This is a genomic window from Hominenteromicrobium sp. (assembly GCF_046974225.1).
Lineage (GTDB): Bacteria > Bacillota > Clostridia > Oscillospirales > Acutalibacteraceae > Hominenteromicrobium > Hominenteromicrobium mulieris.
In genome coordinates, this window is sequence record NZ_JBKWAE010000016.1 from 1 (window position 1) to 52097 (window position 52097).

At 51.3% G+C, this 52097-nt stretch carries 52 protein-coding genes, 1 tRNA gene and 2 pseudogenes; 18 read left to right on the forward strand and 37 right to left on the reverse strand.

The annotated features are described in order from the left end of the window. The 7 genes from ACLTX1_RS10750 to ACLTX1_RS10780 all read right to left on the reverse strand — a co-directional run. A partial coding sequence (locus tag ACLTX1_RS10750) for a FeoB small GTPase domain-containing protein (RefSeq protein ID WP_412330919.1) occupies positions 1-1480 on the reverse strand: 1480 nt, incomplete at its 3' end. A gap of 142 nt (positions 1481-1622) precedes the next feature. Continuing rightward, positions 1623-3287: a recombinase family protein gene (locus ACLTX1_RS10755; protein WP_308448783.1), complete on the reverse strand. Its 1665-nt coding sequence runs from the start codon at positions 3285-3287 to the stop codon at positions 1623-1625. Further along, a complete protein-coding gene (locus tag ACLTX1_RS10760; RefSeq protein ID WP_308448784.1) occupies positions 3287-3745 on the reverse strand; it encodes a hypothetical protein in 459 nt (152 codons plus the stop codon). Before ACLTX1_RS10760 ends, ACLTX1_RS10755 begins: the two co-directional genes overlap by 1 nt. Next, positions 3735-4337, reverse strand: coding sequence for a recombinase family protein (locus tag ACLTX1_RS10765; protein ID WP_308448785.1), 603 nt, complete (start codon positions 4335-4337; stop codon positions 3735-3737). Before ACLTX1_RS10765 ends, ACLTX1_RS10760 begins: the two co-directional genes overlap by 11 nt. 232 nt (positions 4338-4569) lie before the next feature. Beyond that, positions 4570-5775: a hypothetical protein gene (locus tag ACLTX1_RS10770; protein ID WP_308448786.1), complete on the reverse strand. Its 1206-nt coding sequence runs from the start codon at positions 5773-5775 to the stop codon at positions 4570-4572. A 4-nt stretch (positions 5776-5779) separates the two neighbouring features. After that, on the reverse strand, positions 5780-6628 hold the full coding sequence (locus ACLTX1_RS10775) for a hypothetical protein (protein WP_308448787.1): 849 nt from the start codon (positions 6626-6628) through the stop codon (positions 5780-5782). 17 nt (positions 6629-6645) lie between these two features. After that, entirely contained in the window at positions 6646-6849 is a 204-nt protein-coding gene (locus ACLTX1_RS10780) for a helix-turn-helix domain-containing protein (RefSeq protein WP_308448788.1), read from the reverse strand. A gap of 152 nt (positions 6850-7001) precedes the next feature. Between ACLTX1_RS10780 and ACLTX1_RS10785 the strand changes: the two genes are divergently transcribed. Together ACLTX1_RS10785 and ACLTX1_RS10790 are read left to right on the forward strand one after the other, a co-directional pair. After that, positions 7002-7313, forward strand: coding sequence for a helix-turn-helix transcriptional regulator (locus tag ACLTX1_RS10785; RefSeq protein WP_308448789.1), 312 nt, complete (start codon positions 7002-7004; stop codon positions 7311-7313). 164 nt (positions 7314-7477) lie between these two features. Continuing rightward, positions 7478-7675, forward strand: coding sequence for a hypothetical protein (locus ACLTX1_RS10790; RefSeq protein WP_308448790.1), 198 nt, complete (start codon positions 7478-7480; stop codon positions 7673-7675). A gap of 126 nt (positions 7676-7801) precedes the next feature. Here the strand turns inward: ACLTX1_RS10790 and ACLTX1_RS10795 are convergent, their stop codons facing one another. Then, complete coding sequence (locus tag ACLTX1_RS10795) at positions 7802-10072, reverse strand: hypothetical protein (protein WP_308448791.1); 2271 nt, start codon at positions 10070-10072, stop codon at positions 7802-7804. 300 nt (positions 10073-10372) lie between these two features. On the opposite strand from ACLTX1_RS10795, the gene ACLTX1_RS10800 reads away from it, so the two are divergent. Continuing rightward, positions 10373-11197 (forward strand): IS1595 family transposase, encoded by an 825-nt coding sequence (locus tag ACLTX1_RS10800; RefSeq protein ID WP_308448792.1) that lies wholly within the window; start codon positions 10373-10375, stop codon positions 11195-11197. A 127-nt stretch (positions 11198-11324) separates the two neighbouring features. On the opposite strand, the gene ACLTX1_RS10805 is transcribed toward ACLTX1_RS10800, so the two are convergent. The 6 genes from ACLTX1_RS10805 to rpsU all read right to left on the reverse strand — a co-directional run bounded on the left by ACLTX1_RS10805 (position 11325) and on the right by rpsU (position 14625). Next, positions 11325-11401: transfer RNA gene (locus ACLTX1_RS10805), tRNA-Ile, on the reverse strand. A gap of 134 nt (positions 11402-11535) precedes the next feature. Beyond that, on the reverse strand, positions 11536-11973 hold the full coding sequence (locus ACLTX1_RS10810) for a CD1247 N-terminal domain-containing protein (RefSeq protein WP_308448793.1): 438 nt from the start codon (positions 11971-11973) through the stop codon (positions 11536-11538). A gap of 90 nt (positions 11974-12063) precedes the next feature. After that, positions 12064-12621 carry an elongation factor P gene (gene efp / locus ACLTX1_RS10815; RefSeq protein ID WP_176821432.1) on the reverse strand — a complete coding sequence of 186 codons (558 nt, stop codon included), beginning with the start codon at positions 12619-12621 and terminating at the stop codon, positions 12064-12066. A gap of 98 nt (positions 12622-12719) precedes the next feature. Further along, positions 12720-13799, reverse strand: coding sequence for an aminopeptidase P family protein (locus ACLTX1_RS10820; RefSeq protein WP_343284670.1), 1080 nt, complete (start codon positions 13797-13799; stop codon positions 12720-12722). Between the two features lie 39 nt (positions 13800-13838). Beyond that, positions 13839-14363: a YqeG family HAD IIIA-type phosphatase gene (locus ACLTX1_RS10825; RefSeq protein WP_176821430.1), complete on the reverse strand. Its 525-nt coding sequence runs from the start codon at positions 14361-14363 to the stop codon at positions 13839-13841. An 85-nt stretch (positions 14364-14448) separates the two neighbouring features. Next, complete coding sequence (gene rpsU / locus ACLTX1_RS10830) at positions 14449-14625, reverse strand: 30S ribosomal protein S21 (RefSeq protein ID WP_176821429.1); 177 nt, start codon at positions 14623-14625, stop codon at positions 14449-14451. 434 nt (positions 14626-15059) lie between these two features. Between rpsU and ACLTX1_RS10835 the strand changes: the two genes are divergently transcribed. After that, positions 15060-15467: a BlaI/MecI/CopY family transcriptional regulator gene (locus ACLTX1_RS10835; protein ID WP_343284669.1), complete on the forward strand. Its 408-nt coding sequence runs from the start codon at positions 15060-15062 to the stop codon at positions 15465-15467. A gap of 107 nt (positions 15468-15574) precedes the next feature. On the opposite strand, the gene ACLTX1_RS10840 is transcribed toward ACLTX1_RS10835, so the two are convergent. The 18 genes from ACLTX1_RS10840 to pyrH form a co-directional block, all read right to left on the reverse strand. Continuing rightward, complete coding sequence (locus ACLTX1_RS10840) at positions 15575-16567, reverse strand: asparaginase (RefSeq protein WP_343284668.1); 993 nt, start codon at positions 16565-16567, stop codon at positions 15575-15577. Between the two features lie 124 nt (positions 16568-16691). Next, complete coding sequence (locus tag ACLTX1_RS10845; protein WP_176821426.1) at positions 16692-17180, reverse strand: GNAT family N-acetyltransferase; 489 nt, start codon at positions 17178-17180, stop codon at positions 16692-16694. 10 nt (positions 17181-17190) lie between these two features. After that, complete coding sequence (locus ACLTX1_RS10850; RefSeq protein ID WP_308448798.1) at positions 17191-17958, reverse strand: class I SAM-dependent methyltransferase; 768 nt, start codon at positions 17956-17958, stop codon at positions 17191-17193. Continuing rightward, complete coding sequence (gene hisE / locus ACLTX1_RS10855; protein WP_308448799.1) at positions 17955-18278, reverse strand: phosphoribosyl-ATP diphosphatase; 324 nt, start codon at positions 18276-18278, stop codon at positions 17955-17957. The genes ACLTX1_RS10850 and hisE overlap by 4 nt, the downstream gene beginning before the upstream one ends. A gap of 13 nt (positions 18279-18291) precedes the next feature. Then, positions 18292-19365 carry a 1-(5-phosphoribosyl)-5-[(5-phosphoribosylamino)methylideneamino]imidazole-4-carboxamide isomerase gene (gene hisA, locus ACLTX1_RS10860; protein WP_308448800.1) on the reverse strand — a complete coding sequence of 358 codons (1074 nt, stop codon included), beginning with the start codon at positions 19363-19365 and terminating at the stop codon, positions 18292-18294. 61 nt (positions 19366-19426) lie between these two features. Beyond that, entirely contained in the window at positions 19427-20014 is a 588-nt protein-coding gene (gene hisB, locus ACLTX1_RS10865; RefSeq protein ID WP_176821422.1) for an imidazoleglycerol-phosphate dehydratase HisB, read from the reverse strand. A gap of 33 nt (positions 20015-20047) precedes the next feature. Continuing rightward, positions 20048-21118: a pyridoxal phosphate-dependent aminotransferase gene (locus ACLTX1_RS10870; protein WP_395590409.1), complete on the reverse strand. Its 1071-nt coding sequence runs from the start codon at positions 21116-21118 to the stop codon at positions 20048-20050. Between the two features lie 15 nt (positions 21119-21133). Next, positions 21134-22423: a histidinol dehydrogenase gene (gene hisD, locus ACLTX1_RS10875; protein WP_308448803.1), complete on the reverse strand. Its 1290-nt coding sequence runs from the start codon at positions 22421-22423 to the stop codon at positions 21134-21136. Further along, a complete protein-coding gene (hisG, locus tag ACLTX1_RS10880) occupies positions 22420-23073 on the reverse strand; it encodes an ATP phosphoribosyltransferase (protein ID WP_412330920.1) in 654 nt (217 codons plus the stop codon). The genes hisD and hisG overlap by 4 nt, the downstream gene beginning before the upstream one ends. Further along, positions 23070-24257 carry an ATP phosphoribosyltransferase regulatory subunit gene (gene hisZ, locus ACLTX1_RS10885; RefSeq protein ID WP_412330921.1) on the reverse strand — a complete coding sequence of 396 codons (1188 nt, stop codon included), beginning with the start codon at positions 24255-24257 and terminating at the stop codon, positions 23070-23072. Before hisZ ends, hisG begins: the two co-directional genes overlap by 4 nt. Positions 24258-24409: 152 nt before the next feature. Beyond that, positions 24410-28747, reverse strand: a complete 4338-nt coding sequence (locus ACLTX1_RS10890; protein WP_412330922.1) for a PolC-type DNA polymerase III — start codon at positions 28745-28747, stop codon at positions 24410-24412. A gap of 93 nt (positions 28748-28840) precedes the next feature. Next, positions 28841-29884, reverse strand: a complete 1044-nt coding sequence (ispG, locus tag ACLTX1_RS10895) for a flavodoxin-dependent (E)-4-hydroxy-3-methylbut-2-enyl-diphosphate synthase (protein WP_176821416.1) — start codon at positions 29882-29884, stop codon at positions 28841-28843. 16 nt (positions 29885-29900) lie between these two features. After that, on the reverse strand, positions 29901-30992 hold the full coding sequence (locus ACLTX1_RS10900; protein WP_308448806.1) for a M50 family metallopeptidase: 1092 nt from the start codon (positions 30990-30992) through the stop codon (positions 29901-29903). Next, complete coding sequence (locus ACLTX1_RS10905; protein ID WP_412330923.1) at positions 30989-32164, reverse strand: 1-deoxy-D-xylulose-5-phosphate reductoisomerase; 1176 nt, start codon at positions 32162-32164, stop codon at positions 30989-30991. The genes ACLTX1_RS10900 and ACLTX1_RS10905 overlap by 4 nt, the downstream gene beginning before the upstream one ends. Before the next feature lie 16 nt (positions 32165-32180). Continuing rightward, a complete protein-coding gene (locus tag ACLTX1_RS10910; RefSeq protein ID WP_176821414.1) occupies positions 32181-33002 on the reverse strand; it encodes a CDP-archaeol synthase in 822 nt (273 codons plus the stop codon). Positions 33003-33083: 81 nt separating this feature from the next. Beyond that, on the reverse strand, positions 33084-33815 hold the full coding sequence (locus ACLTX1_RS10915; protein WP_176821413.1) for an isoprenyl transferase: 732 nt from the start codon (positions 33813-33815) through the stop codon (positions 33084-33086). Between the two features lie 19 nt (positions 33816-33834). Beyond that, positions 33835-34389, reverse strand: coding sequence for a ribosome recycling factor (frr, locus tag ACLTX1_RS10920; protein ID WP_176821412.1), 555 nt, complete (start codon positions 34387-34389; stop codon positions 33835-33837). Between the two features lie 83 nt (positions 34390-34472). Then, positions 34473-35183, reverse strand: a complete 711-nt coding sequence (pyrH, locus tag ACLTX1_RS10925; RefSeq protein ID WP_176821411.1) for a UMP kinase — start codon at positions 35181-35183, stop codon at positions 34473-34475. A 250-nt stretch (positions 35184-35433) separates the two neighbouring features. Here pyrH and ACLTX1_RS10930 point away from each other — a divergent pair, with 250 nt between their 5' ends. The 4 genes from ACLTX1_RS10930 (at position 35434) to gltA (ending at position 40191) form a co-directional block, all read left to right on the forward strand. Next, positions 35434-36186: a hypothetical protein gene (locus ACLTX1_RS10930; protein WP_412330924.1), complete on the forward strand. Its 753-nt coding sequence runs from the start codon at positions 35434-35436 to the stop codon at positions 36184-36186. A 263-nt stretch (positions 36187-36449) separates the two neighbouring features. Continuing rightward, on the forward strand, positions 36450-37667 hold the full coding sequence (locus tag ACLTX1_RS10935) for an iron-containing alcohol dehydrogenase (RefSeq protein ID WP_308448811.1): 1218 nt from the start codon (positions 36450-36452) through the stop codon (positions 37665-37667). Positions 37668-37930: 263 nt separating this feature from the next. Continuing rightward, the gene (locus ACLTX1_RS10940) at positions 37931-38773 is read left to right on the forward strand and encodes a sulfide/dihydroorotate dehydrogenase-like FAD/NAD-binding protein (RefSeq protein WP_308448812.1); all 843 of its coding nucleotides are present in this window, start codon (positions 37931-37933) and stop codon (positions 38771-38773) included. Between the two features lie 2 nt (positions 38774-38775). After that, a complete protein-coding gene (gene gltA, locus ACLTX1_RS10945; protein ID WP_412266933.1) occupies positions 38776-40191 on the forward strand; it encodes an NADPH-dependent glutamate synthase in 1416 nt (471 codons plus the stop codon). A gap of 79 nt (positions 40192-40270) precedes the next feature. On the opposite strand, the gene ACLTX1_RS10950 is transcribed toward gltA, so the two are convergent. Further along, positions 40271-40426: a hypothetical protein gene (locus ACLTX1_RS10950; protein ID WP_343284659.1), complete on the reverse strand. Its 156-nt coding sequence runs from the start codon at positions 40424-40426 to the stop codon at positions 40271-40273. 165 nt (positions 40427-40591) lie between these two features. On the opposite strand from ACLTX1_RS10950, the gene ACLTX1_RS10955 reads away from it, so the two are divergent. Beyond that, on the forward strand, positions 40592-41188 hold the full coding sequence (locus tag ACLTX1_RS10955; protein WP_343284658.1) for an SGNH/GDSL hydrolase family protein: 597 nt from the start codon (positions 40592-40594) through the stop codon (positions 41186-41188). Continuing rightward, entirely contained in the window at positions 41185-41667 is a 483-nt protein-coding gene (ybaK, locus tag ACLTX1_RS10960; RefSeq protein ID WP_308448816.1) for a Cys-tRNA(Pro) deacylase, read from the forward strand. Before ACLTX1_RS10955 ends, ybaK begins: the two co-directional genes overlap by 4 nt. Before the next feature lie 152 nt (positions 41668-41819). Here the strand turns inward: ybaK and tagD are convergent, their stop codons facing one another. From tagD to ACLTX1_RS10980, 4 genes are all read right to left on the reverse strand, one after another. After that, positions 41820-42251, reverse strand: coding sequence for a glycerol-3-phosphate cytidylyltransferase (gene tagD, locus ACLTX1_RS10965; RefSeq protein ID WP_176821403.1), 432 nt, complete (start codon positions 42249-42251; stop codon positions 41820-41822). 3 nt (positions 42252-42254) lie between these two features. After that, a complete protein-coding gene (locus ACLTX1_RS10970) occupies positions 42255-44912 on the reverse strand; it encodes a CDP-glycerol glycerophosphotransferase family protein (RefSeq protein ID WP_412330925.1) in 2658 nt (885 codons plus the stop codon). Further along, positions 44902-46059, reverse strand: coding sequence for a CDP-glycerol glycerophosphotransferase family protein (locus ACLTX1_RS10975; protein WP_412330926.1), 1158 nt, complete (start codon positions 46057-46059; stop codon positions 44902-44904). The genes ACLTX1_RS10970 and ACLTX1_RS10975 overlap by 11 nt, the downstream gene beginning before the upstream one ends. A 372-nt stretch (positions 46060-46431) precedes the next feature. Further along, complete coding sequence (locus ACLTX1_RS10980) at positions 46432-46911, reverse strand: manganese catalase family protein (protein WP_412330929.1); 480 nt, start codon at positions 46909-46911, stop codon at positions 46432-46434. Between the two features lie 393 nt (positions 46912-47304). Here ACLTX1_RS10980 and ACLTX1_RS10985 point away from each other — a divergent pair. From ACLTX1_RS10985 to ACLTX1_RS11020, 8 genes and pseudogenes are all read left to right on the forward strand, one after another. Continuing rightward, positions 47305-47427 (forward strand): annotated as a pseudogene (locus tag ACLTX1_RS10985) (ParA family protein); the annotation flags it as partial. Beyond that, positions 47411-48325 (forward strand): ParB/RepB/Spo0J family partition protein, encoded by a 915-nt coding sequence (locus ACLTX1_RS10990; protein WP_412330927.1) that lies wholly within the window; start codon positions 47411-47413, stop codon positions 48323-48325. The pseudogene ACLTX1_RS10985 and the gene ACLTX1_RS10990, both read left to right, overlap by 17 nt. A gap of 203 nt (positions 48326-48528) precedes the next feature. Then, positions 48529-48864 (forward strand): hypothetical protein, encoded by a 336-nt coding sequence (locus ACLTX1_RS10995; RefSeq protein WP_412330928.1) that lies wholly within the window; start codon positions 48529-48531, stop codon positions 48862-48864. Further along, complete coding sequence (locus tag ACLTX1_RS11000; RefSeq protein ID WP_308448821.1) at positions 48861-49544, forward strand: antirestriction protein ArdA; 684 nt, start codon at positions 48861-48863, stop codon at positions 49542-49544. Before ACLTX1_RS10995 ends, ACLTX1_RS11000 begins: the two co-directional genes overlap by 4 nt. Before the next feature lie 136 nt (positions 49545-49680). Continuing rightward, positions 49681-50727, forward strand: coding sequence for a Fic family protein (locus tag ACLTX1_RS11005; protein WP_308448822.1), 1047 nt, complete (start codon positions 49681-49683; stop codon positions 50725-50727). Between the two features lie 113 nt (positions 50728-50840). After that, positions 50841-51350 carry a helix-turn-helix transcriptional regulator gene (locus ACLTX1_RS11010; protein ID WP_308448823.1) on the forward strand — a complete coding sequence of 170 codons (510 nt, stop codon included), beginning with the start codon at positions 50841-50843 and terminating at the stop codon, positions 51348-51350. Next, positions 51350-51826 carry a hypothetical protein gene (locus ACLTX1_RS11015; RefSeq protein WP_308448824.1) on the forward strand — a complete coding sequence of 159 codons (477 nt, stop codon included), beginning with the start codon at positions 51350-51352 and terminating at the stop codon, positions 51824-51826. The genes ACLTX1_RS11010 and ACLTX1_RS11015 overlap by 1 nt, the downstream gene beginning before the upstream one ends. Before the next feature lie 117 nt (positions 51827-51943). After that, a pseudogene (locus ACLTX1_RS11020) lies at positions 51944-52097 on the forward strand (topoisomerase); the annotation flags it as partial.

Here is a 52097-nt window from a genome sequence, read left to right on the forward strand (position 1 = left end):
CCACATATCCACTGTCCTCCAACAGCGACAAAAAGAAAAACAGCGTCACAATGACCGGCAGAAAGCTCAAAACGCTGCCGACGCCGGTGAAAATACCATCGATGACAAGCGAGTGCAGCACAGGGTTCACGTTCGCTGCCGTCATGCCGCGGTCGACAATATCCGTCAGCGCGCCGATGCCCATGTCCAGTAAATTCGATAAAAACGCGCCGATGACGTTAAACGTCAGCCAGAATACAAGACCCATAATGCCGATAAACGCCGGTATTGCCGTGTATTTGCCGGTCAAAATGCGGTCTATCGCCACGCTTCTTGCGTGCTCGCGGCTTTCCTTCGGCTTTACGACCGCAGCGCCACACACTTTTTGAATGAAGCTGAAGCGCATGTCGGCAATGGCGGCGGCGCGGTCGAGCCCGCGTTCCTTTTCCATCTGCGTGATGATGTGCTCCAGTGTCTCCTTTTCGTTCTGGTCGAGGTTCAGCCGGTCCAAAACAAGCTGATCGCCCTCGGCGAGCTTGCTCGCCGCAAAGCGTACCGGGATGCCCGCATCGTGGGCATGGTCTTCAATGAGGCTCATAATGCCGTGTAAACAGCGGTGTACCGCGCCGTTGTGGTCGTTCACATCGCAGAAGTCCTGCCGTCCCGGCGCTTCCCGGTACTTTGCCACGTGCACAGCGTGGTCGATAAGCTCCTCAATACCCTCGTTTTTCGCGGCGGAGATCGGCACCACGGGGATGCCGAGCATCTCCTCCATCTCGTTCACGCGCACAGAGCCGCCGTTTTGGCGCACCTCGTCCATCATATTGAGCGCCAGAACCATCGGCACATCCAGCTCCATCAGCTGCATCGTCAGGTACAAATTGCGTTCTATGTTCGTCGCGTCCACAATGTTGATGATGCCGCGCGGATGCTCATCCAAAACGAAGCGCCGCGTGACGAGCTCCTCGCTCGAGTACGGCGACATGGAGTAAATGCCCGGCAGGTCGGTGACGAGCGTGTTTTCCACGCCGCGTATCGCACCGTCTTTGCGGTCCACCGTCACGCCCGGAAAGTTGCCCACGTGCTGGTTAGAGCCCGTCAGCTGATTAAACAGCGTCGTTTTGCCGCAGTTCTGATTGCCCGCAAGTGCAAAGGTCAGCGTTTCTCCGGGCGGCAGCGGCTCGCCGGTCTGCACGTGGTACTTGCCGCCCTCGCCGAGACCCGGGTGAAAAATCGGGCGCGCGTCCTGCGGCCGCATCGGCTCCGTTATCGTGTCGCGAATTTTATCGATCTCTATTTTTTCCGCATCGGCAAGGCGCAGCGTCAGCTCGTAGCCATGTATGCGCACCTCAACGGGGTCGCCCATAGGTGCGAATTTCACCATGGTGACGTCCGCCTTCGGAATGAGCCCCATATCCAGAAAATGTTGGCGCAGCGCGCCCTCGCCGCCAACGCTTGTCACCGTTGCCGTTTTGCCGATCGGCAGGTCTTTCAGTGTCATGTTCTTGCCCCTTTTCTATCCCGATTAGACGTTTTAAGTCTATTATGTTGCTCGGAATTTGTCAAGGGCATTTCTACGCAAAAGCACGCTTATATCTGCGTTTAGCCCCAGATAAAGTGTGCTTTTACACTCTGTTTCGCTGTTATTCGCCCAATTCTGCGCTGTGGATTGTTGCGGTCATTTCTTTGTGCCACAGCTTTTCGCGCCACATGCCCACAAACTGCGGGCCGCAGAAATTACTCGTCATTCTCGACCCGCACATTGAAAAAAGAGTTTTGTCAAAAGACAAAACTCTTTTTTGGTGGGCCACAACATTTGATAGACAAAAAGAAGTCCCTTCTTTTCTATTTTTTCCGCTTTCAATTTTGCTTAACAGCGCATCGGTGATTTCAACTTCATCGTCGCCGGTAGTGAACGTGATCGTGAATTTATCGTCATATAAGAATATCTTATTGACAAATAGTTTTATCAACGTCCGTCGATATGTATTGTCCTTGATATCGCCTTTTGAAAGTGCTGTTAATCTCTGCACAACTTGTTCTTTCGTTAAAACGTAATGACGTGATTTTTCGATTTCAATCTGGCGTTCAAGCTCTTTGATTTCCGCCGCCAGCTTTTCTAAATCTATGATAAACATTTTCCGCACTTCATCACTCGAACACTGGCGGAGAGCCGTCATTTGGTTTTCTTTCTCCCGTTCAGCGGTTTTTAATTCCCCTTCTAACCTTTTCTGCTCGGATACATCGTCATTTTGTGCTGAGATTTTTACGACCTCATTCGCTATCCTATTGATATTCTTCGGGGTAAGTAACTTTTTGCATTCTTCCACAACCACATCCTCTATGTAGTTTTTCATAATCATTTTCTTTTTGCATGGCTTTCTGGCACCCGAATTTTTACACTTGTAGTAGTTGTAAATCACCCCTTTTGTACTGATTTGGTTTGAGCTATGTCCGATCATCATAGACTTACAGTACCCGCAATATAACTTAGTGGTCAGAAGATATTCGGCCTTTGCTCTCGCCCGCGCCGGAGCCTGTTTATTCAGCTTCATTTTATCCTGAACTTTTTCAAATAACGCATCATCGATAATTCTCGGCATCCCGCCTGCCACTTCAATATCTTTGTATTTGTAAATGCCCAAGTATTTCCGGTTTTTCAGCAGCACGTGCAAAGAGGATTTATTGAACTGTGCTCCCTTTGCCGTTTTTATATGCCGTTCGTTCAAATTGTCGCAGATTTGTTTTGCGCTCCATCCTCCCGCATATTTCGTATAAATTTCTTTCACGATGGGAGCCTTCTGCGGATCAAGAACATATTTATGATTTTGAATTCTATATCCTAACGGTGTAGTCCCTCCGTTGGATAAGCACTTCTCCGCATTGACGTCCATTCCTCGTTTTACCTTTTGGGTCAAATCATCGGAATAAAACTGATCTATACAAATTTTTACCAGATTGGCAAAGCTGCCATACGGAGAATCGTCATATTTTTCTGTGGCGGAGCGAACAGAGACACCCAACTCGGTCAATTTGTTTATATTATTCAATACTTGGCGTACCTGTCTTCCGAAACGGTCAGACGAGTAGATAATAACCGTGTCAAACTGCTTCTTCTCCGCATCTTTCAGCATTTTTTGAAACTGGTATCGATCATCACTTCTGCCTGTTTTAGCTCTGTCCGCGTATTCATGAATTACGGAGAATCCGTTTGCCTGCGCATATTCATGGCAAACTTTCAGCTGTCCCTCTATACTTTCTTCTCTCTGCTTGCTATCACTGTACCTCGCATAAATAACCGCTAACATCAAATATTGACCTCCTTGTTTTTTAGTGCGTCCAACAATTTGTTAAAAATCAGTTGGTTCGGATAATATCTGTAATCGGCAAATACGGATATTCCGTTTTTCTCGTAATATTCTATTATTGCCGCCGCACAAGCAGCACTGCGGCTTTGACCGTATTCACATTGGCAGATTATATCGAAGCCGTCATCATGAGCCTTTTGTATAAACGCCGCAAGACTATCCGCTTCCGGGAAATACGTATCAAACGACAAACCAAAATCTTCCAATGTTTCCATATCAATATCATGAACTTCCACTTGAAAAACCCGTTCCGGCAAGCCTTTATAATCGACCGGTTCCGAAATCTCCCCGGTTCGAATATTCGGCGGGTCGTAAAAGCTGATGACCGCTGTTTTCTCCGGGAACCCTTTGCTGATCAACTTTTCAATTTCTTCTCTCGAATAAATACTAACCTTCATGATTTGCCTCCTCGATGATTTTGAGATACTTGTATACGGTTGGATAAGATAATTCGCAAAGCCGCGACAAATCTTTCTTTGTCAACTGCCCTTGTTTATATTTTGGATAATGCCTGTAAAAGGCGCTCGGTATGTCGTCCGCCTTTACACTTGGTCTGCCGACCGTTTTACCTTTCGCTTTGGCATTTTCCATTCCGCTTTTCACGCGCTGGCTGATGATATTTCGTTCTATCTCGCTGAAAACGCCCATCATTTTAAGCATTCCTTCTGTCATTGGGTCAAGCTCTTTGCTGCAGTCTACAACAAAGCTGCCGAGCACCAATTTCAGTTTTTTCTCTTTCGCAAACTCGATGATCTCACAAAGCTGTTTTGTACTGCGTGTAATTCTGCTGACTTCCGTCGCAATGATCGTATCACCAACCGTTACGGTTTTAAGCAGCTTATTCAGTTCCGCGCGATCTGTCTTTGCGCCGCTTTCATATTCCAGATAAATCGTTTCATCCGTTGCGCCTTGTTGTTTAAGCTCTCTGACCTGCCGGTTAATATCCTGAAGCTTTTCATTTGTAGAGCACCGCGCATAACCATAAATCATTGCAAGAACCTCTTTTCTTTCGGTCTGATATTATTATAAGACAGTATTTTGCCAAATTCAAATCCGTTAATAATTCGTTAATATTTAGCAATTTTATAAGCGGAAAGGCCAACCCAATTTACTTTATAAAAAACAACCGTAATCCCTAAGGACTACGGCTGTTTATCAGACTATTTGATTATAAACGAAAAGAGATGTTTGGGGTTATATCCATAGAGTACAAGTAAAACGATTATCGACAATGTGAACAATAAGGTGCCAGAGTACAACCGACACAACCATCCCTTGCGCCTAATCTTGCCCTCTTGCATCCACTACTCAAATAATAATCTTTCTTACCATCATTATTGTTGGAATTGTTGTTGGTGCTTCCACCTTTAGATGCAGCCAAAAGCACACTTGTCGCTAAAAGACCTGCACCGATTTTTAAGCCCTTTTTCACACTTTCACCGCTTTCCTTATCCATGAACGAGAATAACCCTTTTTTCTTTTTGGGTTCTTCCGAAGCGTTCTGACCCTGCGCCATATTGGAGTTTGCCGGTACCATTCCCGGAAAATCACTCTCGGTATAAACGATCTTTGTAAAATCCGGGTAGATGAAATAATCGAATATCTTCTGTACTTCATCTGTTAGGCCAAACTTTTCTTCTATGGTTTTATAAATCGCAGCCGCATTCGGTTTTTTCAAAATACAATCAAACAGAACATCCGCAACTTTTTCCTGCGGAAAATTCGGGTTATGAACACTTTCAAGAACTGCGTTTATGTCATCGATCTTACCACTGTCGGCAAGCCAAATATCCTTGCCGTTTTCTCGTAAAATCCCCACCAAAGTAATGACTGCGTTCCAATAATCCTGAAATACATTGTGGAGCAGAAGGTGTGTGCGAATTCGCTGATAAAGTTCCGCTTTTTGCGGCGCTGTAATTTCCGAACCTTCAAGCGTACTTTCCACCGCGCCTTGTACAAGCCCCCGTGCGAAGCTTCCCCGGTTACTAAACAGCGAACCGATGCCGTTTTTGAGATTCTGCGTAACTTTGGCATTGTTTTGTTCCGTTAATTTAACACTTTCATTTGTTGTACGCAAATCATTCAAGGCCGTGTGAAAGGTTTCAATATTCTTTGCGCTAAAAGTATCGATGGAGAACTGATAAATACCTTCAGACACAAGAATATCAACCGCTTTGCTGCTGACGATTTTCAAATTTTCCAGATAAATGTCTTGGAATAAAGCTCTGAATGTGTCGAGGTCATGGATTTTTTCTTTATACTCCTCGGCCGCTTTATCCGCACATGCTTTGGCAAGTTTCATGAATTTGGTGCGATATGTAATAAAGGCATCAAATCTTGCCGGGATCACCAACTCTTTACCATTTAAAGTAAAGACTTTTTCACTGCCTGTATAAGCGGTGAAAGCTTCTTCCATAATGTTTCCCATTGTTTCAAACCTCCGCTTTTTTACATTTTATTTTTACAACACACCTGTCACAGTGCGGATTATTCTTCGTGCATATTTCTCCATAGTTTTTGGCACAATATGCCCAGAGAATATAATCCACCTCCGCTGCCGGTCTGTTTAACTGCCTTGCAATAGCCGCCACAATGTCTATCGCTTCATAGGCAGGTGCATTTTCGTGCTCGGAACAATCTAAAATATTCCTGCCTAAAATACGACGGATATGCCTATCCGGCTTTGCTATATCATAACCAACATTTTTCAGATACTCCGTTATGAGCGCTTCGCCGAATTGAATGAACTTATGTGGGCTTTTCGGTGACGACAGTTCTTTCACGAGTGTCTTCTGCGTTTCATCTTTAACCAAAATTTTCATATAGAAGCTATCAATGCTGCCATATTGCCGTTCAAGCGAAAGAAGTTTGCTGACATTTTCCGTTATCAGTGCATTCATTTGTTTTTTGGTGTACGGAGAACCGAGTTTATAAGATAGAATTTTATCTGAAATTTCTTCTGGATCACAACTGAGAAGTTTTTCTGTATCATATTGGCAAAATAAATCGTCAATAGCCGATATTTCGCCGGTATTTATATCGATATACGGCTCTAATCTGCTCCACTGTGCGCCGAAGGACAACAACGAATACACCATTGCACGAATATGGTCGCCGACCGAGAATTTATCGCCCGCATCTCTTTTATCCAGTTGATGTTTGATGAATGTGTTCTCCCAAAGCTTTTTCCCTTGAACTTCTCCATTAACTACAAAAAGCTGGTTTTTCAACTGTTTATCCATGAGAAGAACAAATTCCGCTGCTCTTTCAATATTCTTCATATTCCTCTCCCCGTGCACTACTCTTTATCCACTTCAATAAATATTTCAGGACTTACATTCAGGGCGAGACAAATTGCGCGCAGGTCATCGGCGTACATGGTTTTTTCTCCATTCATCATGGCATCAAAGTCCACTTGGGGTATGCCTGCTTTTTGTGCGACCGCGAATTGCCCGCAGCCGCTTCCTTCTATGTAAGCTCGCACTTTTTTGTAAACTTCCATATTTACGCCTCCGCAAATACAGTATTACTGTACTTGTATTTATAATATCACAGTATTTCTGTGAAGTCAGCGTATAAGTACAGAATTTCTTGATTTCATCCTTGCAATTTATTTATTTTCGCGTATAATGTTCATAGAATGAGGTGAATTCCGTGAAATATGAAATTGGCGGCAGGATACGTTTATATCGCAAGCAAAGCGGCTTAACGCAAGAGCAATTAGCCAGTAAAATAAATGTAACCAAAAGTCGTGTATCCAACTGGGAACAAGGCATCAACCGCCCCGACGCGGATATTCTTGCCGACATTTGCCGCGCTTTGAATGTTTCACCAAGCGACCTGCTTGACGTTCATTTATCCACTGATGAATTGACCGACCATGAACGAAAGGTCATTCGGGCATATCGCTCAAAGCCTGAAATACAGCAGGCTGTTAATATCTTACTGGGCGTGGAAGGAGAATAACCCTTTCAGAACAAGGCGCTACACCGCCAAGATCAAATGTGCTCATGTCTCCCCTATCTTTTTACCTACGCATACTCCCTTGCCTTATCCGGTATAAAAGCCGGTTATCTCAATAGCCGCACCTTATATATTATTGAGATAACAAACGGAAGGAGGATATTCGCATGAAGATACGCAAAAGACCGATTACTGCGGCTGATGATCTGTCTGTGAACCGTTGTACGTTTACCCCGGAAGATGTTGCCGCTTTTCTTTCGCAAATCTATGAGCTTCAAGGTCTTGGAATTTCTCTCAATGAGAATGCAGATGGATGCGCCGAATTTACGATTGGCGACTCTGTTTATAACATCGCTAACCTCTAACCTGAAAGCTTACTGTACAGAAAAAGCCATTGAACCCCGATTTTGGATTCAATGGCTTTTGTTATACAATATATTCCTTAATAGAATTTATTTGGAAATAATACCGTCATTATCTCCACATCTCCATTAAAACTCCACTTCCTCATCTTGGTCTTCTTTATCTTCCTGAATATATGGAGGTAATTGAGATATTTTTTCGTTTTCTATCGTAATGAGACTTCCCTTCGCAGTCGATTTGATGGTAAAATTAATCCCGACGTTCTTTAGGTTACTATGTAATTCATTGAGCTTGCGTGACAACGCATTGGCTGCCGGCGGAACCGCCCTTGTTCCTAAGCCGGTTTCATCGGCTGCCGTACGCAAATAGTTCCATAACTCTGAAACTAAGCCCTTCCATTCTCTTTTGTTTTCCATAAAGTCGATCATCAAGGTGGCTACGCTGTCCGAACTGATCAACTCATAATTGCTCTTTTCGCGATTCGCATTGTACTCTGAAAGGAATTTCTCCCCCTGACCGCCTAAGGCTTCTCCGATTGCATACCCCCAACGGCAAAAGTCGGCCATTCGAGGCAATTTTCTCAAATGAACATCTGGGTAAATGCGCATCGCTTTCGAGAGCACGTCGAACACTCCGCCGAGAATATCCGGCAGGTCTTCTTCAAATTCCTGTTCAAGTTCCGTTAGCTCTCGCCTATCTTCTTCATCGACACGAGACAGCTCTAAAAGAATGGAACGATCTAATAAATCAGAGCTGTTTGCCACATTATTGATTCCGTTAATAGCCAGACATCTCTTGAACAAGAAGAAATGGCTTTCATCGTCCGTATACAATTTTCTGGATTGAACTGCTTCACCCGTTATGGCTCTGCAAAATAAATCGCTCGTATCTTGGTTGATTTTAGAAAGATTATCGAACGGCAAAAACCAGTGTTCCTGCAAGCCTATTAACTTTGACGGCATATCTTTATGTAAAGATAGAGTTTTTACGATCGACGGGTCGATGGCTTTCTTCAAAAAAGTACAAGCCGTCGTCTTCGCAGCGCCCTTTTCGCCAAAAACGATTATTGCGCTATGTACGATGTCTGGTACAAAGCAGCTGACAAACCAACACAAAAACAGGGTTTTCTGGTTCTTGATGTTGATGTATTTCAAGATTTTCTGAATATCTCCGTTTTTGCGCGGCAAACACTGCTCTTTTTGATGGTTATATCGATCGAATAGTATTTTATCTTCCTCTCTGATCTCCCACCCTTCTTCTGTAATTTTTACAAATTTCCAATCTTCCGTTCTCAAATCATACCAAAAGGCATTCTCTGCTTTTCCGACTCGGTTATAGAGCTTCACCTTTTTGCTATTTTCAAAAAGCGTTTTGCCTTTTAAGTATAAAGCCACTTGTTTCGTGTTCTCCGATTTTAGTCCACTTTGTGTCTTTTCACGATACACATAGGATGCATACGTGTTAAATTCTCCGCTCTCGATTTTCATAACCTTCAAATGCTTATTTTGTCTAAGCGCAATGTACGGCTCATTATTTTCGCTGTTGATAAACAGTGTTGCACCTTGCTCTTGGAGAATTTCCAGTAAAGTATTTTCTTGTGTTTTATTTTTACCCGATTTTCTTTTTTGGGGTTCCGATTTCAATTCTGTGCTTTCATCCTGTTCCAAAATATCCAAATAAGGCAAATCATCCACTTCCTCCATAGAGTGTCCCGCTTTCAGCCAGTCGTATACATCGCCTTTAGGCGGCAAGCCGGGCAGACAAACAATTTTTGCATTCGGAATATTCTCCACAATTTTCTTCGCGTATTTCATTCCGGGTTTATCATTATCCGGAAGAATGACGACCTCTTTACCCATGAAGTAATCCTGATATTCCGAAAGCCATTTTGACCCGGAACCGCAGTTAAGCGTGGTTGCAACTCTTCCTGCCTGAATAACCGCGTCCGCACACTTTTCTCCTTCGACGAAGTAGACCTTCTGAGCACGAATGACCTCCGGCAAATTGTACGGAACCGGCTTTTTATCGCCAAGTCCCTTTTCCCCGTTCGGGCGTACAAAAGAAAAACTCTTTTTCCCATCCGCTTTATCGAAACGATTTTTGGTATAAGCGATAGAACCATCCGCATTGTAATAAGTATAGACCGTTTTGCTCATAGTATTTGTTTCATTCCTTTCATCATTGTCATACATATCTTTTAGTTTTAGCCCCACGTTATTCAGAATATCTTCCGCTTTGCACCCGGCAAAGCAGTTGAGTAAAATCTGTTTTCTGTCTTTTGAAAGTCCAATAGACAAGCTGGGGCTATGATCGTCGTGCGCAGGGCAAATTGCCATGTACTGATTTTCAGATACCTGCTTTACACCCTGAAATTTTAATAGTAAATCTTGAATTTTCATTTTTTACTCTTCCTTTCATTTGATTTAGTTTTTGGAGGTGTTTTCACGGCTGCTTGTGTTTTTCACCTCCTTCGTTTCGTCTTTCTGCTTTCTTTTTGCACTTTCGATTTCTCGTGATAGTACATCAAAGCATTCGATTGCAAATTCTCTTGCGAGTTTCGTTGAAATTGTGAAGTCAGTCATCTTGACAACCCTCCAAAAATTTTTTGTTTTGTGCTGCCTATAACTGATATTCACAATTAAATTCACTTGACGGAACTAAACGGGTATAGTATTCTATTAAATAAGAAAGGGATGTTTATGGAACTAAATTTAAGCATGAATACATCTGATTACGAATGCAGAGAATATCTGGCTTCCATACGATGGAAAAACGGGTTTACGTGTCCGCGCTGCGGTTGTGCTGAAGCTTGGGAAACGAAAGAGGTCAAATATAAATGTAAGAAATGCGGATATAAAATGTCTGTTACCGCCGGGACGATTTTTCAAGATTCACACACGCCGTTAGAGAAATGGTTTGCCGCCATAGATTTGATAAACGCATCAAACGGAATAATCACGGCAAGTTTTCTCCAAAACAAATTAAAATTGGGCAGTAACCGCACCGCCCAAAGAATGACACATTTTATTAAAAGAGCTCTTGTAAGAACACAAATCAGAAAATACAGAAGAGCACCCGCAGAGATGTTAAACTTGCCCGTAGAAATCGATGTCATTCCGATCGTCATTACGCGCGAGCACTTTTTCGTAATTACCGCTGTTGAAAAGCTTGGCAATCGTACCGGCCGTATTCAGATCAAACAAACCGATAACAGTCCGCAGGAATTTGCAGATTTTATCCGAAATACGATTAAAGTAAACACTTCTCAAAATGGGCAAAAGAAAATCGGTATTATTTGCCCCAAGATTTTGCCAAGTGAAATACGTGAAGAATATAATCAACTAATAAAGAATTCACGTTATGCCTATAACGCTTCTAAAAACGTGTCTTCAAAATTCAAGAAATATATAAGTGAACGTTATCATGGAAACTTCGACGTCTGCTGCAAAAATTTCTGTATTACGCAAAACGCAAGATTTACTTCTGTTTCTTTTGAAGAAATTCTCGAAATCATGTTAAAATAAAAAAAGACGGCACTGCCATACAGACAGTACCGCCTAAGCGTTCATATTTACATTTCATTGCAAAGATTTGCAAAAGCCAAAGCCCCCAAGAAAGAAGATTTCTTGAGGGCTTTGTTTAATATTGCTCTGGTGGGCCATCAGGGACTCGAACCTTGGACCAACCGGTTATGAGCCGGTAGCTCTAACCAACTGAGCTAATGGCCCGACTATATATCGGAACTTAGCAATTATAGCACAAACAGCATATAATTGCAAGACCTAAATTCACCCGTGCGAAAAGAAAAAGGAGAGCCGCAAAACGACTCTCCCGTTCTTTACAGGTTTATATGACCCGAAAATTATTCCTTATTGCAGTCGCAGTTTTCGCCGCAATCGCAGGAATCGTCTTCTTCGAGGTCGAACTCCAGCGTTTCGCCGCAGTTCGGGCAATCGATGGAGCCCTCATCGAGCATTTCTTCGTTGAGCTCGATGGTATCGCCGCACTTCGGGCAGGTGACTTCGTAATAGCATTCGTCTTCCCATGCGTCGTCATCGTCATCGTCATCGTCCTCGTCGATGTCGTAGAACTCTTCTTCCAGCTCGCCGAGGTCTTCGTCGATCTCGTCTACCTGGCCGCTGAGCTCATCGTATGCGTCTTCCATTTCCTCAACGGAAAGGGAGAGGTCATCGAGCAGGTCAACGATCGCGTTGAAGAGCTTCGTCTCCTTCGCATTCGGGTCCAGATCCATGCCTTCCATCAAACCGCGGATGTATGCCGCTTTCTCGGAATTTGTCATGCTTGCACCTATCTTTCCGGCAGGCAAACGCGCTGCCTAATGTAGGGCTTTCGCCCCGGGTGTTTCGGCGTATGGAACAAGGAAAAACGCTTATGCGCGCTCCATGTACTCGCCGGTTCTGGTATCGACGCGGATCATTTCGCCTTCGTTGATGAAGATCGGAACCTTGATCTCTGCGCCGGTCTCCAGCGTAGCGGGCTTCGTGACGTTCGTAGCGGTATCGCCCTTCACGCCCGGCTCGGTCTCTGTGACCTGAAGCTCAACAAAGTTCGGCGGCTCAATGCCGAAAACGTTGCCCTTGTAGGAGAGCACCTTGCAAACCATGTTTTCCTTCACAAAGCGGAAGTTGTCGCCGAGGACATTCGGGCTGATCGGCAGCTGCTCATAGGTCTCGCTGTCCATGAAATAGTACAGGTCGCCGTCATTGTAGAGATACTCCATGTCCTTTCTCTCAATGAAAGCGGTCGGATACTTATCGTTCGGGTTGAACGTCTTTTCCGTCACGGCACCGGAAATCACGTTGCGGATCTTGGTGCGGACGAACGCCGCGCCCTTACCGGGCTTGACGTGCTGGAATTCAATGATCGAGTAAACGTTGCCGTCCATTTCAAAGGTGACGCCGTTTCTGAAATCGCCTGCGGTTACCATATAGATAATACCTCCAAATTTTTCTTAGGTCTATTGTATAACAGAAAGTGGCTTTTTTCAAGAAAAAACCGTTCTGTTTCTCCGTTTTTTCGGAAATTTTACAGGATGATGAGCTCCTTCGGGGAATGCGTGAGGCTGCGGCAGCCGTCATCTGTGATGAGCAGCATGTCTTCAATGCGCACGCCGCACTTGCCCGGGATGTAGATGCCCGGCTCGTCGGTGATGACCATGCCCGGCTCGCAGATGGTCTCATCGGTCTTATTGAAGCGCGGCCACTCGTGAATCTCGAAGCCTACGCCGTGGCCGAGGCCGTGACCGAACGTGTTCGGGTACGGGGTCTCGATGATGTCGCGCGCGATCTTATCCACATCGCAGCAGCGCATGCCTGGGTGTGCGCCGTCGATAACGGCGAGCTGTGCTTTTAAAACCGTGTTGTAGATGGCTCTCTGCTCATCGTTTACATAGCCGAGCGCGACGGTACGGGTCATATCGGAATGATAGCCCGCGAGCATAGCGCCGGTATCCATGGTGATAAGATCGCCTTTTTTGATCTGTGTGTTGCCCGGAATGCCGTGGCACTGCGAGCCGTTTGCGCCGGTGACAACGATGGGGTTGAACGCATTGCCGTCTGCACCCGCTTTGCGCATGAAGAACTCAATCTCCAGCGCGATTTCGCGCTCCGTTACGCCTTCCTTGATATAGGGGAGGATGTGCTCAAACGTAGCGTCTGTGATGGCCTGTGCGTCACAGATTCTCTTCACTTCCTCATCGCTCTTGACGATGCGCTGCTTGCGGATGGCATCGTCCAAGGTCGTATTCAAAATCGCCTTAGCGCCGCACTCTTCGGAGAGCTGCTCAAAACGCTTCGCATGACCGTAGGGCAGAGCGGCGTATTCCATGTACACCTCGGTGATGCCGTGCTTTTTCAGAAGCGTCTTATAGGTTTCGTTAAGCGAGGTGAACTCCACAACCTCCACATTTTGCGCCTTGGCGCGTGCGGCCTCGGTGTAACGGAAATCGAGGAGATAATAAGCCTGCTCGGAAGTGAGCAGCAGTGCGCCGTCTGTGGACGGGAACGCCGTGAGGTAATAGAGGTTCGTTTCGGAAACGATCAGCGCCGCTTTTTTGCTATCGCCGCCGATGACAGAATTGGTAAGACGTTCGATCGGATTGCTCATTGATAATTCCCCTTTCTAATGTGTACCCAAAGGTGCCCTTTATGCTTTGCTTTTTACCGTTTCTTCCCCGGCCGTGAGCCGCGTATAGTGCGGGCGCAAAAAGCCTTCCAGACTGCGCTTGAAGCGCACCGTGGCGGAAGGATCCGGCGACAGGGGGTCAAGTAAAACCGACCGCATTCCGCAAAGGTTTGCGCCGAGGATATCGGTGAAGATCTGGTCGCCCACGACAAGGCATTCCCTGCGGGGCGTGCCGGCCATTTTCTTTGCGCGCAGGTAGCCGACCGGAAACGGCTTGCACGCGAAAGAAACGAACGGCAGATTGAACTGCGCGGCAAAGGGCGCCACACGTTTTTTGTAATTGTTGGAAACAACGATCAGCTTGACGCCGCTTGCCGTTACGCTTTGTGCCCACGCCCGCACGCCGGGAAACGGCGTCTGCGAGCCGTGCGGCGACATGGTGTTATCCACATCGAGCACGATCATGTGCACATTGAGCGCTTTTAAAAGCTCGGGCGTAAGCTCCGTCACGCAGTGGAGCGTGCCGGTCGGTTTAAATACCGCCATAGCTTCGGTCTTTGCCTCCTGTGTTGCTCGGGAAAAACCCGTTTACACAAAAAAGCGGGCAAAAAGCCCGCTTCTTCACGTTTGATTATTTGTACTTGCGCTTGCGAGCTGCTTCGGACTTCTTCTTGCGCTTAACGGAAGGCTTTTCGTAAGCCTCTCTCTTGCGAACTTCCTGAATAACGCCCGCTCTTGCGCACTGCTTCTTAAAGCGTCTGAGTGCGCTCTCCAAAGATTCGTTGTCTTTGATTCTGATTTCAGCCATCTATATCCCTCCCATCCGCCATCAGGCAGGGGTTTGTATTTGTTACTTAGCACGAAATAACACAAATAATTATAGTGGCAGGGGGCAAAAAAGTCAAGGCTTTTTTCCCGAAAAATAGAAGAAATCCGTTTCTCTTTGCAAAAAAATCCGTTTAGAGCCGTTTATTTGCCTTTTAAAGCGGTGCTGCACGAGTTTTTGGGGCTTCTTTTCCCCTGCTTTGCAACTTTTATGATTAGATGGAAAACGCAGCGCGGCTTTGCGGCTTTGTCATAGGTTTTTTCTTGTTTTTGCTTTTCGGCAATCTGCAAAAATGCTGATAGGAAAATTTTTCAACTGAATTTTGCCCAAAACATTGACAAGCGCGAGCGTTATATTATATAATACCTCCATAAAACCCTGCGCAAATTCCTACTAAAGCGAGGTTACGGATTTATATGAAAAAGACGGCGCTTACAAAAAGCGAAAGCGAAGTCATGTATCTTTTGTGGCACACGGACCGTGCGCTTTCCGCGGCGGAAATGGTCGCGCTTTCCCCACAGAAGACCTGGAAGGACAGCTACATTCACCTGATGGTGAACTCTCTTTTAAAAAAAGGGATGATCACCCCGGCCGGCTTTGTGAAAACGTTTCGCAATTATGCGCGCACCTTTGCACCGTGCATGACAGAGGAGGAGTATGCCCAGTTACAGCTGCGCGACAAAACGATTCAGGATCCCGCGCTCGTGGCGCCGTTCCTCTCTGCGATGATTGACACGGCAGATGACCCGGCTTCGATGATTGACGAGCTCATTGCAATGCTGCATAAGAAGCGCGAAAAATTAGCCGCGAAAAAACAAACATGACGGACATAACGAAAGGCAGGCTGCGTAAGTCTGCCTTTTTGTCGTATTGTAAGGATATATTCGCTGTGAAACCGCCCGAGGAGCAATACCACGCGCCGCAAGACGAGTTATAATTGGTCTTTGCCCACGGGGGTGCAGAAAAGCTTTTCAAATTCCTCGCGGGTCTCGGAATAGGCCAGCGCCCACATCATTTTGGCGATGACGGCTTCCGTTGTCATGTTGGAAGCTTCGAGCACGCGGTATTTTTCCTTGATGATATGGCCCACGCGGTAGACGGAAAGGTTGCTGCCCTCGTGCGGAACCTGCGTGGTGATGACGACGCGTACGCCGTTTTCCATTAACGCAGCAATCTTTTCCTCAAACGCGTTGTCGCCGTAGTACGGGATGCCGCCGACGCCAAAGCTTTCGATGACAACGCCGCGGCAGTGCGCGGTGATGTAATCGAACACGGACGGGTCCATGCCCGGGATGACGCGGATGGAGAGGATCTCCGGTACTAATTTATCGTAGAACACCGCGCCGGGGCACTCCGGGCGCTCATCAATATAGCACAGGAGCTTTTTATCGTAGAACACGCCGATGTCCGGGAAATCAATGCTGGAAAAGGCGTCAAAGCTCTTTGTATGCGTTTTTCTGGCGCGGGTGCCTGCAATGACGTGCCCGTTAAAAACGACGTGTGTGCCGCACGCACGGGCATCTGTGGCGTATACAAACGCTTCAAACAAATTGCGCCGCGCGTCGCCGTCCGGCACCTCGATGGATTTCTGCGCACCCGTTAAAACAACGGGCTTTTCGTTTTTCTGGATAAGATACGAGAGCGTGGCCGCCGCGTAGGACAGCGTATCCGTGCCGTGGGCGATGACAAAGCCGTCGTACTTTGCATAGCTATCGCGGATAATCTCCGCCACGTGGATCCACTGCTTCCAACACATATTGGTACTGTCTAAGCTGTACGGCTGCACGGTATCCACTGCGCACAGGTTTTTCACCTGCGGTACGGCATTTAAAAGTTCCTCCGATGTAATCGCCGGCGTGAGGCCGTTTTCCGTTTTCGCCGAAGCGATGGTTCCGCCGGTCGCAATGAACAGAATTTTTTTCATTCTGCATTTTCCCCTATTCTTCGTGAAATTGCGGAAATATCATACCACATTTTCCTGCATAAATGCAAGCCGCAGAACCGACAAAAAGAGACGAGCCGCAGCCCGCCTCTTTGCTTTTGCGAAATTATTTGAGTGAGATGTTGGACGCAAGGGACAAAAGTGCATCGCCCGTCAGGCGGTACGTTGTCCACTCCTCCATGCGCACGGCGCCGAGGGAATCATAGAACTTGCGGCTTGGGGTGTTCCAATCGAGGCACGCCCACTCCAGTCTGCCGCAGCCGCGCTGCAAAGTGAGCCGCGCAAGGCGCTTTAACAGCAGCTTGCCGTAGCCCTTGCCGCGATATTCCGGCAGCACGAAAAGATCCTCAAGATAAATGCCCGCGCGGCCAAGCCACGTGGAGAAATTGTGGAAGAAAAGCGCAAAGCCCACGGGCTTTTCGTCCTCCGAAACAAGAAAAACCTCTGCTTTTTTCTTTTGGAAGACCCACTCTTTTAAAAGCTCCGGCGTTACAATGACCTGATCTTCCATATTTTCATACGCGGCGAGCGCATGAATAAACTCTAAAATGACCGGAATGTCTGCTTCGGTTGCAAAGCGAATGTTGGCTGCCATGGTTTCCCCCTTATTCTTTCGGCTTTCTGTTGCGGACAATGAGCATGAAGCGGTGCTGCACGCTTGGGATATAGCCTTGCTTTTCACACAGCGCGTCGAGCGCATCGAGCTGCGGCAAGCAGCTTTCTACTGTGAAATTGCCGAACTCCCACGGCAGAACCTTAGCGTACCACACGAGTGCGCCGACATCCAAATAGTGGTCGGTTACATAGGCTTGGTCGCAGAAATTCACCGTAAAGCCGGCGTTTTTGAAGCGCAGCAGCTCGTTTTCGAGGTTAAAGCTCGGCATGGCGGTTTTGTTATTGCCGAGCAAAGCGCGCAGGCGCAAGTTGTTGCTGCCGCCTACCTGCTGCGTGATGAAATATCCGCCGGGCTTTAGGACGCGGCGCACTTCGTTTACGTCATAAGAATCGTGACGATTTAAAACGAGGTCAAAGCTGTTATCCGCAAACGGCAGAGGTTTGTCCTCTTCGGTTTTGCGCACGGTGATGCCGAGCGGCGCTAACTTTTTTTCGCACAGCTCAAAATTCGGCTGCCAGCTTTCCGTGACGCTTGTCTGCGAAAACGGGTGGCGCAGGGACAAAAGGAACTCTCCGCCGCCCGTACCCATATCCAAAATGACGGACTGCGGCTTTAAAAAATCGAGCACCTTTTGCTTATAATCCCACGGCAGCGGGGCTTCCTCTACACGCCCGCGGATGTGCGAAAAATCCCAGCCGTGCATTTCGGCGCTTTGCTCTTCCTGCGTCCAAAGTGCGTGTTTTTCAGTTTGTGTCATGTATTGTGGTCCACCTTGTGGAAAGTTTTGAGGTTACCCGTTTTGCCGTGACGACGGTTAAGCTCCGCGCGCACATCGTCAAGCGGGATGTTCTCGTTCACCATCATGACGGTGAGGTGATAGAGAAGGTCGCTGATTTCGCCCACGGTGTCCTCTTTTTTGCCGTTTTTCGCGGCGATGATGACTTCGCTGCACTCTTCGCCGCACTTTTTGAGGATCTTATCAAGCCCCTGCTCGAAGAGATAGCAGGTGTAGGAGCCCTCCTGCTTTTCGTCCTTGCGCTCCAAAACGGTATCATAAAGCTGCTGCAAAATGTCCATAGTGTTCCCTCCGTCAGTTTCTTGCAATCTCTTTGTAGAAGCAGCTGTGGCTGCCGGTGTGGCACGCCGCGCCTGTCTGCACGACCTTTACGAGCAGTGTATCGTCGTCGCAGTCGGCATACATACTGATGACCTTCTGCGTATGGCCGCTCGTTGCGCCCTTGTTCCACAGCGTTTGGCGGCTGCGGCTGTAAAACCACGTGTAGCCCGTCTCCAGCGTTTTCGCCATGGATTCGCGGTTCATGTATGCCAGCATGAGCACTTCGTTTGTGGAGGCCTCCTGCACGATGCACGGGATGAGCTCCGATTTCTTGAAGTAGCGCTCAAGATGGTCTTCCTCTTCTTCGCTGCACTTGAACGATTTGCCGGAAAGGCGCTGACTGGCGGTGATGGCCGCCGTTAAGTCCAACGCTTTCGTATAAATGGATTTGCCCGCAATCGCACCGTACACGCCGAGGGCGTTGAGGTCTACGATGTCCTTTAAGTTGCCGACGCCGCCGCTTGCGATGATGTTGCAGCTGACGGCGCGGTTGACCTTATCGAGCATGACGAGGTTCGGGCCGTTCATGGTGCCGTCTTTATAAATATCGGTCACGATGAGGTAGCGCACGCCGATGTCTTCCATGCGCTTTGCCATTTCGAGGTAATCCACTTCGCTTTGAGCCGTCCAGCCCTCTGCCGCCACCTTGCCCTTTAACGCATCAATGCCGACGGCGATCTTTTTGCCGTATTTTTTCACGGCCTCGCGCACGAACTCCGGGCTGTGCAGCGCCGCAGAGCCCAGAATGATGCGATTGATGCCGTGCGAAAGATAATATTCCACGGTGTCCATATCGCGGATACCGCCGCCGACTTCTATATTCATCGAGACATTATCGCGAATGGAGAAAACGGTGCTGTCGTTTACGGGGCGGCGTGCCTTTGCGCCATCGAGGTCGACAAGGTGCACCCAGCGCGCGCCCTGCTCCTCAAACGATTGCGCGGTCTTGACGGGATCCTCCGCCACCTGCTCCGCCGTGGCGTAATCGCCCTGGAACAGGCGGACGCATTTGCCGTCCTTGAGGTCAATCGCCGGTAAAATGATCATGTTATATCCCTTCCTTATTCATTCCAAATTATCGTGTATGCAAAAAAGTTAAAATTTCAAATTATTCCGAAAGCGTGCCCTTGGTGGAAAGCACCGCGCCGGTGCTGTTTTCTGCTGTGGCATCGCACAGGGCGTGCGCGCAGGCTTTGAACAGCGCTTCGATCATATGGTGAGAATTTTTGCCGTAGGGGCAGCGCAGGTGCAGCGTGAAGCCGGCGTTATCGCTAAGCGCGCGGAAGAACTCCTCCGTCATACAGGTGTCAAAATCGCCGACGCGCTCCTGCGGGAACGCAGCGTCGAACACAAGGTACGGGCGGCCGCTGACATCTACGGCGCAGAAGCCGAGCGCTTCATCCATAGGGATCATGGCATGGCCGTAGCGCACGATGCCGCTGCGGTCGCCGAGCGCCTGCTTAAACGCACGGCCGAGCACGATGCCGGTATCTTCCACCGTGTGGTGGCAATCGACATTCCAGTCGCCCTCGGCTTTTAACTGAAGGCCGAAGCCGCCATGCACGGCAAGCGCCGTGAGCATGTGGTCGAAAAAGCCCACGCCGGTATCGACGACAACCTCGCCGCCGTCAAGCCCTAAGGTCAGCTCAATGTTCGTTTCTTTTGTTTGGCGCACAACTGTTGCCGCACGTTCCATATCGTTTCCCCCTAAAAGGGCCTAAAGCCCGATTTACGCTTGCTCTTTTTCTTCAAAGAACCGCTGAATGTGCTCTGTGACCACTGCGTTTTCGCCCGTGGAGCCTGCCGTGATGCGCAGGGCGGACATGTTTTTAAAGTACCGCACCGCGATGGATTCGGCCAAAAGGCGCTCGTAGAGCTCCTTTGCGTACGGTGTGCGCAGAACGACGAAGTTCGTAACGCTCTTTACCGTTTGGAGCTTTTCCGGGAAGCGCTGCGCCATGCGGTCGAATTTCTGCTGTAATTCGTCTCGCGAAAGCAGCAATCTGCGGATGGCGGCATCGGCTTCCGCGCGGTTTTTCAGCACGGCTTCCGCCATTTTCTGCGAGCAGGTGTTGACGTTATACGGCGACTTTACAGCCTTGATGGCGCGGACAAGCTTTTCGTTACCCACGGCAAAGCCCACGCGCAGCGCGGCGAGACCGAATGCTTTGGAGCACGTTTTCAAGATGAGTAAATTATCGTAGTTTTCAAATTCGCCGAGCATAGATTCGTTCCAGAAATCCATATAGGCTTCGTCGAGCACGACGAGCGCGGAGACGCCCCTGATGATTTTGCGCACGGCTTCGCGCGTGAGGCCGACAGACGTCGGATTGCACGGGTTGCTGAAAATGAGCAGCTTTACGTTCTCATTGTTGCAGGTTTCGATCACCTTGTCAATATCGATTGTGAAATTTTCGTCTTTTTTGATTTCGATGCCGCGGCATTCCGAAACGTAGCCGTAAAAATCATACATGGAAAAATCCGGCGTGAGCGTCGCGTAGGTCTCGCCCTTCATCAGAAAGCTCTGGAAAATGACGTTGATGAGCTCATCGCTGCCGTTGCCCGCCGCAACGCACGCCGGCTTTACCTTATAGCTTTTGGCAAAGGCGGCGCACAGGTCTTTTGCGGTGGGATCCGGATAGCGGTTGAGCTCCACTCTCATCATGGCGTGCAAAGCGGACGCCATAACAGATTCCGGCAGGCACAGGAACGATTCATTTGCGTCCAGACGAATTTTATACTCGCCCGCAATGGGTTCATACGGCTCTAAATCGCGGATCTTTTCATTCAGCGTATACATAAACTACCTCCGGGGTCACTTTTTCTTGCGGACGGCGATGGAATTCGCGTGCGCGGTCAGCTCTTCGGTCTCGGCAATGCGGATGATGTCGTCGGCAGCTTTCAGAAGCTCCGCTTCCGTATAGTAGATAAAGCTCGATTTTTTGATAAAATCATCGACGGAAAGCGGCGAGAAGAAACGCGCTGTGCCGCTGGTGGGTAGCACGTGGTTTGGACCCGCAAAGTAATCGCCGAGCGGCTCCGGAGAATAGTTTCCGAGGAACACGGAACCGGCGTTATCGAGCTTGCCGATGTATTCGAGCGGATTTTCGCAGCAGACTTCAAGGTGCTCCGGGGCGAGCTCGTTTGCGAAATCGACGGCTTCCGCCATGTTTTCGCAGACAATAATTGCACCGAAATTTTCGATGGATTCTTTAATGATGTCTTTTCTCGAAAGCGTCTGCATCTGGCGCTCAATCTCCGCGGCGGTCGCTTTTGCAAGGTCTTCCTCCGGGGTAATGAGAATGGCGGACGCCATGCGGTCGTGCTCCGCCTGGCTCATGAGGTCGGCGGCCAAGAACTCCGGCTTCGCGGTTTTATCCGCAATGACGAGAATTTCGCTTGGACCGGCAATCATGTCGATATCGATAGTGCCGTACAGTAATTTCTTTGCCGTGGCGACGAAAATGTTGCCGGGGCCGACGACTTTATCAACCTTCGGGACGGTCTCGGTGCCGTAGGCGAGCGCCGCGACGGCCTGCGCGCCGCCGATGAGGAACACGCGATCTACGCCGGCAATCCTTGCGGCGGCCAAAATGTTTTTATCCGGCTTGCCGGTACGTCCCGGCGGCGTGACCATGACGATCTCGCCGACTTCGGCAATTTTCGCCGGGATGACGTTCATCAAAACAGAGGACGGGTACGCTGCCGTACCGCCCGGCACATACACGCCGACCCTGTGCAGGCCGCGCACGCGCTGACCCATCAGAACACCCGTGGGCGAGGGATCGATGCGGCTTTGCTGCTTTTGTCTGGCGTGGAACGCGCGGATATTTTCTGCGGCGCGCTCCATCGAAGCGATGAACGCCGGGTCGCAGTCTGCGGTGAGCGCATCGATCTCCTCTTTTGTGATCTCCGCTTTCTCCGGCGCCCAGCCGTCGAACTTCATCGTATAGCGTCGCACGGCTTCGTCGCCGTTATCGCGCACGTCCTTCAAAATTTCGGCCACTTTATCCTCTACGCTGCGGTCGTTTTCGCTGACGCGGGCTTTAAGGCTTTGAATAAACGCTTCACAGTAGGCTCTATCGCCTTTGGCAATACGGATCATACGGATTTCTCCTCCCTGTTCTTTTCAATCTGCGCTTCCATACGGGCGGCAAGCGCTTCAATCTCCTGCTTTCTCATTTTAAGGCTGGCGGTGTTTGCGATGAGACGTGCCGAGATACCGGCGATGGTCTCCGTGACCTCCAGACCGTTTTCTTTTAAGGTGGTGCCGGTCTCGACGATATCGACGATGCCGTCTGCAAGGCCGAGCAGCGGGGCAAGCTCTACGGAGCCCTCAATTTTGATGATGCGCACGTCCATGGCGCGGCTTTCAAAGAACTGCCGTGCGACGTTCGGGTATTTGGACGCGACGGTCTTCGCTTTGTAGCCGCTGAAGAAATCCGTACCCTTGCGGCAGGCGAGCGCAAAGCGGCAGCGGCCGAAGCCAAGATCTAAGATTTCGTAAAAATGACTGCCGTTTTCCATGATGGTATCTTTGCCGACGACACCGAGGTCGCACACACCGTTTTCGACGTAAGTGATGACATCGGCAGCTTTGGCTAAAACGACTTCGATCTCGCCGTTTCCAACGGGAAGAATCAGTCTTCTGCCTTTTTCGCGCACTTGCGTGCAATCAAGGCCGATCTGCTCTAAAAGGTTCACGGTGTCTTTTTCGAGGCGCCCTTTTGTGAGGGCAATTCTTAATGGCTTCATGCGTTTTCCTCCCCTCTAAGGACGATGACTTCCGGGATGCCGCGGCGCTTTGCGTAGCGCTCGGCCTCGTCTGCCGTATCGAACACGGAGCTTTCGCAGATTTTGCCGTTTGCTGTCAGCTCGCGAATTTTCATCTGTGCTTTGATCTCCGCGCCGCTTTCCGCGTGGACGAGCACGTCCGGCGTGGGCACGCTTTCAATCCGTCCGTCGTCGAGCAAAACAGAAGCCAGCGCATCGACGTTTGCGGCAAAGCCGATAGCGGGCATGGGGGCATCGAATTGCTTTAAAAGCGTATCGTAGCGGCCGCCCATTAAAACAGCGTCACCGTAGTTTTCCACATAGGCGCTGAAGACGACGCCGGTGTAGTAATCGTTGCGCTGCACAAGGCCGAAATCGACCATCAGGCGGTCATCGAGGCCGAGCGACGACAGCGCGGTATATAGCGTGCGCATATAATCGAGCGTTTCGGAAAGCACGGGGTGGCCTTTGCAGAACTGCTCCGCTTCCGCGAAGACCTCTGCCCCGCCGAACAAGCGCGGCAGCTTTTTGATGGCTTCGGTATATACGGATTTGGGGAGTGCGTCGAGCATATCGCCGAGAGCGGCGTAGTTTTTGGACTCAATCGTCTGGCGGATGTCCTCTTTTTTATCTGCGGAGACGGGCAGCTCATCGGCGAGCGCACCGAAGAACTTTGCGCTGCCGATCTCCAAGCGGAAGTTTTCCGTGCACGCGGAAAGCGCCTCAACGGCGGCGGCGATGACCTCGATATCCGCTTTCAGCCCCGATGCACCCAAAAGCTCGATGCCCGCCTGCGTTGTTTCGTCGCTGCGGCCGGAAAGGTCCTTGCGGTTGCGATAGATCGGCTGGTTATAGTAAAGCCGAATGGGCTTTTCCATCGCCTGCAACCGCGTTGCGGTGAGGCGCGCGATGGGCAGTGTTAAATCGGGACGGAAGACGATGAGCCTACCTTTGTTATCCGTGGATTTATACATCTCATACTGAGGAATGGCGGCGTTTGGGGCATCGAACACGTCGTAGTATTCCATGCCGGGCGTGATGACCTCATTATAGCCGCGCATTTTGAATATATGCGTGAGCCGCTCGCTCACGGTACGCTGCGAAAGGCACTCTTCAAACAGAATATCCTTGGTGCCCTCCGGCGTGATTTTGTTGAACTTCTTCATAACGACCGTCCTTCCGCTTTAATGTAATGACGTGTTACAATAATATCATGTAGCTGTGCGCTTGTCAAGACTTTCCCTGCTTTGTGTATACACGTATATACGCATAGATATGCAGAAAGGCGGAAGCAACTTCTTGCGTCCGCCTAATGGCATTAAAACAGTGATGTCTGGCTGCTGTCCGGCAGACCCTGCAGTGCGCCGGCACTTTTTAAAACGTCGATAACAGCGCTGGAGACCTTGGCGCGGGACTGCACTTCGTCGATGGAGATGAACTCCTCGCTACCCGTGCACGCTTCATACAAGCTGTGCGCCGCCGCCTCGCCCACACCGGGCAGGGACGAGAACGGCAGACGGATCTTGCCGTCTTCGACAAGGAACTTTTTCGCATCGGATTTATACAGGTCGACCGGCAAAAGCTCGATGCCGCGGCACAGCATTTCGTTGATGATCTGGAATGTGGAATACGCCGCGTCTTCCTTGACAGTGGACTGGTGCTCCTTTTGCTTCTGCTCCAGCTCGCGCATACGGCGCTGTACGGCGGCACGCCCCTGCACGGCGGTGGCGCCGTCGAAATCTTCACTGCGCACGGTAAAGTACGCCGCGTAGTATTCCACGGGATAATGCACCTTGTACCAGCCGAGGCGCAGCGTCGCGATCATGTAGGCGGCAGCGTGCGCTTTCGGGAACATGTACTTAATCTTATAGCAGGACTCGATGTACCAATCCGGCACGTTATGCTCCTTCATGGCGGCGATGTGCTCCTGCGTGAAAAGCTTTTTCGCGTTGCCCTTACGGGTGATTTCCATAATCTTAAACGCCATTTTTGGCTCAAGGCCCTTTAAGAGCAGGTAGGTCATGATGCTGTCTCGCGTACCGATGACGGTGGCGATGGTGCAGGTGCCGCCTTTGATGAGGTCCTGCGCGTTGCCGATCCAAACGTCCGTGCCGTGGGACAGACCCGAGACCTGCAGAAGGTCGGAGAATGTCTTCGGCTGGGCATCGATGAGCATTTGGCGCACGAACGGCGTGCCGCACTCCGGCAAAGAGAACGTGCCCGTTAACGAGCCGATGTCCTCCGGCGTGACGCCGAGCGCTTCCGTGGACGTAAACAGCGACATGACCGCCGGGTCGCTCATGGAGACCTTCATGACGGGAATGCCGGTGTAATCTTCGAGATAGCGGTAGATGGTCGGCACATCGTGGCCGAGCTCGTCCAGCTTACAAATGGTATCGTGAATGGAATGGAAGTCGAAGTGCGTGGTGATGTTATCGGAATTCTGGTCGTTTGCGGGGTGCTGCACCGGGCAGAAATCGTAGACCTCTTTGCCCTTTGGCACGACGACCATGCCGCCGGGGTGCTGGCCCGTGGTGCGTTTGATGCCCGTGCAGGAAATGGAAAGGCGTTTTTCCTCCGCGCGGGAAAGCACGCGGGAACGTTCTTCGGCATACTTTTTCACGTAGCCGAACGCGGTTTTATCCGCGACGGTTGCGATGGTGCCGGCCTTGAAGACGTTTTCGCGGCCGAACAGCGTCTCCGTATAGCGGTGCGCACCGCTTTGGTATTCGCCGGAGAAGTTGAGGTCGATATCCGGCGTTTTGTCGCCGTCAAAGCCGAGAAACGTCTCGAATGGGATGGTGTGGCCGTCGCGGTCGAGATCTTCGCCGCAGCGCGGGCACTTTTTCGGCGGCAGATCAAAGCCGGAAAGGTAGCTGCCGTCCGTGATGAACTCGCTGTATTTGCACTTGGGGCAAATGTAGTGCGGCTCCAGCGGGTTAACCTCCGAGATGCCGGACATGGTCGCGACGAACGACGAGCCGACGGAGCCACGCGAGCCGACGAGATAGCCGTGCGCTTCGCTGTCTGCCACGAGCTTTTGCGCCGTCATGTACAAAACGGAGAAGCCGTGCTTGTTGATGGAGCCGAGCTCGCGCTTTAATCGCTTTTCGACGATCTCCGGCAGCGGGTCACCGTACTTTTCCTTGGTGCGCGCCCACGTAATGGAGTTCAGCTGCTCCTCTGCGCCGTCGATGAACGGTGGGAAAACACCCTCCGGGATGGGGCGGATTTCCTCGATCATATCGGCGATCTTGTTCGTATTGGTGACGACAACCTCATACGCTTTTTCTTTGCCGAGATAGTCGAATTCTTTCAGCATTTCGTCCGTGGTGCGCATGTAGAGCGGCGCCTGCTCATCGGCATCCGTGAAGCCCTGACCCGCCATCAAAATGGCGCGGCCTGCGGCGTCTTTCGGGTCTTTGAAGTGCACGTCTCCCGTTGCGACAACAGGCTTTTTCAGCTTTTCGCCGAGCTTTACGATGGTGCGGTTGTACTCTTTTAACTGCTCGATATCGCACGAGCCGTTGCGCACCATGAACATGTTATTGCCAAGCGGCTGGATTTCGAGGTAATCGTAGTAGGAAGCAATCTCGAGTAATTTTTCCCACGGCTCGCCACGCGTAATGGCGCGGAACAGCTCGCCCGCTTCGCATGCGGAGCCGATGATGAGACCCTCGCGGTACCGGTTCAAAACGCTTTTCGGCGTGCGGGGACGCTTATAGAAGTAATTTAGGTGGCCAAACGAGATGAGCTTATAGAGATTCTTTAAACCCACCAAGTTCTTAACGAGAATGATCTGGTGGTAGGTCGGCAGCTTTTTCGGGTCGCCGCCCGCGAGTGCGGTGTTGATCTGCTTGACATCTGTCAGCTTGAAATCATCGACGAGGCGCTGGATGAGGTTGATAAAAATCTCGCCGAGCACGGCGGCATCGTCGCACGCGCGATGGTGATTAAAGGGCTTTAGCTTTAAATACTTCGCGACCGTATCGAGCTTGCAGTTTTTGATGTCCGTCAGCATGGAGCGACACATGGCGACCGTATCGATATACACATACGGGAACGTCATATCGTGGCGGCTGCACACGGCGCGCAGGAACGAGGTATCAAAATTTGCGTTGTGCGCGACAAGAATCACGTCTTCGCCGCAGAACTCAAAGAATTTGCGCACGGCTTCTTCCTCTTTCGGTGCGCCCGCGACCATTTCATCCGTGATACCGGTGAGTTCCGTAATCTTTGCGGGAATGGGCTTTTCGGGATCGACGAATGTATTGAAAGATTCGGTGATTTCGCCGTTATGCACGCGTACCGCGCCGATCTCCGTGATGCGTTCTTTGCCCGAAGAAAGGCCGGTGGTCTCGAGGTCAAAGCAGATGTAATCCGTATTGAGCGGCTTATCGGTCTCGCCGGTGACGGCGGGCACGAGGTCGTTTACAAAGTAGCTTTCCACGCCGTAGATGACCTTGAATTCGCCGCCGCCCTTCTTGATCTTGAGCCACGCGTTCATGGCATCCGGAAACGCCTGCGCGACGCCGTGGTCGGTGATGGCGAGGGCCTTTTGCCCCCATTTATAGGCGCGGTCGATAAGCTCGCCTGCGGGGGTCATGCCGTCCATGGCGGACATGTTCGTATGCAGGTGCAGCTCTACGCGCTTTTCTTTGGCGGTATCGACGACCTCCACCATTTCCGCGCGGGCAATGGCGTTCGGGCGCATAACGTTTTCGCGGTCGTATTTATCGTACTCCACGGAGCCCGTCACGAGCAGCGCCGTACCCTTTTTGATGGCATCGATCTTTGAGCAGTCGTTCGCCTGCTGAATGAGCTTTAACGTGATGGAATTTGTGTAATCGGTAATGTCGATGGAATAAATCTTGCGGGAGCCGTCACGCGTTTCGCGGGATTCGATGTCGAACACCTCGCCCCAAACGGTGATACGTCCGGCTTCGATGGTCGCTTCGGAAATCGGTACCGGCTCCTTTTTCGGCAGATTGCCGAGAATGGGGCGCGCGGTCTCCAGAATGATCTGCGGCATGAGCGATTTGCCCTCGCGCACACTGACGCGGCACTTCGCAGCTTTCTCTTTCATGGCGGCTTCGTAGCGGTCCATTTCTTCGATGACGGCGGCGCGCGCACGCTTTTCTTCCTCGACGTGCAATCGCTCGATGACGGATTCGTCGCCGTTTTGCAGCTCTGTTTTGCCCGTGAACGTCACCGTAACGGGCACGCTGAACCACTCCTGCACCGTTTCGCTGATGGCGCGGTCGGTATGGCGCTTTTCGAGCAGATTGAGTCCGCCGTGCAGCAGCTCTATTGTAAGGGTATTTTCGTTTATGGTGCAGCCTGCGTCTTTAAATGTGCCGTTTAAGCTTGCGTCGAGCTCGCGCACACGCTCCAAAACGGAGGTAACGCAGCTTTCCTGCCACGCCTGAGCGGGGAATGCGGGGGCAAGCTCCACGCGCATATCAGGCAGAATGCGCTCGTGCAGCATACCGTTTACCTCGCGCAGGTCGCTGTACGGCACGAAGGCTTCAAACTTCGTTTTCAGGCGCACCAAACGGTTTTCCCTGTGTATCTCTATTTTTTCGATCTGACCGGCAGCGACGCCGTCTTTCGGCGTATAGCCGGCGCTTTTCAGCAGATCGCCTAATGTTTTCAAGCGCATCTCTCCTATGTAGAATGGTCTGTGTTTTTATGGTGTGAGATGATGCAAAAAGGCCGTACCGCCCGGCACAGCCTGTTTTATTGCAAATTAAAGCTTGTCGATCTCTTCCATCAGGGCGTCCAGAAGCTCAGCTTCCGGCACCTTGCGGATGATCTGACCTTTTTTGAAAATGAGGCCCTCTCCCTTGCCGCCGGTAACGCCGAGGTCGGCCTCGCGCGCTTCGCCGGGGCCGTTGACAACACAGCCCATGACGGCAACGGTGATGTCCTTATCAACGTATTCGAGTGCCTTTTCGACCTTATTGGCAAGGCCGATGAGATCGATACGTGTTCTGCCGCAGGTGGGGCAGGAAACAAGCTTTACGCCGCCGCGCAGACCGAGCGCGCTCAAAATATCGCGGCCGGTGCGAATCTCCTCTGCGGGGTCGGCCGTCAGGGAAACGCGCAGCGTATCGCCGATGCCGCGCTGCAAAAGGCTGCCGATGCCGATGGCGGACTTGACGATCCCCATGCGCAGCGTGCCGGTTTCCGTCACGCCGAGGTGCAGCGGGTAATCGCAGCGCTCCGCGATCCTTTCATACGCCTTGATATTCGTATCGACCGAGGAGGATTTCAGAGAGATGACGATGTCCGTGAAATCGAACTTTTCGAGCAAAGACGCGTGGTAAAGTGCGCTTTCGCACAGCGCTTCCGCTGTGGGCGCGCCGTACTTTGCGAGGATGCTCTTTTCGACCGAACCGGAATTGACGCCGATGCGAATCGGGATTTTCTTTTCGCGGCACACGGTCGCGACGGCTTTTACGCGGTCATCGCCGCCGATGTTGCCGGGATTGATGCGGATTTTGTCCACGCCCGCCGCTGCAGCTTCAAGCGCAAGCTTATAATCGAAATGAATATCCGCCACGAGCGGAATGGAAATTTTCTCTTTGATGGCGGGGATCAGCCGCACGGCATCCATATCGGGGATGGCAGCGCGGAGAATCTGGCAGCCGGCTTTTTCCAGTGCGACCGCCTGCCGCACGCTGCCTTCTATATCGGTGGAGGGCACGTTCAGCATGGACTGCACGGTGACGGGCGCGCCGCCGCCGATTTTCACATTGCCCGCCATGACCTGTTTTGAAATACGTTTCATTGTATCGTCCTTTCCCTTATCCGCCTGTTGCGATGCGCATGATGTCCTGGAACGTGACGGCGAGCATCAGGCAGATGAGCAGTGCAAAGCCGCCTGCGTGCACCCATCGTTCGTACTTTGCCGGAACCGGCCTGCGGAAGATCGCTTCGATGATGAGGAACACAAGCCGTCCGCCGTCGAGCGCCGGCAGCGGCAGTAAATTCACGATGCCGAGGTTCACGGAGATCACAAGCATGATGTACACGATGTTGTTGACCGCCGCGCCGAAGCTCTGCTTAAGCCCCGCGCTTGCGGCCTGCGTGACTGCCTGCGCCGTACCGACCGGACCTGCGAGCTCTTTAAAGCCGAAGCGGCCCGTCACCATGCCGATGAGGCTGTTGAAGATCATGCGCACGGTGGAGTACGTATCCGCAAACGCGTTTTTGATGAGCGTCCACGGCGTTTTTTCTTCGCCCAACACGTAGAAATCCAGCACGGCGCGGTACTGCTTGCCGTCCGCAGATGTTGTGTTGATGGTCAAATCGTTAAAGGTGACGGTCTCTTCGCCGCGCTTTACGGTGAGGTCAAGCGCCGCGGTGCCGTCTGTGGAATCAAGCGCCGCCATACTTAAAGCAAAGGAAAGATCCTGCCCTGTGCGAACGGTGTAGCCGTCGATGGAGGTGATGACGTCGCCCACCTCCACGCCGGCGGCTTCAAACGCAGAATTTTCCGCAAAGCCGGCAATCTGCATGGTGGCGTAGCGGTCTTCCTGTCCGCAGATGACCATCATCAGCAAAACGGCAAGCAGGATATTCATGATGCCGCCCGCCGCGACCACGATCATGCGCTGCCAAACGGGACGGTTGCCAAACGCGCGGGGATCGTCGCTTTTTTCGTCCTCACCCTCCATGGCGCAGTAGCCGCCGATGGGCAAAAGCCGCAGGGAATACTGCGTTTCACCGCGGGTGAACGAGAAAAGCTTTGGCCCCATGCCGATGGAGAATTCGTTGACGCACACGTGGCTCAGCTTCGCTGTGAAAAAGTGGCCGAACTCGTGGATGAAAATGATGAGCCCGAAGAGCAATACGCCGATAACGGCGAGCAGGATGCCCTGCACCACCGTGCTCATCTTGCGCTCTCCCCGCAGCGCTCCAGCACATAGGCGCGCGCTTTGCGGTCAGCTTCCAAAACGTCCTCCACGCTTGTAACGGGCGCGGTTTCAAATGTATCGGCTACATGGCACACGAGCTCGCCGATGTCCTGCCAGCCGATTTTTTCTTTTAAAAACAGCGCAACAGCGGCTTCGTTTGCACCGTTGACCGCCGCGGGCAATGTACCGCCGCGGCGAATGGCACGCTTGCACGCGCCGAAGCACGTAAAGGTTTCTTCGTCCGGCGCATAGAACGTCAACTTCTGCCAATCGGCCAAATTCAACTGCTTTACAGGCGACGGGAAGCGGCGCGGGTAGGTAAGCGCATACTGGATGGGAATGCGCATATCCGGCACGCCGAGCTGCGCGATGACGGAGTGGTCTTTATACTCAATGAGCGAGTGCACGATGCTTTCACGGTGCACAACAACATCGATGTCGTCCGGCTCCATATCGAAAAGCCACTTGGCTTCGATGAATTCGAGCCCCTTATTCATAAGCGTGGAGCTGTCTATGGTAACCTTCGCGCCCATGTCCCAGTTCGGGTGCTTTAAGGCGTCTGCGGGGCGGATATGCTGAAGCTCCCCGGCTTTTTTGCCGAAGAACGGACCGCCGGACGCCGTTAAGATGATTTTATTTAAGTCGCACTTTTTGTACATGCCCTGCAAACACTGGAAAATGGCAGAATGCTCGCTGTCTACGGGCAGAATTTCGATGCCGCTTTCTTTGGCGGTCTTCATGACGAGTGAACCGCCTGCGACGAGCGTTTCCTTATTCGCAAGCGTCATCTGCTTTTTGGCTTCGAGTGCCGTTAAGGTCGGCTTGAGACCCACCATGCCCACGACGGAGTTTAAAACGATATCAACGCTTTCCAGCTCCGTCAGGGCACAAAGGCCCTCCATGCCGCTGTACACCTTCACATTGAGGTCGCGGACGGCAGCGCGGAGCTTAGAAGCAGCTTCCAAATCAAAAACCGCAACTGCTTGCGGTTTAAATTCCCGGATCTGCTCTTCCAGAAGCCGAATATTGGAATGGGCAGCGAGCGCCTCCACTTTAACGGCGTGCTCCCCTTCCTTTTGTATACAGCGCACAACATCGAGCGCCTGTGTGCCGATGGACCCGGTAGAGCCGAGCAAAGCTAACTTTTTCATGCAGACCCATCCTTTCTTACGACACGATCGGCAGCAGCATCGTTACCATGTAGACAAACGGTGCGGTGAAAATCACGCTGTCGAAACGGTCCAAAATACCGCCGTGGCCCGGAATGACGCTGCCGAAATCTTTGATGTGGCAGCTTCTTTTAATGAGCGAAAAGCTGAGGTCGCCGAGCACGGACACAAACGCGCCGAAAAAGCCGATGATTAAGAGCGAGAGCCAGTTTGCCTGACGTTCGCCGCCGTAAATGCCGTAGGTGAAAATGAGACCCACGAGCTGCAAAATGATGACGCTGGACAACACGCCGCCGATGAGACCCTCCACAGTCTTTTTGGGGCTGATCTCCGGGCACAGCTTGTGCTTACCGAAGAGTTTGCCGGCGAAAAACGCGCCTGCGTCCGGAATCCATGCGGAGAATACGCACACGAGCGCGTAGAACATGCCGTGCTGGTCGCTCAACGTGCGCACCAGAACGATAGTCTGCAGCGCGAGTGGGATCAAAACGACCATGCTGTACACAACGGCCATTTCTTTAAAAGTGATCTCGCGGTGATGGCGCAGCAGCGCGCAGAAAATGCACGCCGTGAACGCGGAATAAATAAAGATATTTGCCTGCTGAAATTCACAGAACTGCACCAGCACGGCAGCTGTCATGCTGGGAACCGTGATATACCAGCGGTCGGAAAGTTCCAGCGCCTTGATGACTTCAAAAACAGCGAGCGCGGAGATAAACGCAATGGCAATATTGAGTGCCAGCGGAAAAGAGCGGTTGAACACGACGATTGCCATGAAAAATGCGACCAGCGTGACACCGGATAAAACTCTGTCCTTCATATACCTATGGTTTCCTTTCACCGTTCGGAATGTAATAGAAACGCGGTACAGGGCGGCATGTGCCGCCCGCACTGCAAAAAATCATACACCGCCGAAACGGCGTTGTCTGCTGTTGAACTTTTCAATGGCTTCGTCCAAGTGCTTCGGCTTGAAATCCGGCCAGAGAATATCAAAATATTCAAATTCGGTATAGGCGCTCTGCCACAAAAGGAAGTTTGAGATGCGCTCTTCGCCGCTTGGACGGATGATGAGATCCGGGTCAGGCTGGCCGGCGGTGTACATAGCGCCGGAAAGCGTTTCCTCCGTGATGTCCTCGGGCGAAAGCTCGCCGTTTTTGACGCGCTCTGCCAAAATGCGTGCCGCGCGGGTGATCTCTGCACGGCCGCCGTAGTTCATGGCGAGGTTCAGCACCATGCCGGTCTTCACGCTGCTCGCTTCCTCCACGCGATGAATGAGCGCCTGTAAGTCGGGCGCAAAAGCGGAAATATCGCCGATAAAGCGCACCCGGATATTCTCATTCATGAAGTCGCGCAGCGCTTCCTCGAGGTACTGGTGGAAAAGCTTCATCAGCGCAGAGACCTCCTCTGCGGGGCGGCTCCAGTTTTCCGTGGAAAACGCGTAGAGCGTGAGATATTTTACACCGATAGACGATGCATACCGCGTGATGGTGCGGAAATTCTGCGCGCCCGCCGTGTGGCCCGCCGTACGCGGCAGACCACGCTTTTTAGCCCAACGACCGTTGCCGTCCATGATGATGCCGATATGTGCCGGCACCTGCACGGGCGTTTTGTTTTCTTTACTTCCAAATGCCATTTCGGAGCCTTCCTTTTGCTTACAGGGTGAGAACTTCCTTCTGCTTTGCGGCAGAGCGTTCGTCTGCCTGCTTTACGTACTTATCCGTCAGCTCCTGCGTTTTCTTTTCCGCCTGCTTCAGGTCGTCCTCGGTCAGTTCGCCGTCTTTCTTCATCGCCTTCAGCTTTTCCATAGCGTCGCGGCGGATGGAACGCAGGGCGATTTTCGCTTCTTCTGCCATGTGGCTGACGTCCTTCACGATATCCTTACGCTTCTCTTCGGTGAGCGGCGGGAAAATGAGGCGGATGGTCTTGCCGTCGGACTGCGGGTTGATGCCGATGTCCGAGGTCTGGATGGCGCGCTCAATGGCGCGGCAGACGGAACCGTCCCACGGCTGAATGGTCAGCACGCGTGCCTCCGCAACGGAAACGGCTGCAAGCTGGTTGACCGGCGTGGGTGCGCCGTAGTAATCGACCATGACCTTATCGAGCACAGCCGGGTTTGCGCGGCCTGCGCGGATAGCGGCGTAGTCGCTTTCGAGTCTCGCGATGGTTTTGCCCATTTTGCTTTCTGCTTTTGCCAATACTTCCTTCATAAGTATATTCTCCTATCTGTTATTTCATTATACGTTTTGTGTGCTCTTTATCAGGGCGCACAAGGCTTCTCCCCTAAAAAGCTTTAGTCCTTCGTGATGACCGTGCCGACGTTTTCGCCGCAGACGGCGCGGACGATGTTCTCCGGGTCCTCAATGCTGAACACAAGGAACGGGATGCCACGGTCGTTACAGAAGGAAGCGGCCGTCATATCCATGACCTGCAGGTTCTGATTGAGGATTTCCATATACGTGAGATGATCGTACTTCTTTGCGTTCGGGTTCTTCTTCGGGTCGCTGTCGTAAACGCCGTCAACCATGGTCGCCTTTAAGATGACTTCGGCGTCGATTTCTGCACCGCGCAGCGCTGCGCCGGTATCGGTGGAGAAGTACGGGTTACCCGTGCCGCAGCCAAACACGACAACGCGGCCTTTTTCAAGGTGACGCACCGCACGGTTGCGGATGTACGGCTCTGCAACCTCCTGCATGGCGATAGCTGTCTGTACGCGCACGTCAAGGCCGACCTGCTCGAGGCCGTCCGCCACGCCGAGTGCATTGATGACCGTAGCCAACATGCCCATGTGGTCTGCACGGGTACGGTCCATGCTGCCGCTGCTTCTGCCGCGCCAGAAGTTGCCGCCGCCCACAACGATGGCGACCTCGCAGCCCATATCCACGATCTTCTTGATGGGCTCGCAGATCTTGACAACAGTGTCAAAATCGATGCCGTGACCGATCTTGCCGGAAAGCGATTCGCCGCTGAGCTTTAAAAGAACTCTTTTGTACTTCAAATTCATACGTTCATCCTCGATTCTTTAGTATTCCATATCCTATGACGCACACCCGCAAATTTTTTCAATTTGCAAATGCACAGATTTATACTTATACTTATTTTACATGACAGACCCCGATTTGTAAAGCGTATTTCCGAAATGTTCACGGAAATGAAAAATTTTTGCACAATGCACGAAATTCAAACGGCGTTCACAGTTTTGTGCTAAAAGTGTCTTATACTTAAAAAAACGGCTGAAAGGAGTGAAAAAGCACATGCAGCTTAGAAAAACGATTTTAGCTTCCGTGCTTTCTGCGGCGCTTGCGCTCTCTGCGGCCGCCTGCGGCACAGCGGAAAACACACAAAGTGTGAGCAGCGCGGCGGCTTCAGAGCACGTAGCGGAAACGCCGACGCCTTCCCCCGAAGCGACCGCAACGGCAGCGCCTACCGCCGAGCCGACGGTAAAATCCACCGCATCTCCCGCACCGGAAAGCAACGAGGTAAGCGAAAACGCAGAGATTACTGCGGAGATTGAAGCGATGGCGCCGCTTTTGGAAGCACACATTCTGGCGCAGATGAACGGCATGGCGTTTGACGCGAATGATCCCGTTTACTTTTGGCAGACCACGGCCTTTGCGGTGGACAACTGCGGCATGACGTTTTACAGCGCAGAGACGACCGGCAGCGCGCTGGTGCTCTCTCGCGGGGTGATGGAAGAAATTGTGAGCGGACTATTCGAAAGCGCCGCAAATGAAGACCTGCCGGATATTCCCGACTCGCTTTCGGGTGAGATTTCGTACGATGCGAACAGCGACACCTATGCGCGGCCTATAAGCGGCGGCGGCTTTTCCGTGGACATACAAAACTGTGTGAAAAGCGGAGATGTGTACACCGTGACGGCAGCGCTCATCCGCGACGAGAACGAGGCGGAACCGCAGGCAATCTTCACAGCGGAGCTCGTGCCGAATCCGCGCGAGGACAATACCGTATTTTTATATAGTATACGCACCGTGAAACAAATTTCATAAGCAAATTAAAAATGTCGCGCAGAATGTGTATTTCTTCTGCGTGACATTTTATTATCAAACTCTCTGTGAAACACAACAAAATAGTTCCCTAACACTCCGTTCATTTTTAGTACATGTATATCAATATAGAAATATCAATATGCGAATTTAGCACTTAACAAATCAAAAATTTTGATATACAATACAGTCGTAAAAAGAAGTTAGGTGGTGCAAACCACCGAGCTTTGCGATAAATTGCTTCACATAGAAAGGGCGATAGACTTATGGCAAGATTTACACTTCCCCGCGATTTGTATCATGGCAAGGGTGCTTTGGAAGAACTGAAGCATTTTGAAGGCAAGAAGGCTGTTGTTTGTGTAGGCGGCGGCTCCATGAAGCGTTTCGGCTTTTTGGACCGTGCAGTCGGCTATCTGAAGGAAGCCGGCATGGAGGTCGAGCTGATTGAAGGCATTGAGTCTGACCCGTCTGTTGAGACCGTTATGAAGGGTGCGCAGAAGATGATCGAGTTCCAGCCGGATTGGATCATCGCGATGGGCGGCGGCTCTCCGATCGATGCCGCAAAAGCTATGTGGATCAAATATGAATACCCGGACGTTACGTTTGAGGATATGTGCAAGGTCTTCGGCCTGCCGAAACTGCGCCAGAAGGCACACTTCTGCGCCATTTCCTCTACTTCCGGCACCGCAACGGAAGTGACCGCGTTCTCCATCATCACCGATTATCAGAAGGGCATCAAGTACCCGATCGCTGACTTCGAGATTACCCCGGATGTCGCCATCGTTGACCCGGACCTTGCCGAAACGATGCCGAAGAAGCTCGTTGCGCACACCGGTATGGATGCTATGACCCATGCGATTGAAGCATATGTTTCCACCGCAAACTGCGATTTCACCGACCCGCTCGCCATCCACGCAATCGAGATGATTATGAAGGACCTTATCCCGTCCTATAATGGCGATATGACCGCCCGCGACAACATGCACAACGCACAGTGTCTGGCCGGTATGGCGTTCTCCAACGCTCTGCTCGGCATCGTACACTCCATGGCACACAAGACCGGCGCTGCGTTTGCCGATTACGGCGCACACATCATCCACGGCGCTGCAAACGCTATGTACCTGCCGAAGGTCATCGCGTTCAACGCAAAGGACGAGACCGCAAAGAAGCGTTACGGTGTCATCGCCGACTACATGCACCTCGGTGGCAACAACGACGACGAGAAGGTACAGCTGCTCATCAAGTACCTGCGCAACATGAACGACGAGCTGAACATTCCGCACTGCATCAAGCACTACGGCCCGGACAGTTTCCCGACCGAGAACGGCTTTGTACCGGAGAACGTCTTCCTTGAGAGACTGCCGGAGATTGCAAAGAACGCTATCGCCGACGCCTGCACCGGTTCCAACCCGCGTCAGCCCAGCCAGGAAGAAATGGAAAAGCTGCTTAAGTGCTGCTACTACGACACGGAAGTGGACTTCTAAGTCTATAAAGACAATCTATAACGCACCCCGGGCATCTGTCCGGTAAAAGGACATCTTATCCCTGCCGCCCGGTATTTCTTCGGAAATCGCCGCACGGCAGGGATTTCCTGTCTTTTCCCGTTGTAATTTTGATATTTCTCTGTTATAATAGTATCGTTTGCAGGTTTTAAAGGCAAAAATTGCAAAACCGGCATCCGACACAGACAAAACTTAGGCAAAACCGCACAAACTGCGCACATGCCTGAAGGGAAAGGTTTTGAAGTATGTATAAGATCGTTAAAAAACAGCCGCTGAACCCCACGGTGACGCGGATGGAGATCGAGGCGCCGCTCATTGCGAAAAAAGCAAAGCCCGGCCAGTTTATCATTCTGCGCGTAGACGAAAACGGCGAGCGTATTCCGCTGACCGTTGCCGGCTATGACCGCGAAAAGGGCACCGTTACAATTATTTTCCAGATTGTCGGCGCAACGACCGAAAAGCTCAACCACTTAAACGAAGGTGAATGTCTGCACGACTTCGTAGGCCCGCTTGGCGTACCAACGCATGTAGACGGCCTTAAGAAGGTCTGCGTTATCGGCGGCGGCGTAGGCTGCGCCATCGCACTGCCCATTGCCGAAGAGCTGCACGCCATGGGCGCGGAAGTCACCTCTATCATCGGCTTCCGCAATCAGGATCTCGTGATTCTGGAAGACGAATTCAAGGCTTGCTCCGACCACTTCACGCTGATGACGGACGACGGCTCCTACGGCGAAAAGGGCAATGTCACCGCCCCGCTGAAGACGCTGCTTGAAAACGGCGAGCGTTTTGACGAGGTCATCGCCATCGGCCCGCTGATCATGATGAAGTTCGTCTGCCTCACCACAAAGGAATACGACCAGAAGACCGTTGTTTCCATGAATCCGATCATGGTAGACGGCACGGGCATGTGCGGCGGCTGCCGCCTGACCGTTGGCGGCAAAACGAAGTTTGCCTGCGTAGACGGCCCGGACTTTGACGGCCACGAGGTCGATTTTGACGAGGCGATGAGCCGCTCCCGCAGCTACACTTCTTTCGAGCGCCACGCTTATGAGGAAGCCTGCAACCTGTTCAAGAAGGAGGTTGAGTGATCATGCCTAACATGAGAATGACAAAGAACCCCATGCCCTCACAGGACCCGAACGTTCGCAACAAGAACTTTAAAGAGGTCACACTGGGCTATACCGAAGAAATGGCGCTGGACGAAGCACAGCGCTGCCTGAATTGTAAGAACATGCCGTGCGTTTCCGGCTGCCCGGTCAATATTCATATTCCGGAATTCATCAAAAAGGTCGCCGAGCACGACTTTGAGGGCGCGTATCAGGTTATTGCGCAGTCCTCTTCCCTGCCGGCTGTCTGCGGCCGTGTCTGTCCGCAGGAGACGCAGTGCGAAGGCAAGTGCGTGCGCGGCATTAAGGGCGAACCGGTCGGCATCGGCCGTCTGGAGCGTTTTGTTGCCGACTGGCACAACGCACACGCTACCGTTGCCACCATCACCGCGCCGAAGAACGGCCACAAGGTTGCCGTTATCGGTTCCGGCCCTGCGGGTCTTACCTGCGCGGGCGACCTCGCAAAGCTGGGCTACGACGTGACGATTTACGAAGCGCTGCACCTTGCAGGCGGCGTGCTCGTGTACGGCATCCCGGAGTTCCGTCTGCCGAAGTCCATCGTGCAGAAGGAAGTCGATAACCTCAAGGCGCTCGGCGTCAAGGTGGAGACCAACATGGTTATCGGTCGTATCCTGACGATTGAAGAGCTGAAGGACGAGTACGGCTACGAGGCCGTGTTTGTCGGCACGGGTGCAGGTCTTCCCCGCTTTATGAACATCCCGGGCGAGAACCTAAAGGGTGTGTACTCCGCAAACGAATTCCTCACCCGCAGCAACCTGATGAAGGCTTACCGCGATGATTCCACTACGCCGATCCAGCACGCGAAAAACGTGGCGGTCGTCGGCGGCGGTAACGTGGCCATGGACGCCGCGAGAACCGCAAAGCGTCTCGGTGCGGAGAACGTGTACATCATCTACCGCCGCGGCATGGCAGAACTGCCGGCACGTAAGGAGGAAGTGGAGCACGCAGAGGAAGAGGGCATCATCTTCCATACGCTGACGAACCCGGTAGAGATTTTGCCGACGGACGTCACCGACCCGCGTGACCCGAACTACGGCTGGGTCGCCGGTATTCGCTGCGTAAAAATGGAGCTTGGCGAGCCGGACGCTTCCGGCAGACGCAGCCCGATCGTCATTGAGGGCAGCGAATTCGATATTCCGATGGATTGCGTTATCATGTCCCTCGGTACTTCCCCGAACCCGCTGCTGAAAGCCACTACCCCGGGTCTTGAGACCCAGAAGCGCGGCCAGATCATCGCGGACGAACACGGCCTCACCTCCATCGAGGGTGTGTACGCAGGCGGCGACGCCGTAACGGGCGCCGCAACGGTTATCCTCGCCATGGGCGCAGGCAAGACCGCCGCAGCTGCGATCGACAAGTACATTCAGGAAAAGAAGTAAGTCAGCTTTTCCCCTAACCTAAAAATGAACGGCACCGGTGACAAATTTCATCGGTGCCGTTTTGCTGTGTTTGGCGGGTTTAATTTTCAAATGCTTTCCGCACCCACTGCGTCGTGTAGGCGTCTGCCGGGCGGTCTTTCCGCACGCCGGAACCGACCTGCACGCCCATCAAAATGCGCGGCTCACGCTCGGCAAATGCCATAAAACGCGCCAAAATTTCATCGTATCTGCCCATTTTTCACAGCTCCTTTTTTCGATCCTTTTAGAAAAATAAGCAGAGTATACCACGTTTTTCAGAGAAACGCAACGCCCTTTTGTATACTGCCGAAAGCATCTTGAATTTTCAAGATTTTGGCAGTATAATTCTATTGGCAAATCTACCCGAAAAGAGGTTTTCTGAATGAAAAAAGTGCTTTTGCTCGGCGATTCCATTCGCATGGGCTATGACGATTATGTAAAAGAAGAGTTAGACGGCAAGTGTGAGGTCGTTTACGATGCCGAGGACAACGGCCGCTTCGCTGCGTACACGCTGTGGCAGGCGAACCAGATGTTCAAGCATCACGGTCATTTTGACGTGGTACACTGGAACAACGGCTACTGGGATATGAACATTGAGGCTCCGATGACGGAGGCCATGCACCCCGTTGAGGAATATGTGCACTTCTTAAAGCGCATCATCAAGCTGTGCAGAGAAAACGGCGCGAAGATCATCTTCGCGACCACCACGCCGATTTTGGAGCCCGGCATGGCGGCAGACAACACCGGCACGCAGGCGGACAGCATCAACTACAATAACGAGTGGGTGGAGCTGTATAACGACGCCGCCAAAAAGCTGATGGCAGAGGAAAACATCCCGGTGAACGACCTTTACGCGCTGTGCAAGGAAGGCGAGCACTATTATAAGTGCCCGGATATGCTGCACCTGACCGAGGAAGGCTACCGCAAGTGCGCAAAGCAGGCGGCCGACATGATCCTGAAGGAGCTCGGTGAAGCATGAGCTCCGGCGTAAAAAAGACGAACGCCATGCGCATGCTGGACGGCGCGAAGATTCCCTATGAGGTGCGCACATATGAATTTGAGGAGACCGATCTCGCGGGCGTACACGCGGCAGACGCCGTGGGCATGCCGTATGAGACGGTGTTCAAAACGCTCGTTGCGCGCGGCGATAAGACCGGGTTTGTCGTGTTTTGCATCCCCGTAGCGGAGGAATTAGACCTCAAAAAAGCTGCCAGAGCCAGCAAAAATAAATCCGTGGAGCTTCTGCACGTGAAAGACTTGCTGCCGACGACCGGCTATATCCGCGGCGGCTGCTCGCCCGTGGGCATGAAGAAGGAGTTCCCGACGTATATCGACGAGACCGCCATGCTGTTTGATGCAATCGCCGTCAGCGGCGGTATGCGCGGCGTGCAGCTCATCGTAAACCCGGATCAGCTTTTGGGCTTCGTCAAAGGCGAGTATGTCGATTTGACGGCGTAACACAGAGCGAACTGTAACGGCGATAAAAACCTTTTGATCCAACTTTTCTCAAAAAAATTCACGCTCCCCTGCTTACTTCTTTAAAGTATCTGCAGCGGGAGCGTGTTTTATATCTGCTATTTTTATAAATAACTTTTTGCGAAAGCGTATAATCAGTGGTTCATGAGCGCTTCGGCATTTTCGTTTTCGTTTACAAGTCCGAGGTCGTGCTTGATCTTCGTGGTGGAGATGCCCGGCGTGCGCGGCAGGAAAACGAGCTCGCAGTAATCCTTGAGGTAGTCAAAGCGATCGCTGTTTTCCCAGTCACTGCCCATAACGACTACGTCCACATGGTAGTCCTTCACGTCGCTGATCTTCTGATCCCAGCTTTCCTCCGGAATGACGAGGTCAACGTAGCGAATGGCTTCGAGCATCATTTTGCGCGTTTCATAATCGTGAAACGCTTTTTTGCCCTTGCCGGCGTTGAACTCATCCGTGGAAAGCGCCACGATAAGATAATCGCCCAGTGCCTTTGCGCGCTTTAAAAGGTTGATGTGGCCGTAATGCAGCAGGTCAAACGTTCCGTAGGTCAATACTCGTTTCATGTTTTAGCCTTTCCTTTCGTTTTTTACAGCTTGCTCAATGCTCCGGTTTCTGTAAGAGTCATCGCCTGCCGTTACACTTTGAATATTCAGATGCGGCAAAATACGGAATACTTCCCGCGCGAAAACAGCATCGCAATTATACGTATTACGCTCTCTGCTGAAAAACAGCTTGATGTTTTCCGGCAAAGAAAGGAACATCTGCGTATCAATCACGGTGTAATCCAGCCAATCGTTATATTTATCGGTCAGCTCCTTGAGGGTGAGCTCGTTGAAATCCCTGCGCAGGAAAACCGCTACGGGCGCTTCCATGGAACAGAGCTGCTGTTCCAGCTCTTTCGCCCAACCCTTATGGTCGTTCTTTCCGACAAGATAAACATTTCGCGGCTGCTTTTTGTTTTCGGCATAATCGATCACTTCAAACTTCGGCGCTTTTCCGTAGAACAGCATGTCGTTCAGGTTCTGGATATTATCCGGCGCATCGTAATTTGTAAACATCTTATAATACGCGTCATACGCCGCACTGTTCACGTCTGCCTGCTTATCGTTTTCGTGCAGGTATGCGAGCATTTCATTCATGGTATAAATTTTGCGGAACGGGAGGTCGCGCACATCCATATACATGCCACGCTCTGCCATGTACGCATCATAGTCGTACATAAAGAGCACGATCGGCTTGCGCGTGATGGAAAAATCGAAGAAAACGCTGGAATAGTCCGTAATCAGCACGTCCACAGCATTCAAAAAGCTGTAACTGTCCACGTCATCCGGGAATTTTACAATATGCTTATAGCCTTCGATCGGCACTTTATCTTTTACAAGCGGATGCAGGTTCACGTACATGATCTGCTTATCCGTCAGCGCGCTGTCGAACTTTGTCAGCAGGTCGCGCACTTCCGCTTCGTACCCGCCTTTGTTTGCGCCGGAGCTCATCGCGCCGCGCCAAGTCGGCATGTAGGCAAAGGTTTCCTTGCCGTCCATTCCGTATTGCTTTCGCACCGCCGCTGCCGCGTCTTTATCCCAGAATATCGCGTTGCGCGGGTACCCGCTCAGGATCACCTTTCCCGTATAGAGGTGGTTCAGGTTGTAATCTTCCATCATGTGATCCATCGTATAGCGGTTCGGGTGCAGAAGATAGCTGCTGTGCAGGAAATTGCGCTGCATGTTGCTCATATCCTGAATGCCCATCGCCATTTTTTTGCCGAGGGTCTTCAGCGGCGTTCCGTGCCATGTATTCAAATAGACCTGCCCTTCACGGCGGATAAAATACGTTGGGAAGCTCACGTTATTTACAAGGTATCGGCTCGTTGCCAAAATCTTCTGGTATTTTCTCGAGCCGAGCGGGATAAGCTGCACACGGTTCAGACCATACGCATCTAATATCTTCCGGTGCTCGCCCATCAGCTCTTTTTTCGACGTGTAATAGATGGTAAACGTCGGGTCCTTTGCCAGCTCGCGCATCATTGCGAACGGCGAATCATTTAGGTTCGTACCGTGGAAGGATTCAAAAAGCACCTGCTTGTCGCAAAGCGGCTTCTTTTTACACGTGCGCACATAGTAGTATTTATTCAAATAACTGCGCTTTGAGAAAACCGTCAAAGCCTTGCGCATCGTTTTTGCCGCTTTGCCCAAAAGGCGCAGCACGGAATTCGGCATCATGCTGTAAAGATACCACGTGAACTCGTGCTTGGCCAAAGCGCCCATCAGCCGTTTTTTGGAGAAGAAAAAGTCAAAAAACACCTTGTTTCTGCGCCAGTCATCAAAATAGTGATCCAGATGCTGAAAGCCCTTACGGACGACTTTAAACTGCAGATCTTTATCTTTATATGCCGTAAAATCGCGGAAGCGCAGGATCGTGTGCTTCAAATTGATGAAGCCGAGCACCTCTTTAAACTCCTCGAATGCGCCTTCCCGAATATAGTATTCGTTCATGATTGCGAGCGAATCATACATCTGCAGGATGTTCTCGGAGAATGTCGCCGTGATTGCGCCTTCGCGCTTTAGAATATAGTAGTACAGCGGCTCGTTTACTTTGGAGATTCGGTTGGCATGCAGCATCAGCGGATAGATGGTCGCAATGTCCTCATAAATTTTCCCTTTCGGGAAGCGTATCCCCGTGCGCTCAAATAAGGCGCGGCGGTAAATTTTATTCCAGGCATACGGTGCATTTGTGTACAGAAGCTTCGGGTTTTCGTGCAGGCTCACACCGAACTCCAGCGTGCTGCCGCGCTGGAAAAAGCGCCGCGTTTCGGTATTTTCGTCTATGCCGTAATAGCCGCAAACCACAATGTCCGAATCCGTTTCAGCGGCGCGGTCGTACAGCTTTTGGTACATGGTCACGTTTAAATAGTCATCGCTGTCCACAAAGCCGATGTATTCACCGTGCGCATACGGAATACCGTAGTTGCGCGCATCGGATAGTCCGCCGTTTTCTTTGATAAGGCTTATCACCTTCTGCGGATATGCTGCGGCATAACGGTCTATGATCGCCTGCGAATTATCCTTTGTGCCGTCGTTGACAACAATGATCTCCATTTCTTCCAGCGTTTGCTTCACTAAGGAATCAAGGCAACGCTCCAAATACGCTTCAACGTTGTATACAGGAACGATAACGCTGACTTTTATCGAATCAAAATTACGTTCTGACTTCATTTTATCTATCATTTATCCCTTCTGTAAGGAAAGTCATTATAAGATCCACACAGCGCTGCGTGTTGTTCGTGTCATCCGTCTCCACGAATTCTTTTCTGAAGGCGGTGAGCTTTTCGTAATCGTAGGGCGTGTGGAGGATACAGTCGACCAGAGGCTCGGCTTTTGTGAATGCGCAGTGCGGCATCTCTGCAAGCGGGTCAAAGTTGAGGCCGCGCGTTTCCTTGTAGCGCTCTAAATCGTAAACGTAGAAATACACCGGCTTTTTGATGAGGCTCGCCTCAATGGAAATAGCGGAATAGTCCGTGATGACGGCGTCTGCTACTGCCATTAGCGTGAAGGTGCCGAACTCCGGGCACTCGCGGAACTTCGGCAGCACACAGCGGCGCTCCAAGCGCTCGCGGTCGAGTGGGTGCAGCCGCACGATGAGCAGCATACCCATTTTTTCCGCCGCCGTGATGAGCGGCTCAATCTCAGGCGTTTGCTCGCCGTCGCGGAACGTGGGAGCGTATAGGACGATCTTCTGCCCGCGCAGCTCCGGGTAGGCCGCGAAAAAACGGCGGCGGCAACGCGCGCGATTCATTTTCAAAATGGCGTCTACGCGCGGCACGCCGGTCACGCGCATTTTATCGGCAGAAACGCCGAACGCCTCCTCATAGGCTTTTGCTGTACGGTGACTCGCACAGAGCACGGCATCGTAGTGCTTATGCATCCCCATGCGCTCCGCAAGCTCTTTATCGCGCCCGCCGGGCACGGAAAGCGCCTGCCTGCCAAACTTCTTAATGGCGCCAAGCGCGTGCCAGACCTGCACCACACGCAGCTCTTTACGGTGATGCAGCACGCTGACCGGGATGCAGTAGCCGTCTATGATGCACACATGCGCGGTGGAAAGCTCCGCAGCGCAGTGCAGCAAATGGAAACAATAGCGCAGGAGCTCTAACGGCGTATCGCCCATTTCGCGGCAGAGATACACAAGGCGCACCCCTGGATCACGCACTTCAATCTCTGTGCCGAGCTGTTCAAAATCCGGCCGCTGGCTGTTCGACTGGCGGCTGATCATGACGACTTTTTTCTGCATGGGGCGCAGCTTCATGACGGCGTATACGGCGTTATACAGCGCTTTGAAAACGGAGATCAGCCCGAGCAGTATTCTTTTTTTCACAGAGGCTTCGCCCCTTTCTGTGCAGCGCCGTTCCATTTTTGCGCATAGCGTGTGGCCTTTGCCCGCACACCAAACACACGCTGCCAAATTTTGCCGTTGCGGAAAGCCGCACTTTTCCGCATTAAACAGAGTTAGTATACCACACTGTGCAGAAAATCGCCAGTGTTTTACCGTAAAGTTCGCCGTTTCATTAAATCTTTGTAACAGTACGGAAAAATTTGCGCCCGAACCCCCGTGAATTTGTCGCATTCGCAGGAAAATTCAGGGTATTTTGCCTCCTAACCCTGCGTCAAAATCGTCTAAAAAGTCACAAATTCGCCGTAAGCCATAGGAAAAACGGGCAAGCACCGAAAAAGTGCCGCCCGTTTTTGTTTAGTCGAACGAGGGGTTAAACGCGTAGAAGTTTTTGGAATCGAGTCGGTCAGTCGCGATGCGCAAGCCCTCGCCAAAGCGCTGGTAATGCACAATCTCGCGCTCGCGCAGGAACTTGATGGGGTCGCGCACATCGGGATCATCCGCAAAGCGCAGGATGTTGTCATACGTTACGCGGGCCTTCTGCTCGGCGGCGAGGTCTTCGTTGATGTCTGCCAGCGTGTCGCCCGTTACGGCGATGCACGCTGCACTGAACGGCGCGCCGGAGGCCGCTACCGGGTAAACGCCCGTCGTGTGGTCGATGAAATACGCATCAAAGCCTTGCTTTTGAATCTCCTCCTGCGTCAAATTCCGCGTCAGCTGGTACACGATTGTCCCCACCATCTCGAGATGAGCGAGTTCTTCGGTGCCTACATACGTGACAGAAATGCTCCGGTGTCCTTGTTTGGAGGACAAGCAGTTGAGTTTTGGACTTAAAATACATAGTCTTACCGAATTTAAGTCTGTAAAAAAGCGTTGCGATTCCGATAATGCAGAGCATTCAAAAAGCCCTGATTTCATCGAAAAAATGAAGCCAAAACGAATTGTAAATCTGTATGCAGTTGCTTCTGTATAAGTATTAACTGTGTAAGGACTGCTATTAAACTTGTATCTGCTTCTTGCGGACAAGCAAATCTGCACTTTTCAACTGGTTGCTTCAAGAAAAGTCGAAAATCACTCAATTTATCGCAGTTGATTTTGAGCTAAAAACCGAATATTTTGCCCGATTACATAGCCGTCTGCTGCGCCGCAGGCGGCTAAATTTATGTAAAGGAGGAAACCCATATGGCGAATTGCAAAGTAATCGCGGTGACGAACCAAAAGGGCGGCGTGGGCAAGAGCATTTTTGCCCACGACAAGAACGGCAAGGTCGCCGCCGCATACCGCTCGCTGACGAAGGAGGTGTTGGAGCTTGAGCGCAAAACCGAGAGATTTAGGGATGACGCCGCTCGATGATCTGTTCTCCACCGACGAGAGTCGTGCGGAAGCGCAGCTTGAAAAGGTCGTCACGCTGAACCCCGCCGACATCTCCGACTTTCCCAACCATCCGTTCAAGGTCAAGCAGGACGAGGCTATGGCGGAGATGGCGGACAGCGTAAAGCAGTACGGCGTGCTGGTGCCTGCCCTTGTCCGCCCCAAGGCGGACGGCGGCTATGAGATGGTTGCCGGTCACAGGCGAAAGTGTGCGGCAACACTGGCAGGAATCACCGAAATGCCCTGCATCGTCCGCAATCTCACTGATGACGAAGCGACGATCATCATGGTGGACAGCAATTTGCAGCGAGAAACGATCTTACCGTCCGAAAAGGCATTTGCCTACAAGATGAAGTTGGAAGCCATAAAACGGCAAGGTGAAAGAACAGACTTAACTTCTTCTCCACTGGATAAGAAGTTGAAAGGACTAACCTCTGCACAGCAGGTCAGTCAAAAGAGTGGCGACAGTCAGCCACAGATTTATCGCTATATCCGCCTGACCGAGCTGATTCCACCGATGCTGGACATGGTGGACAGCGGCAAGGTTGCTTTCCGCCCCGCCGTGGAGCTTTCCTACCTCTCCAAAGAACAACAGCAGAGCCTATATGACACGATGGAGTGCGAGGACTGCACACCGTCGCTGGCGCAGGCCATCAAAATGAAAGAGTTCAGCCGGGACGGAAAGCTGTCCGCAGAAGTTATCCTTTCCATTATGCAGGAGGAAAAGCCGAACCAACGTGAAAAGCCTGCTTTTCGCGACGAGCGAATAACGAGGCTCATTCCGAAATCGATTCCGCGAGGGCAGGAAACCGATTTTGTGATTCGAGCACTTGAATTTTACAATCGGCATTTGCAGCGCCGACGCGATCAGGAAAGATAAAGGGACGCCTTAGGGAGAGTCTGCCCTTTTGCGGAAGTGAAACGGCTGCGTAAATTTTCTCCCCCTCGCCACACCTCACCCCCTGTTACTCCCTGTACTACCCGAAAAAGAAAGATCACCGCTATATGTGGTCTGTATAGAAACTTTCCGAAAGGCAGCTGAAAAGCTGCTTTTTGTTTTTCAGAACGAACGGAGGAAAAAATATGGTTCATTTCTTTGATGCGGACATAGCGAAAAAATACGGAGTCAATGCGGCGGTGCTGACCTCCTTCCTTTGGGATTGTACCGAGCAGAAAAGCGCCGAATCGCCGCAGCTCCATGAGGGCAAGGTTTGGGTGCGCTGTTCGGTGCAGATGATGACCGGCTTTCTCCCGTTTCTGTCTTACGACGAGATCCGCTATGCCCTAAAGCGGCTGGTCAAGGGGCGGGTACTCACAAAAGGGCAATTCAACGAGAACCGCTTTGACCGCACGAACTGGTATGCCTTTACCGAGTTCGGACAATTTCTTATGGCAGAAAGCGAGGGACGGACGCAATGATGCACGTAGCAGATACAAGGGACTGCGCTTTTGAAGCCTTTATTACCAACCTCGGCAAATACAACGAGGGCTTTTTGGTGGGCGAATGGGTGGAGTTCCCCGTGACCAATGAAGAAATGCAGGCAGTTTTTCGGCGCATCGGCATCGGGCGGCGCTATGAGGAATGGTTCATCACCGACTATGACTGCCCGGACGAGGTTATCGGCAAGGTGCTCGGAGAATACGAGAGTCTGAGCGAGCTGAACTATCTCGCCGGGCAGATCATGGAACTGCGGGAGAGTGACGATTTCTGGCAGGCGGTTTTGGACTTGGGTGAGAACACCGGCAGCGTGCAGGAGCTGATCAACCTGACCGAGAATTTGGACTGCTTTGATTACCTGCCCGGTGTGCGGAGTGACTACGACCTCGGCTATTACTGGATTGAGGAAAGCGGATGCTACGACACAAGCAACCTTGGCGCACTGGCAAATTATATCGACTATGAAAGTTTTGGGCGCGATATTCGGTATGAAGAAGGCGGCGTGTTCGGGGATAACGGCTATGTGCGGTCAAACGGCGGCCGCTTTGTGGACATCTACGACGGCGACATCGAGAGCATCCCCGAAGAATACCGGATCAGCTCGCCTGTTGTGATGGAGCGTACCGAAGTCAAACGGCAAACGGAGCAGCCGGAACGATAGAATATGTGCCGTTTTCTGCATATACAATTCCATTATATGCACATATTTCAAGGAAAATATATGCATATAACTCATATAGTTGCTTGCTTTTCTGCATATAATATGCTATAATTATGTGCAGAAAGGCTGGTGCTGTATGAGAAAATTCGATTACTCCTTTTTGAATAACGGTTTGCTGCCTGCAAACCTTGTGAACCTCACTTTCAATATTGCGGCACTCAAAACAATGGCGGGTGTGCGCAAGGACGAATACACGCAGATCTTCACGGAGCTGGAAGCTGTTGCAAAGGTGCAGTCCATCAAAAGCTCCAACGCCATCGAGGGCATTGTGACCAGTGACGAGCGTATCGCCGCCATTGTCAATCAGAACAGCGCCCCGCTGAACCACAACGAGGCGGAGATCGCCGGGTATAGAGATGCGCTGAATGAGATCCACTTGGGCTATGAACATATTGACTTCCGGCAGAGCGACATTCTGCGGCTGCACGAAACGATGATGAGCTTTGCGGGCTATGAGTACGGCGGGCAGTACAAGACGGACGACAATGTGATTCTGGAGATCGACGCTGACGGAAACCGTCGTGTCCGCTTCCGTCCTACCCCTGCGAGCGAAGCGCCGAAATCAATGGAGCAGTTGGAGCTTGCTTATCTGGATGCACGAAACGATGCAAATATCAATCAGCTCCTTTTGATCCCCTGTGTGATTCTGGACTTCCTCTGCATCCACCCGTTCCGGGACGGCAACGGCAGAATGTCCCGCCTGCTCTCGCTGCTGCTGTTATACAAAAACGGCTTTGACGCAGGAAAATATGTGTCCTTCGAGGAACAGATCAACAATTACAAGGCATATTATTACGAAGCCCTGCGGCAGTCCTCGGCAGGATGGGAAACGAATGAGAACTCCTATTTCCCCTTTATCGAGAATTTCCTGTCCACCCTTTATATGTGCTATAAGGAACTGGACAAGCGGTTTGCGGTGGTACACGGCAAGAAAATCACGAAGAAAGCCCGTGTGGAAGCGACCGTCCTGAACAGCCTGACGCCGCTTTCCAAAGCAGAGATTTGCAAAATTCTTCCCGATGTCAGCCCCACGACCGTCGAAGCCGTCCTCGGCGCCATGGTCAAAACCGGCTCGGTAAAACGAATCGGCTCAGGACGGGCGACGAGATATATTAAGGCGTAAGGAGAATAACAATGTTTTTCTACGGAAAGACCATAGATGTTAATATGCGTTGCTTGCGGCAACGGCCCTTTTGCGATTAAAATAAGCGCATCAAGTCCTAAGGAGGCGTGGATATGTTGAATGAAAACATCAAAAGGGCAAGAAAAGCGAAAGGCCTTTCTCAAGAAGAACTTGCCGTAAAGCTAAATGTAGTAAGACAGACGGTATCAAAATGGGAAAACGGTTTGTCGGTTCCGGATTCTGATTTACTGATTTTTCTGGCAGAGGAATTAGACACATCCGTAAGTGCGTTGCTTGGTGAAACCATACAGGAGCAGGAGCCTGACGATCTCAAGACTATTTCCGAAAAGCTTGAGATAATCAACCTCCAGCTTGCCAAAAGAACCATGGCACGGACAAAGGTCATTCGGTGGGGACTCCTTTCTCTGTGCGCGCTGATCGTTATCGTATATGTCGTTCTTGCAGCAATGAAGAGTTCTTATTTGGGCTGGGATTACAGTAATCCTGAACTGGCGGTTGCGGGAACGATTCTACATGGTTTCGAGTTTATCTTTGCAAGGCTTGCCCCCATTGTGCTGCTTGTTTGCGTGGTTGGAGTCATGTTGACATGGAGGAAGCGGTAATGAAAAAAATCGTAATCACAGTCCTTGCCGTTGTCGCTGTGCTGGCCATTGCCGTGATCTTTGCGTTTCACAGGACAGACCAACCGTCAGAAATCAACGAGAACGAAATCGCCCTTCAGATACAACTTGATTTGAAGGAAGATGTGGGACTTCTTATTATTGATAGCGACATCGACGGGCAGAAAGAGAGTGGAGGCATCTCCAACGCGGATAAAACCATGCTTAAAAAAGACGATTTGATATATTGGTCGATTGATAAGCAACACTACGAAACCGTTTCTGATATGGTTGAGCTTTTATTGAATTTCACGGTTATCACAGAATACTGCGACCCAAACTATGAGAACATTTATCCTGAAGAATATACGATGCCGATGAAGCCAATTACTTTTACAGCAAAATTCGGTGATGCCTATTCGATTAGAATCACTGGCGATAAAGTAAATGGATACCAGGCAATTATGGAACAGGCATAATAAAAACGCAGGGACGGGCAGATTCACTTCGATAAATTGAATAGCACATACATAGCCGAGAGGTTTTCATTTTGAAAACCCCTCGGCTATTTTCATGTCAGAACGGAGGTGAAACATATGCCATATATCCCGCCGGAGGTGGTAGCGCGAGCCCGTGAGATGGACTTGCTGACCTATCTTCGGACTTATGAACCGCAAGAGCTGGTGCATTTCGGGGGCAGCACCTACTGCACCCGTGAGCACGACAGCCTAAAAATCTCCAACGGCAAAT

What these genes read in the sequence shown, in the direction of transcription:
- ACLTX1_RS10755 (WP_308448783.1), bottom strand. Translation starts at nt 3,287, where the DNA reads ATGTTAGCGGTTATTTATGCGAGGTACAGTGATAGCAAGCAGAGAGAA.
- ACLTX1_RS10760 (WP_308448784.1), bottom strand. Translation starts at nt 3,745, where the DNA reads ATGAAGGTTAGTATTTATTCGAGAGAAGAAATTGAAAAGTTGATCAGC.
- ACLTX1_RS10765 (WP_308448785.1), bottom strand. Translation starts at nt 4,337, where the DNA reads ATGATTTATGGTTATGCGCGGTGCTCTACAAATGAAAAGCTTCAGGAT.
- ACLTX1_RS10770 (WP_308448786.1), bottom strand. Translation starts at nt 5,775, where the DNA reads ATGGGAAACATTATGGAAGAAGCTTTCACCGCTTATACAGGCAGTGAA.
- ACLTX1_RS10775 (WP_308448787.1), bottom strand. Translation starts at nt 6,628, where the DNA reads ATGAAGAATATTGAAAGAGCAGCGGAATTTGTTCTTCTCATGGATAAA.
- ACLTX1_RS10780 (WP_308448788.1), bottom strand. Translation starts at nt 6,849, where the DNA reads ATGGAAGTTTACAAAAAAGTGCGAGCTTACATAGAAGGAAGCGGCTGC.
- ACLTX1_RS10790 (WP_308448790.1), top strand. Translation starts at nt 7,478, where the DNA reads ATGAAGATACGCAAAAGACCGATTACTGCGGCTGATGATCTGTCTGTG.
- ACLTX1_RS10795 (WP_308448791.1), bottom strand. Translation starts at nt 10,072, where the DNA reads ATGAAAATTCAAGATTTACTATTAAAATTTCAGGGTGTAAAGCAGGTA.
- ACLTX1_RS10800 (WP_308448792.1), top strand. Translation starts at nt 10,373, where the DNA reads ATGGAACTAAATTTAAGCATGAATACATCTGATTACGAATGCAGAGAA.
- ACLTX1_RS10810 (WP_308448793.1), bottom strand. Translation starts at nt 11,973, where the DNA reads ATGACAAATTCCGAGAAAGCGGCATACATCCGCGGTTTGATGGAAGGC.
- efp (WP_176821432.1), bottom strand. Translation starts at nt 12,621, where the DNA reads ATGGTAACCGCAGGCGATTTCAGAAACGGCGTCACCTTTGAAATGGAC.
- ACLTX1_RS10820 (WP_343284670.1), bottom strand. Translation starts at nt 13,799, where the DNA reads ATGAGCAATCCGATCGAACGTCTTACCAATTCTGTCATCGGCGGCGAT.
- ACLTX1_RS10825 (WP_176821430.1), bottom strand. Translation starts at nt 14,363, where the DNA reads ATGGCGGTATTTAAACCGACCGGCACGCTCCACTGCGTGACGGAGCTT.
- rpsU (WP_176821429.1), bottom strand. Translation starts at nt 14,625, where the DNA reads ATGGCTGAAATCAGAATCAAAGACAACGAATCTTTGGAGAGCGCACTC.
- ACLTX1_RS10835 (WP_343284669.1), top strand. Translation starts at nt 15,060, where the DNA reads ATGAAAAAGACGGCGCTTACAAAAAGCGAAAGCGAAGTCATGTATCTT.
- ACLTX1_RS10840 (WP_343284668.1), bottom strand. Translation starts at nt 16,567, where the DNA reads ATGAAAAAAATTCTGTTCATTGCGACCGGCGGAACCATCGCTTCGGCG.
- ACLTX1_RS10845 (WP_176821426.1), bottom strand. Translation starts at nt 17,180, where the DNA reads ATGGCAGCCAACATTCGCTTTGCAACCGAAGCAGACATTCCGGTCATT.
- ACLTX1_RS10850 (WP_308448798.1), bottom strand. Translation starts at nt 17,958, where the DNA reads ATGACACAAACTGAAAAACACGCACTTTGGACGCAGGAAGAGCAAAGC.
- hisE (WP_308448799.1), bottom strand. Translation starts at nt 18,278, where the DNA reads ATGGACATTTTGCAGCAGCTTTATGATACCGTTTTGGAGCGCAAGGAC.
- hisA (WP_308448800.1), bottom strand. Translation starts at nt 19,365, where the DNA reads ATGATCATTTTACCGGCGATTGACCTCAAGGACGGCAAATGCGTCCGC.
- hisB (WP_176821422.1), bottom strand. Translation starts at nt 20,014, where the DNA reads ATGGAACGTGCGGCAACAGTTGTGCGCCAAACAAAAGAAACGAACATT.
- ACLTX1_RS10870 (WP_395590409.1), bottom strand. Translation starts at nt 21,118, where the DNA reads ATGTATACGCTGAATGAAAAGATCCGCGATTTAGAGCCGTATGAACCC.
- hisD (WP_308448803.1), bottom strand. Translation starts at nt 22,423, where the DNA reads ATGATCCGTATTGCCAAAGGCGATAGAGCCTACTGTGAAGCGTTTATT.
- hisG (WP_412330920.1), bottom strand. Translation starts at nt 23,073, where the DNA reads ATGAAGCCATTAAGAATTGCCCTCACAAAAGGGCGCCTCGAAAAAGAC.
- hisZ (WP_412330921.1), bottom strand. Translation starts at nt 24,257, where the DNA reads ATGAAGAAGTTCAACAAAATCACGCCGGAGGGCACCAAGGATATTCTG.
- ispG (WP_176821416.1), bottom strand. Translation starts at nt 29,884, where the DNA reads ATGAAACGTATTTCAAAACAGGTCATGGCGGGCAATGTGAAAATCGGC.
- ACLTX1_RS10900 (WP_308448806.1), bottom strand. Translation starts at nt 30,992, where the DNA reads ATGAGCACGGTGGTGCAGGGCATCCTGCTCGCCGTTATCGGCGTATTG.
- ACLTX1_RS10905 (WP_412330923.1), bottom strand. Translation starts at nt 32,164, where the DNA reads ATGAAAAAGTTAGCTTTGCTCGGCTCTACCGGGTCCATCGGCACACAG.
- ACLTX1_RS10910 (WP_176821414.1), bottom strand. Translation starts at nt 33,002, where the DNA reads ATGAAGGACAGAGTTTTATCCGGTGTCACGCTGGTCGCATTTTTCATG.
- ACLTX1_RS10915 (WP_176821413.1), bottom strand. Translation starts at nt 33,815, where the DNA reads ATGGCATTTGGAAGTAAAGAAAACAAAACGCCCGTGCAGGTGCCGGCA.
- frr (WP_176821412.1), bottom strand. Translation starts at nt 34,389, where the DNA reads ATGAAGGAAGTATTGGCAAAAGCAGAAAGCAAAATGGGCAAAACCATC.
- pyrH (WP_176821411.1), bottom strand. Translation starts at nt 35,183, where the DNA reads ATGAATTTGAAGTACAAAAGAGTTCTTTTAAAGCTCAGCGGCGAATCG.
- ACLTX1_RS10930 (WP_412330924.1), top strand. Translation starts at nt 35,434, where the DNA reads ATGCAGCTTAGAAAAACGATTTTAGCTTCCGTGCTTTCTGCGGCGCTT.
- ACLTX1_RS10935 (WP_308448811.1), top strand. Translation starts at nt 36,450, where the DNA reads ATGGCAAGATTTACACTTCCCCGCGATTTGTATCATGGCAAGGGTGCT.
- ACLTX1_RS10940 (WP_308448812.1), top strand. Translation starts at nt 37,931, where the DNA reads ATGTATAAGATCGTTAAAAAACAGCCGCTGAACCCCACGGTGACGCGG.
- gltA (WP_412266933.1), top strand. Translation starts at nt 38,776, where the DNA reads ATGCCTAACATGAGAATGACAAAGAACCCCATGCCCTCACAGGACCCG.
- ACLTX1_RS10950 (WP_343284659.1), bottom strand. Translation starts at nt 40,426, where the DNA reads ATGGGCAGATACGATGAAATTTTGGCGCGTTTTATGGCATTTGCCGAG.
- ACLTX1_RS10955 (WP_343284658.1), top strand. Translation starts at nt 40,592, where the DNA reads ATGAAAAAAGTGCTTTTGCTCGGCGATTCCATTCGCATGGGCTATGAC.
- ybaK (WP_308448816.1), top strand. Translation starts at nt 41,185, where the DNA reads ATGAGCTCCGGCGTAAAAAAGACGAACGCCATGCGCATGCTGGACGGC.
- tagD (WP_176821403.1), bottom strand. Translation starts at nt 42,251, where the DNA reads ATGAAACGAGTATTGACCTACGGAACGTTTGACCTGCTGCATTACGGC.
- ACLTX1_RS10970 (WP_412330925.1), bottom strand. Translation starts at nt 44,912, where the DNA reads ATGATAGATAAAATGAAGTCAGAACGTAATTTTGATTCGATAAAAGTC.
- ACLTX1_RS10990 (WP_412330927.1), top strand. Translation starts at nt 47,411, where the DNA reads ATGACGCCGCTCGATGATCTGTTCTCCACCGACGAGAGTCGTGCGGAA.
- ACLTX1_RS10995 (WP_412330928.1), top strand. Translation starts at nt 48,529, where the DNA reads ATGGTTCATTTCTTTGATGCGGACATAGCGAAAAAATACGGAGTCAAT.
- ACLTX1_RS11000 (WP_308448821.1), top strand. Translation starts at nt 48,861, where the DNA reads ATGATGCACGTAGCAGATACAAGGGACTGCGCTTTTGAAGCCTTTATT.
- ACLTX1_RS11005 (WP_308448822.1), top strand. Translation starts at nt 49,681, where the DNA reads ATGAGAAAATTCGATTACTCCTTTTTGAATAACGGTTTGCTGCCTGCA.
- ACLTX1_RS11010 (WP_308448823.1), top strand. Translation starts at nt 50,841, where the DNA reads ATGTTGAATGAAAACATCAAAAGGGCAAGAAAAGCGAAAGGCCTTTCT.
- ACLTX1_RS11015 (WP_308448824.1), top strand. Translation starts at nt 51,350, where the DNA reads ATGAAAAAAATCGTAATCACAGTCCTTGCCGTTGTCGCTGTGCTGGCC.